Here is a 48,572-nt window from a genome sequence, read left to right as displayed (position 1 = left end):
TTGATGGGGTAAGGCTCCCTGTAGACGACGGGGTTGATAGGCCGGAGATGGAAGCCTTGTGAGAGGTGGAGTTGACCGGTACTAATAGGCCGAGGGCTTGTCCATAGATGCTCGCGTCCACTGTGAATTCTGACCGTGTTCTATTGCGGACAGACAACTGAAGAGTGCGCTTGTTCGCGTGGAGCACTTATCGAGTGTTCCGGTGGTCATGGCGGTGGGGAAACGCCCGGTTACATTCCGAACCCGGAAGCTAAGCCTGCCAGCGCCGATGGTACTGCATGGGGGACCGTGTGGGAGAGTAGGTCGCCGCCGGACAATCTTTTGGAACCTCTGGTTCCCCAGCGTGCATGCTGGGGAACCAGAGGTTTTTTGTTTTTGTAGGGCAGGAAAGGCAGGAGTCACGGCCATGACGGAATCGTCGGAAGGTCGACCGGAGCGGGAGCCGCGTGCGCCCCGGCGTGATGGGGATCGAGGCGGCTATCAGCGCGGTGAAGGCCGCGGCGAGTGGCGAGGCGACCGGCGTGGCGGTCATGGCCAGGGCGGTGGCTCGTGGGGTGGTCGGCGGGACGAGGGCTCACGGCCGCGTTGGGAGCGGGACGGCGAACGTCGTGGCCCCGGCGGGCCGCGGGACGACCGCTTCCGTCGTGACGACAGGCCCCGTGACGATCGTCCGCGTGAGGAGCGTCCGCGAGGCGACCGGCCCCGCGATGAACGGTGGGGTCGTCCGGGCGGTGGCGGCGGTGCGGGTTTCCGGCGCGACGACCGGCGTCCCAGCTACGGCAGTGGTGGTTCGGGCGCGGGTGGCGGCGGTGGCCGCGGCTTCCGTCGAGACGACCGGCCGAGGGACGGGGGATTCCGCAGGGACGACCGTCCGCGTGACGATCGGTTCCGCAGGGACGACCGCCCCAGGGAGGATCGTTTTCGGCGCGACGACCGACCGCGCGACGACCGGCCGCGCGAGGATCGCTTCCGCAGGGACGACCGCCCCAGGGACGACCGGTTCCGGCGGGACGACCGCCCCCGTGACGACCGGCCGCGTGGTGACCGGTTCCGGCGCGATGACCGCCCCCGCGATGACCGGCCCCGTAGGGATGACCGGCCGCGTGACGACCGTTTCCGGCGTGACGATCGGCCCCGGGATGACAGGTTCCGGCGCGATGACCGGCCCCGTAGGGATGACCGCCCCCGTGACGACCGGCCGCGTGAGGATCGGTTCCGCAGGGATGACCGGCCGCGTGACGACCGGTTCCGGCGTGACGACCGGCCGCGCGAGGAGCGCCGGTACGGTGGCGGCGGTTCGGGAAGTCGGGAGTACCGGCGGGAGGATCGGCCGTGGCGGGAGCGTGACGGCGAGCGTCGCGACGGGCGGGACTTCCGCGGGCGGCGCGACGACCGTGGTGGCCCGCGTGGCGGATACCGGCGGGACGGCGTCCGGCGCGGTCCCGAGCTGACTCGGGACCGCGATCGGGAGCGGGTCAAGCGGCTGCCGATCCCGGACGAGGTGACCGGCGACGAGATCGACCGTTCGGTGCGGCAGGAGCTGATGAGCCTGCCCAAGACCCTGGCCGTCGACGTGGCCCGCAACCTGGTGATGGTGGCCAGGCTGCTCGACGAGGACGCCGAGCGTGCCTACGGCTACTCGCGGGCGGCGCTGCGGCTCGCCTCGCGGGTGGGCGCCGTGCGTGAGGCGGCCGGGTTCGCCTCGTACGGCGTGGGCAAGTACGCCGAGGCGCTGACGGAGTTCCGGGCCGCCAAGCGGATGACCGGCTCGGTGCACCTGTGGCCGATCATGGCCGACTGCGAGCGTGGCATCGGGCGTCCCGAGCGTGCGCTGGCCATGGCCGGTGAGCCCGAGGTCCGTCAGCTCGACAAGGCAGGCCAGGTGGAGATGCGCCTGGTGGCGGCCGGGGCCCGGCGCGACATGGGGCAGCCGGAGGCGGCCGTGGTGACGCTGCAGAGCCCCGAGCTGGCCTCCAGCTCCGTCCAGCCCTGGACGGCGCGGCTGCGGTACGCCTACGCGGACGCGCTGCTGGCCGTCGGCCGGGAGGAGGAGGCGCGTGAGTGGTTCGCCAAGGCCGCCGAGGCCGACCAGGGCGGCACCACCGACGCCTCGGACCGGCTGGCCGAGCTGGACGGTCTCGAGTTCGTCGACGCGCTCGACCCCGACGCGGACGTCGAGGACGAGGACGTGGACGGCGACGAGGAGCCGCGCGGTCAGGCGTAGCGGGCGATCGGGTTCTCGAGCGTGCCGGCCAGCACCAGCGAGCCGGCCGGGTCCTGGAGGTCGACCATCTGGCGGTTGTTCCGCAGCTGCAGACGGTTGAGGCAGGACAGGGCGAAGCGCTCGGTGAACAGGTCGAACCGCTTGAACTTCTCCGCGAACTCGGGAACGGCCTGCTGGTAGTCGGTGACACAGGCGGCGACGGTCGCCCAGAAGGTGTCCTCGGCCAGCAGGTCGTTCTCGACGAGAACGCCGTTGAGGAAGCGGAGGAAGCAGTCGAAGACGTCGGTGAAGAGGGAGAGCGCCCAGAGGTCGTCGGGGACGTCGGCGCGGATCCGTTCCACCTCCGGGGGCAGCGGCTGCTCGGCGCTCATCACCACGATCTCCTCGGCGATGTCCTTCATGACGACGCGCCTGGGCACGCCGTTCTCCAGGACCAGGATGACGTTCTCGCCGTGCGGCATGAAGGCCAGGTCGTAGGCGTAGAGGCAGTGCAGCACCGGGGTGAGGTACGCGTCGAGGTAGTGGCGTAGCCAGACCTCGGCGGGCAGTCCCGACTCGGCGATCAGCGTGGCGGTGAACGAGCCGCCCTCGCGGTCGGTGTGGAGGAGCGAGGCCATGGTGGCCAGTCGCTCCCCGGGGCGCAGGGTGGGCACCGGGCTCTCGCGCCACAGCGCGGCCAGCATCTTGCGGTAGGGCGAGCCCTTCTCGGTGGCGGCCTCGTAGTGCCGGTGGTGGTAGCCGATGGCCGCACGCTCGCGGATGATCGAGAAGCCGGCGCCGGTGAGGAGCTCGTCCTCGGCGATCACTCCGGCGAGCCAGTCGTTGATGGCCGGGGTGGCGCGCATGTAGTCGGCGGAGAGGCCGCGCAGGAAGCCCATGTTGAGCACCGAGAGCGCGGTCTTCACGTAGTGCTTGTCGGGGGCGTCGGTGTTGAAGAAGGTGCGGATGGACTGCTGGGCGCGGTAGGCGTCGTCGCCCTCGCCGAGGCAGACCAGGTGCTGCCTGGCGACCTCGCCGGCGAAGGTGACGGAGAGCCGGTTCCACCACTGCCAGGGGTGCACGGGGATGAGGTAGTAGTCGGCCAGGTCGAGGCCGAGCGCGGCCATCCGGTCGGCGAAGCGGCGGCGGGTCCCGGGGGCGAGCTCGCCGGCGACCAGGGTCTCGTAGTCGAGGTCGGCGCAGGAGGTGAAGGTGGCCAGGTCGCGGCGGGCGGCGAGCCAGACGAGCCGGACCGGGGCGCCGGCCTCGGGGGCGTAGGCGCGGTACTCGGCGGCGTCGAAGCCGAGGCGGCCGTTGTTGGCCACGAAACAGGGGTGGCCCTCGGTCATGGCGGCCTCGATGGTCTGGAAGTCGCGGCTCGCCAGCTCGGCGGCGGGAAGGTGCGGGGCGGCGAGTTTGTAGGCGCTGCCGGCGAGGGTGCTGGTGATCTCCTCCAGGTAGACGGGGAGGACGTCGTCGCTGAGGCCGAGGGCCCCGCGCAGGTCGAGGAAGAAGTCGAGGGCGTCGAGGGGGAGCGGCACGCCGTCGCGTTCGCGGGTGATGGAGTCGGCGTCGACCAGCCAGTGGTCGAGGGCGAGTCGGCGGGCGGCGAAGTGGTAGGCGGTGGTGCCGTCGTCGGCGAGTACCGTGTGGCGGCCGTCGGGGCGTGGTTCGGGGGTCAGCAGGCGCTCGTGCGAGAACTCGGCGAGCGCCTTGCGTATCAGCAGGCGGTTGGCGCGCTGCCAGAGCTCGGGGGTGAGGTGGGCGACGGCTTCGTGGGGGACGGTCATGCGGTTCACTCCTGGGGGGCTGCCGTGGCCGCCCGCGCGGCCTCGTACTGTTCGCGGGTGCAGAAGCTGAGGTAGGCGTCCTTGCCGGGCAACGGAACGGTGCGCTCGACGTGGAAACCCACTGCGGCGTTGAGGGCGTGGACGGGTTTGTTGCGGGCGTCGGGTTCGACCACCACGCGGCGGTTGGCGGGGTCGGCGAAGAGCAGTTCCATCACGGTGGTGATCACGGCCAGGGTGAAGCCGTGGAGCGGGGTGTCCGTGGGGGCGACCAGGAAGTGCATGCCGATGTCGCCGGGTTGGACCGGGTAGGCGGTGCCGACCGCGTCGTGGGCCGGGTCGTAGACCTCGACCAGGAAGGCCGGCTCGCCGTTGTGCAGGCCCAGGTAGGCATGGTGGGAGGAGGCGGCGGCGATGCTCTCGAACTCCTTGCGGACGTCGCCCAGTTCGGCGTCCTGCATGAGCCAGAAGACGGATTTGGGGTGGGTGAGCCAGCGGTGCAGCAGCTCCGCGTCGGCGGCGGGGTCGACGAGGCGGAGGGTGAACTGACCGAGCCGTTCGTCGTGTCGGGCGAAGACGGTGGTGCTCATGGGGCTCCCAGGTGCGACAGCAAACTGGAAGTGAGGTTAGCCTAACCTAAATTCACGCGACAATCGGGCCGGGCTCGTCACCCGCGTCGCGCAGGTCCCGCAGCAGCAGACCCGTGGCCGGCTTGGGCCCGAACGAGGTCGACTTGTGCGGCATCGTGACGCCCTCCTCGGCCAGGGCCCGCACCGTGTCTTCCCGCGCCGCGCGCATCAGTACCGCGAAACCGTCGGCCGATCCGGCCGCCTGCGCCACGGCGGCGGTCGCGCTGTGCAGGTACCGAGCCCGGAGCGGCGGGCGGCCGGGGGGACGGCGCCACACCTCGCCGAGCAGCGTGGCGTCGAGCACCGTCGCGTCCAACGTGCGCCAGGCGGCCGGCCGGTCGGTCGGCACGGTGCGGGCGAGCAGCGCGGGATCCGGGCGGTCGAGCAGATGGAAGGCGCCGTCCGCGGCCAGCAGGAAGGCGTTGCCCGGCGCCGCACCGAGCGCGCGCAGCGCGACGTCCAGGGGTCCCGCCACGGGTTGGACCCGGAACGCCGTGCCGGCGGCGGCCAGCGCCTCGGCGGGCGGCAGCCCGGTCAGCACCCGGTGGATCGGGTTGAGCCGCAGCGGGTGCCGGGCGGTGTCCACCAGGAGCACCAGGCCACGGTCCCAGGGCGGCCGGCCGCCGTGCTCCGTGGCGAGCCGCAGCCGGGTGGCCCAGCGGTGGTGACCGTCGGCGATCAGGGCCCGGTGCCGGGCCAGCTCGACGCGGGCCGCCCCGATCTCGGCCGGGTCGTCGACGGCCCAGATCCGGTGCTCGGTGGTGTCGTCGGTGGGCGTGGCGAGCAGCGGCGGGCCCGCCGTGACCCGTTCCAGGAGGGCGGGCACGGCCGTGTCGTCGGGGGCGCCGCGGTAGGCGAGGAGCAGCGGTTCGAGGTCGGCCTCGGTGGCCCGGGCCAGCGCGGCGCGCTCGGCGACCACCTCCGGGATCACGTCCTCGTGCGGCAGCACCGTGCGTTCGTGCGGCGGCGTCAGCCGCAGGGCTCCCATGAGGCCGCGCTGCGGCGGCCGGCCGGCGGCGCGCTGCTCGTACACGTAGAGCGCCGGCCTCGGATGGGTCACCAGGACGCCGGCCGCCCGCCATTCGCGGAGGGTGGCGGCGGCGCGCTCCGGGGTGCGTGGCAGGATCAGTCGGACGATGTTGTGCGGGTCAGAGGTCTCCAGGTCACGCTGCTCGTCCGGCCGTACCACGACGTCGTACGGGGGCGAGATCACGTCGGCGAGGTTGCCGACCCGCTCGGGCGCGTAACGGAGCGCGCGGAACGGGGCGAGGTCCAGGCCGGCGGCGTGCATCCCCGCATCGTAGTGCCGTGCGGACCACGGGAGATGAGCTGAGGATGATGGTTGACAGCGTTGACGGGACGAGCGAGGGAACGGTGCCCGGCACGGCGCCGCGCGGCTGCGCGCGGCCGCTCCACGAGGTCTACGACACCGCGCTGCTCGACCTCGACGGGGTCGTCTACGCGGGTGGCGAGGCCGTGCCGCACGCCGTGGACTCGCTGCGGGCGGCACGGAAGGCCGGTATGCGGCTGGCCTATGTCACCAACAACGCGGCCCGCACGCCGGAGACCGTCGCCGCGCACCTCTCCCGCCTCGGCGTGGCCGCCGAGCCGGGCGAGGTGGTGACCTCCGCGCAGGCCGTGGCCCGGCTGATGTCCGAGCAACTGCCGGCCGGGGCACGGGTGTTGTGCGCGGGTGGGGAGGGGCTCCGGGTGGCGCTCGCCGAGCGTGGACTGCGCCCCGTGGACTCGGCGGACGACGAGCCGGCGGCGGTGGTGCAGGGCTACGGTGGGCCCGAGCTGCCGTGGGGGGTGATCGCGGAGGCGGCGATCGCCGTCAACCGGGGCGTGCCGTGGTTCGCGTCCAACACCGACCTGACCATCCCCAGCGGCCGGGGCATCGTGCCGGGCAACGGCGCGGCGGTGGAGGCGGTGCGGATCGCCTCCGGGGGCCGGGTCGAACCACAGGTGGCGGGCAAGCCGCGGCCGCCGATGCACCGTGAGTCGATCCTGCGGACGGGCGCGCGCCGGCCGCTGGTCGTCGGCGACCGGCTCGACACGGACATCGAGGGGGCCCACGCGGGCGGCGTCGACTCGCTGCTGGTGATGACCGGGGTGACGGACGTGGCCCAGCTGCTCGTGGCGCGCCCCGACCACCGGCCGACGTATGTGGCCGCCGACCTGCGGGGCCTGCTGGCCCCGCACCCCGAGGTGCGGGCCGCGGCCGACGGCGGCGGGTGGCACTGCGGCGGGTGGCGGGCGTTCGTGGCGGGCGACGAACTGCGTCTCCAGGGCGAGGGCGCACCGATCGACGGCCTGCGGGCGCTGTGCGGGGCGGCCTGGTCGACGGGTCGCCCCTGGCGGGGCGAGGGCCCCTGGCGGGAGGGCCTCGAAGGGGCCTGGGGTTGAGCGGACGGGGGAGGGGCCGGGTTGAGTGTGGCCGGCCGTCGATGACCGGCCGTTCGTGACCGGGCTCCGCCCGGCCGGGGGCGTCGCCTGGTCGTCGCCCACGGTCTGGGTGCGGTGTGTGCTTTGCCTGCGGCGCGGATTGCCTGCGGCGGCTTGGCCATGGGCGGCGGTGCGGTGGGTGGGTGGCGAGGGTGTGGGTGGGCGGCCGGGCGCAGGTCTGACTCCCGGTCCGTAGGTTGGCGCGGGGGTGCGTGCGGCGCTTCGCCGTGCCTTGGCGCCTGCGGCGCCGCGGTGGCTGGGGCCGTGCCTCCGTGGGGGGCGGCTCGGTGGTCTTCGGGGCCTTGTCCCCGCCAGGGGGTCACGTCGTGGCGATGGCCTGTTGGATGAGGGTGTCCTCGGAGGTCTCGCGGCGCCAGTAGCCGCTGAAGGTGACGCGTTGGCGGTCGAGGCCGCGGTCGTTGACCAGGTGGCGGCGGAGGTCGCGGACGCAGCTCGCCTCGCCGGCGACCCAGGCGTAGGGGGAGGTGTCGGCGGTCGGCAGGTGGCGGCTGGCGTGGAGGGCCGACGGCAGTTGGCCGTGGGGGAGCCAGGTGATCCGCGCGTCGGCCCTGGTCGGCAGGTGCTGGCGGTCCGCCTCGTGCTGGGTCTCGATCCAGACCAGGGCCGGGAGGCCGGCCGGTAGCCAGGCGAGGATGCCGGCGATGGCGGGGAGGGCCGAGGAGTCGCCGGCGATCAGGACCTGGTCGGTGTCGGGCGGCGGGCGGAAGTCGACGCCGGCGTTGTCCTCCTCGGTGGGGCCGAGGAGGGAGACGGGCGAGCCGGTCTCCGCGGTGGCGGCCCAGCGGGAGGCGGGGCCGTCGCAGTCGCCGTGCAGCGCGAAGTCGATGTCCAGTTCGGCGGCCTCGCGCCGGAGCTCGCGCACCGTGTAGGTGCGCATCAGGGCGCGCTCGTCCGGGTCCATGCGCTGCCAGGCGGGCCACCAGTCGGTGCCCTGGCCGCGCGGGATGGCCACCTCGTCCTGGCCCGGGCGGGGCAGGAACAGTTTGAACCGCTGGTCGCGGCCGCCGCTGGCGAAGCCGGCGAGTGACCGGCCGCCGACGGTGACGCGGACGAAGCCGGGGCTGAGGCGGGTGGTGCGCAGGACACGCACGTCGAAGAAGTCGAAGGGGGCGGTTGCCATGGCGTGCGTCCTTTCCGGTCAGTCGAGCCGCTCGGCGGTGCGGACGGCCTCGGCCAGTCGTTCCAGTTGGGCCGCGTAGCCCTGGTAGCTGAAGCGCTCCTCGGACGGCCAGGGCGCGACCTGGCCCGCCTCGACCGCGGGCAGCCTGGCCCAGGTGGGCACTTCGGCCAGCTCCTCGGGGGTGGTGGCCTGGGCGCGGTTGTCGAGGATGATCAGGTCGGCGTGGTAGGTGTCGGCGTTCTCCCAGCTGAGGGTGTGCCAGTAGCCCCACTCGTCGACCACCCGGGCCCGGACCAGCTCGACGCCGAGCTCCGAGAAGTAGGTGAGGTCCGGATAGGAGTCGGGGACGGCGACGGCCATCTCCCGGGGGTTGGCGGCGACGGCCATCACCCGGACGCCCGGGTTGTCGCGCGCGGCGCGGCGGAGGGACTCGGAGGCCGCGTCGAACCGGGAGCGGGCCTCGCGGACCGTGCCGGCGCCGAGGTCGGCGCCGAGGGCCTCGGCGAGTTCGGCGTAGCGCTGGATGACCTGGGGGGCGGAGACGTCCTTCGTGCCGATGCCGACGCTGGGGGCCAGGGCGAGGATGTCGTCCTTGGACTCCTCGGGGACGTACCACAGGTCGGGCCCGGGGTTCATGTTGCTGACCAGGAGCTGGGGTTCGAGCCGGGCGTAGCGCTCGACGTTGAACTCGCCCCAGGCCTCGCCCAGGCTGGTCAGCCGGTCCACGTCGAGGTCGCCGGCCTGCGGGTTGGGCTCGCCGCGGACCGGGCTGCTGGGGCCGAAGATCGCGGCGCACGTGACGCCGAAGTCGTGCAGGGCGGCGGCGGAGGCGACGTAGGCGACGACGCGTTCCGGGGTGGCGTCGAGGGTGGCGGTCTCGCCCCGGTCGTCGGTGAACCGCCAGCCTCCCTGGCCGGCTTGGGCGTCTCCGGCGTCGCTGCCGCAGGCGGCGAGCAGGCCGGCGCCCGAGGCGGCGAGCAGGGTGCGGCGGGTGAGGGTGCCGGGGCGGGGTGCGGGTGACCTCATGGCCCTCAGCCGAGTCGCTCGGCGGAGCGGATGGCCTCGGCGAGGCTCTCCATGGCGGGGGCGCAGCCGGCGTAGCTGTAGGTGGGCTCCGGGTTCCAGGCCGCGACCTGGCCGGCCCGGACGGCGGGGAGGGAGCGCCAGGTCGGCTTGTCGGCGGCCAGTTGGTCGGGTTGCAGGCTGATGGCCCGGTCGTCGAGGAGGATGAGGTCGGCCGGGTAGCGGCCGGCGTTCTCCCAGCTGACGGACTCGAAGGTGCCGGCCTCGTCGGGGTTCTCGGGGACGACGAGGCCCACGCCGAGTTCCTGGTAGTAGGTCAGGTCGGAGAGGTCGGCCGGCACACAGAACCACACCTTGTCGGCGGTGGCGGAGAGCGCCAGCACCCGCAGGCCCGGGTTGTCGCGGGCGGCCTGCCTGACGGCCTCGGCCGCGGCGTCGTAGCGCTCCCTGGCGGCGACGACGTGGGGTGACGCCAGGTCGGCGCCGAGTGCCTCGGCCAGTTCGGCGTAGCGCTCGACCGTGGTGCGCAGCGGCGGGCCGACGTTGGCTATGCCGACGCTGGGGGCGATGCCCAGGATGTCGGAGGCGGTGTCCTCGGGGATCCACCACAGGCTCGGTGGGGTGTGGACGTCGCTGACCAGCAGCTGGGGGTCGAGGGCGAGGTAGGCCTCGATGTCGAACTCGCCCCAGGCGTTGCCCAGGTTGGTCAGTCGGTCCAGGTCCAGGTCGGCGGCCAGCACGCTGGGCTCGCCCTCGCCGGTGACGGCGGGTCCGAAGATGCCGGTGCACCGGATGCCGTAGTCGTGCAGGGCGGCGGCGGATCCGACGTAGGCGACGACGCGTTCGGGGGTGGCGTCGAGGGTGGCGGTCTCGCCGCGGTCGTCGGTGAAGGTCCACTGGCCGGAGTCGGGGCCGGCGGGGCCGGCGGTCGACTCGTCCGCCGCGGAGCAGGCGGTGACCAGGCCGACGGTGCCCAATGTGCCGCCGGCCGCGCCCAGGAAGCCGCGGCGGGACAGGGCGCTGCTCGTCCGTGGTCGGCGCGGGGTCGTGGTCGTCATGGCGGAGCACCTTTCGGCGGGGTGGGGTGGCTCGGGGCGCGTGGGGGCCTTGGCCGTGCGCCGGCGCACCGGCCGGCGAACTCTCGGCAAGGTTAGGCTAACCTAACCGCATGTCGCAGGGGAGTTCCAGTGGGAGGCGTGCGGAGTGACCGCCATGGAATCGGGCGCGCCGCCCGCGCGGGTGCCCATCGCGCGGAACACGCGCCGGCGCACGACCCGGCGCGCGGCCGGACTGCTCGTCTCCTTCGGGGTGTTGGCGCTGGTCGCCGCCGCCAGCATCGCGTTCGGCGCCAGGTCGGTGCCGCCCGGCGACGTGTGGCACGCCCTCTTCGCCCACTCCGGCACCGAGAGCGACGTGGTGATCCGTGAACTCCGGCTGCCCCGCACCCTCCTCGGGCTGCTGTGCGGCGCCGCGCTCGGCCTGGCCGGGGCCGTGATGCAGGCGCTCACCCGCAACCCGCTGGCCGACCCGGGGCTGCTCGGCATCAACGCCGGCGCCGCCGCCGCCGTCGTCACCGCCATCAGCCTCCTCGGCGTCGAATCGCTCACCGGCTACGTCTGGTTCGCCTTCCTCGGGGCCGCCGTCATCGGGGTCCTCGTGTACGCGCTCGGCGGCAGCCGGGCCGCCACCCCCGTGCGGCTCGCGCTCGCCGGCACCGCCCTCAGCGCCGCGCTCCACGGCTACACCCAGGCCGTCGAACTCCTCGACACCGCCGCCCTCGACCGGATGCGGTTCTGGGCCGTCGGCTCGCTCGCGGCGGCCAACGGCGACCTCGTCCGCCAGGTGCTGCCGTTCCTGCTCGCGGGCACGCTGCTGGCGCTGCTCCTCGGGCGGTCGCTCAACGCCATTGCGCTGGGCGACGACGCGGCCCGCTCCCTCGGCGCCGGGCTCGGCCGCACCCGGGCCCTGGCCCTGCTCGCCGTCACCCTGCTGTGCGGGGCAGCCACCGCCGCCTGCGGGCCCGTCGTCTTCGTCGGGCTGATCGTCCCGCACCTGGTCCGCGCCCTCACCGGCCCCGACCTGCGCTGGACCCTGCCCTACGCCGCCGTCCTCGCACCGGTGCTGCTGCTCGGCGCCGACGTCGTCGGGCGGCTGGTCGCGCGGCCCTCCGAACTCCAGGTCGGCATCGTCACCAGCCTCATCGGCGGTCCGGTCTTCGTCCACCTGGTGCGACGCGGAAGGACGGCCAAGCTGTGAAACCCGGTCAGGAGCGGCCGCGTGGCCTGGTGTGGCGGGGCGGCGACGGCGGCTGGTCGGTGCGGGCCGACGCCCGCGGCCTCGCCGCCGGAGCGGTGCTGCTGCTGCTCGCGCTCGGCGTGGCCGTGCTGCTGGTCGGCACCGGCGACTACCCCATGACGCCGGCCGAGGTGCTCCGCACCCTGGCGGGGAACGGCACCCGGATCCAGGAGTTCGTGGTGACCGAACTGCGGCTGCCACGCGTCCTGGTCGGCCTCCTCGTCGGCCTCGCGCTCGGCGTCGCCGGGGCCGTCTTCCAGAGCGTCTCCCGCAACCCGCTCGGCAGCCCGGACGTCGTCGGCTTCGGCCAGGGCTCGGCGGCTGGCGCGCTCACCACGATCGTGCTCCTCTCCGGAGGCGGCCTCGCCGTCGCCGCCGGCTCGGTCGTCGGCGGCCTGGCCACCGGCGTCGCCGTCTACCTGCTCGCCTGGCGCGGCGGCGTCCACGGCTACCGCCTGGTCCTCGTCGGCATCGGCGTCGCCGCCGTGCTCAGCGCCGTCAACGGCTACCTGCTCACCCGCGCCGACATCGCGGACGCCGCCCGCGCCGTGCTGTGGCTGACCGGCTCCCTCGACGGCCGCGACTGGGCGCAGTTCTGGCCGCTGCTGGTCGCCTGCGGCCTGCTGCTGCCGCCGGTGCTCGCCCTGGGCAGGCCGCTGCGGATGCTGGAGCTGGGGGACGAGACCGCGGCCGCCCTCGGCGTGCGGGTCCAGCGCACCCGGCTGCTCGCGGTGCTGGCCGCGGTGCTGCTCACGGCCTCGGCCACGGCGGCGGCCGGGCCCGTCGCGTTCGTCGCGCTCGCCTCGCCGCAACTGGCCCGCCGGCTCACCCGCGCCGCGGGACCCAACGCGCTGCCGGCCGGCCTGATGGGCGCGCTGCTCACGGTGGCCGCCGACCTGCTGGCCCAGTGGGCCTTCGCCGACCGGCAGTTGCCCGTCGGCGCGGTGACGGGCGTCCTCGGCGGCGGCTACCTGCTGTGGCTGCTCGTCACGGAACGAAGGGCCGGACGGGTATGACCCGGGCGGAGCGAGAAGGAGACGGCGTGCGAGAGATGTCAGAACCCCGGTTGCGGGCCGAGCGGGTCACGTTGGCGTACGACCAGCGGGTCATCGCCACGGAGTTGTCGGTCGCCGTCCCCGAGCGGTCGTTCACCGTGATCGTCGGGCCCAACGCCTGCGGCAAGTCCACCCTGTTGCGGGCCCTCGCCCGGATGCTCAGGCCCACCGCCGGCAGCGTGCTGCTCGACGGACAGGCCATCGCGTCGTACCCGGCCCGGCGGTTGGCGCGCACGCTGGGGCTGCTGCCGCAGTCGCCCACCGCACCCGACGGCATCAGCGTCGCCGACCTGGTGGCGCGCGGCCGCTATCCGCACCAGGGGCTGCTGCGCCAGTGGTCGCGCGAGGACGAGCGGATCGTCGACGAGTCGATGGCCGCGACCGGCGTGGCCGAACTCGCCGACCGCCACGTCGACGAGCTCTCCGGCGGCCAGCGGCAGCGCGTCTGGATCGCCATGGCCCTCGCCCAACAGACCCCGCTGCTGCTGCTCGACGAGCCCACCACCTTCCTCGACATCGCCCACCAGATCGAGCTCCTCGACCTGTGCGCCCGGCTCCACGAGGAGCAGGGCCGCACCCTGGTCGCCGTGCTCCACGACCTCAACCACGCCGCCCGCTACGCCACCCACCTGATCGCCATGCGGGACGGGCGGGTGGTCGCCGCGGGCGCGCCGGCCGACGTCGTCACCGCCGAGCTGGTCGAGGACGTCTTCCGGCTGCCGTGCCGGGTCATCGACGACCCCGAGACCGGCACCCCGCTGGTCGTTCCGGCGGCGCGTCGGTCCCGCCGGGCCGTCAGCGGGTAGCGTCGGGGCCATGGAAGAGCCCCAGGAGCCCCGGCAGGAGCAGGAAACCGCGGACGAGGGACCGCGCCCGCTCGGCGTCGGGACGCGACCCACCGGAAACGGCGACGTGGACGCCCACCTGGTCAGGTTGGCCGACGCCGACCACCTCGCCGTCCCCGGGCACCTGGAGGTGTACGAGGATGTGCACCGCGGCCTGCGCGAGACCCTGGCCGCGCTCGACCAGCCGGCCGGCCCGCCCGTGCCAGGACCCCCGCACACCACCAGGAGCTGAACCCCCCGTGGCAGCAGCGACCCAGCGACGCCTCAGCCGCCTCGACGCGGAACTGGTGCGCCGCAAGCTGGCCCGATCCCGCGAGCACGCACGAGAGCTCATCGACGCCGGCCGCGTCACCGTCAACGGCGCGGTCGCGGCCAAGCCCGCCACCCAGGTCGCCACCAGCGCCGCCCTCGTGGTCCGCGCGGACGACGCCGACCCCGGCTACGTCTCCCGCGGCGGCCACAAGCTCGCCGGCGCGCTGGCCGCCTTCACGCCCCGCGGGCTGCGCGTCGCCGGCCGCCGCGCCCTCGACGCGGGCGCCTCCACCGGCGGCTTCACGGACGTCCTGCTGCGCGCCGGCGCCGCCGAGGTCGTCGCCGTCGACGTCGGATACGGCCAACTCGCCTGGAACCTGCGCGCCGACGCCCGCGTCACCGTCAGGGACCGCACCAACGTACGCGAGTTGACGCTCGACACCATCGACGGCACACCCGTCGACCTGGTCGTCGGCGACCTGTCGTTCATCCCGCTCGGCCTGGTGCTGCCCGCCCTCGTCCGCTGCGCCGCGCCCGACGCCGACCTGGTGCTCATGGTCAAGCCGCAGTTCGAGGTCGGCCGGGAACGCCTCGGCAGCGGCGGCGTGGTGCGCAGCCCGGCGCTGCGCGCCGAGGCCGTCACCACCGTCGCGGGACAGGCCGCCGAGCTGGGGCTCGGCGTGCTCGGCGTCGTCGCCAGCCCGCTGCCGGGACCCTCCGGCAATGTTGAATACTTTCTCTGGCTGCGTGCCGGGGCGCCCGCACTCGACCCGGCCGACGTCGACCGCGCCGTGACAGAGGGGCCGCAGTGACTGTCAGAACCGGGACCAGCAGGCCCGAAGCCCGCACCGTCTTCCTGCTCGCGCACACCGGCCGGCCCGCCGCGGTCCGCAGCGCGGAACTCGTCGTGCAGGGCCTGCTCGCGCACGGCATCGGCGTCCGCGTCCTCGACGAGGAGGCCGCCGACCTGCCGCTGCCGGCCAGCGTCGAGCGCGTCACCGTGGACGAGAAGGACGAGACCCGCGGCGTGCTGGACGGCTGCGAGCTGCTCGTGGTGCTCGGCGGCGACGGCACGCTGCTGCGCGGCGCGGAGTTCTCCCGCGCCTCGGGGGTGCCGATGCTCGGCGTCAACCTCGGCACCGTCGGCTTCCTCGCCGAAGCCGAGCGCGACGACCTCGACCAGGTCGTGGACCGCGTCGTCACCCGCTCCTACGAGGTGGAGGAGCGGATGACCCTCGATGTCACCGTGTTGAGTGACGGCACCGTCGTGCACGAGGACTGGGCGCTCAACGAGGCGTCCGTCGAGAAGGTCGCCAGGGAGCGGATGCTGGAGGTGGTGCTTGAGGTCGACGGCCGCCCCGTCTCCGGGTTCGGCGGCGACGGCGTGGTCTGCGCCACCCCCACCGGATCCACCGCCTACGCGTTCTCCGCCGGCGGCCCCATCGTCTGGCCCGAGGTGGAGGCGCTGCTGATGGTGCCGATCAGCGCCCACGCGCTGTTCGCCAAGCCGCTGGTCACCGCCCCCGACTCGGTGCTCGCCGTCGAGGTACGGCCCAACACCCGTTCCGGCGTGCTGTGGTGCGACGGGCGCCGCACCGTCGACCTGCCGCCGGGAGCGCGCGTCGAGGTGCGGCGGGGCGCCGTCCCCGTCCGGCTCGCCCGGCTGCACCACGCGCCGTTCACCGACCGTCTCGTCGCCAAGTTCGCGCTGCCGGTGGCCGGCTGGCGGGGCGCCCCGCGCTGAGCCGCCGGCTCGGAAGTGTGGGGGCCGTCGTCGCCAGCGACCCCGCGAACCTCGTATGGTCGTATCCGTGTTGGAGGAGATGCGGATCAAGGGCCTGGGCGTGATCGACGACGCTGTCGTCGAGCTGTCCTCCGGCTTCACCGCGGTGACGGGTGAGACCGGCGCGGGCAAGACCATGGTCGTCACCAGTCTCGGCCTGCTGCTCGGCGGCCGCGCGGACGCCGGCTACGTACGGGTGGGAGCCCAGGCCGCCGTCGTGGAGGGCCGCGTCACCGTGGAGCCGGACGCCCCGGCCGCCCGCCGGGCCGCGGAGGCCGGCGCCGAGCTGGACGACGGCGCGCTGCTGGTCAGCCGCACCGTCTCGGCGGAGGGCCGCTCCCGCGCCCACGTCGGCGGCCGGTCGGTACCGGCCGGGCTGCTCGCCGAGCTCGGCGAGGAACTGATCGCGGTGCACGGCCAGACCGACCAGCAGGGGCTGCTGCGCCCCGCCAGACAGCGGCAGGCGCTCGACCGCTACGCGGGGGAGGCCGTCGCCCGACCACTCGCCGCCTACCAGGAGACCTACCGGCGGCTGCGCGAGGTCGGCGGCGTCCTCGCCGAGCTGACCACCCGCGCCCGCGAGCGCGCCCAGGAGGCCGACCTGCTGCGCTTCGGCCTCGACGAGATCGCCGCCGCCGACCCCCGGCCAGGCGAGGACGTCGAGCTGGCGGCCGAGGCCGGCCGCCTCGGCCACGCCGAGGCCCTGGCCTCCGCCGCGGCCGCCGCGCACACCGCGCTGGCCGGCGACCCGGCCGACCCGGGCGGCAACGACGCCGGCACCCTGGTCGCCGGCGCCCACCGCGCGCTCCAGGGCGTCAGCGGCCACGACCCGGCCGTCGCCCAGCTCGCGGAACGGCTCGGCGAGGTCGGCATCCTGCTCGCCGACGTCGCCCAGGACCTCGCCGGCTACGCCGACGGCCTGGACGCCGACCCGCTGCGGCTCGCCGCCGTCGAGGAGCGGCGCGCCGTCCTCAGCCACCTGATCCGCAAGTACGCCGACCCGGCCGCCGGCCAGGACGGCACCCAGGCCGTGCTCACCTGGGCCGAGCGCGGCGCCGCCCGGCTCGCCGAGCTGGACGGCGACGACGACCGCATCGGCGAGCTCACCGCGGAACGGGACGCCCTGCGCGCCACCATCACCGAACAGGCACGGGAGCTCAGCCAGGCCAGGGCCGAGGCCGCCAAGCGCTTCGCCGACGCCGTCACCGAGGAGCTGACCCAGCTCGCCATGCCCCACGCCAGCGTCCAGGTGGCGGTCCGGCAGCAGGAGGCCGCGCCGGGCGACGGCGAGGCGGTCGAGATCGACGGCCGCGCGGTGGCGCTCGGCCCGCACGGCGCCGACGAGGTGGAACTGCTGCTCGCCCCGCACCCGGGCGCCCCCGCCCGGCCCATCGCCAAGGGCGCCTCGGGCGGTGAGCTGTCCCGGGTGATGCTGGCCGTCGAGGTGGTGTTCGCGGACGCGGCGCCGGTGCCGACGTACCTCTTCGACGAGGTCGACGCCGGCGTCGGCGGCAAGGCGGCCGTGGAGATCGGCCGGCGGCTCGCCAAACTCGCCGACTCCGCGCAGGTCGTGGTCGTGACCCACCTGCCGCAGGTGGCGGCGTTCGCGGACCGGCACCTGGTCGTCGAGAAGACCAGCGACGGCTCGGTCACGCGCAGCGGGGTCCGGTCCGTGCACGGCGAGGGCCGGGTGCGGGAGCTGTCGCGGATGCTGGCCGGCCAGGAGGACTCCGAGCTGGCCCGGGCCCACGCGGAGGAGCTGCTGGCCACGGCCGCCCGGCTCGGGCACCGAACCGAGTCCTAACCCGAGCGGGTGGTGGCCGCTACCGTTCCGCGGCGGGCGCCTGGCATTCTGGACGCCGTTCCACCCCCAGCGAACGAGAGGTAGCCGTGAGCGATGGGCTAGGGCCGCCCGGGCCTTGGCGACGGCCCCCGCGCGTCGCTGCCGCGACCAGTCACGGTGTCCGGGTCGCCCCCGGCCGCCGCGCGTCGCGCGGCAGGCATTCGCCCCTCCGGGGCGCCTTGCCTGCGGCCGGCGCCGTGGGGCACGCCGAGCGGCCGGAGGCCGCCCACAGCGCTCGGCCTGCGGCCGGGATTCCGCGGCGGCGGGCCGCTGGCGCGGGCCCCAGCCGCCGGGGCATGAGCGATGGGTTGTCGCAACGCCCTCTGCTCGGGCGGCGCGGTGACCGGCCCGCGGCCGGGACTTCACGGCGGCGGGAGGCCGCTGGCGCGGCCGTGCCTGGCGGGCTCTGCGTCGCGTCCGGCCGCCGTGTGTCGTCGCCCCTTGGGGGCGTCTGGCTGGAGGTCGCCCACGGCGCTCGGTACGTGGCCGGATGCTTGCGGCGGCGTGGGGCCGCCGGTGTGGCCGTGCTCGGTGGGCTCTGTGCCGCGTCCGGCCGCCGTGTGTCGCTGCCCCTGCGGGGTGTCTGGCGGGAGGTCGCCCACGGTGCTCGGTACGTGGCCGGATGCCTGCGGCGGCGGGGGGCCGCCGGTGCGGTCTTCCGAGCTGTGGGTGATGGGTTGCTGCCCGGGCTCTGGCGACGGCCTCCGCTGGGCCGGAGTGTCGGGCGGCCTTCGACCGGGACTTCGCGGCGGCGAGCGGCCGTCGGCGGTCCCGGCCTTGTCCGCCATGGCCACGCGCCGCGCGGCAGGCGTGGTGGCGCTTGGGCCGGCCGGTCCGCCGGCGCGGGCGCGCACGGCTACCGGCCCGTGGCCGGCCAGCCCGGCAGGGCCGTGGGCGCAGTGGCCGACGGCGCCGGCGGTCGACCCCGTCGTCCGAGTCGGGCCGAGCAGGCCGCCGGTGGGGAGTGGGCGGTGTGAGCGGGATCGGTGGGCGGGGGACGTTGCACGTGGTGCAGGTGCTCGGTGGTGGCAGTGCCGGCACCGGGGCGCATGTGCGGTCGCTGTCGGCCGGTCTGGTGGCGCGCGGGCTGCGCGTCACCGTCTGCGCTCCGCCGTCGGCGGAGCGGCGTTACGACTTCACGCGGGCCGGGGCCCGCTTCGTGCCCGTCCCGATGCGGACCCGGGTCGAGGCCGCCGTGCTGCTGCGGGCCGTCAGCGCCGACGCGCACCTGGTGCACGCGCACGGCATGCGGGCCGGGCTGCTCGCCACCCTCGCGCTGCGTCGCCGCGACACCCCGCTGATCGTCACCTGGCACACCCGCTCCACCACGCCCGGGCTGCGCGCCCAGCTGCGGGCCGTGACCGAGCACCTGGTGGCCCGCGCCGCCACGGTGGTGCTCGGCGCCACCTCGGACCTCGTCGACCGCGCACGCCGCCGTGGCGCGCGCGACGCGCGCCTCGCGCCCGTCGCGCTGCCGGCGCCGCGCACCGAGGGCGAGAGCCACGGGCCGGCCGAGCGGGAGCCCGACCCGGCGAAGGTGCGGGCCGAGCTCGGCGCCATGGGCCGACCGCTGCTGGTCACCGCGACCCGTCTGGAGCGCGAGCGCAGCCTGGCCGTGCTGCTCGCCGCGGCCCGCTCCTGGCGGTCGCTGCAACCGCCGCCGCTGCTCGTCATCGCCGGCGAGGGACCCGACCGGGCGCTGCTGCAGCGCCGTATCGACCGGGAGCGGCTGCCGGTGCTGCTGCTCGGCCGGGGCGACGACGCCGCCCGGCTGCTGCCCGTGGCCGACGCCGCGCTGCTGGTCGTCGAGTGGGCCGGCCGGGCGCCGCTGGCGCAGGAGGCGCTGCGGCGGGGCGTGCCGCTGGTGGCCACCGCCGTCGGCGGCGTTCCCGAGCTCGTCGGGGACGCGGCCCTCCTGGTGCCCTACGGCGACCCGGCCGCCCTCGGCGCCGCCGTCGGCGCCCTGCTCGGCGACCCCGCGCTGCGCGAGACGCTGGCCGCCGCCGGCCGGGCCAGGTCCGGCAGCTGGCCGACCGAGGACACCACGGTGGCCCAGGTGCTGAGCGTCTACGACGAGCTCGCCGAGTCGCTCCGGGCGCGGGCCGCTAGGTGGAGGCCCTGACGACGAGCCTGGCCGGCGTGACCACCGGGGCCAGCGGCCCCTCCGCGAGGCCGAGCCGCCGCAGCAGCAGCTCGGCCATCAGCTCGCCCATGTGCCGCACGTCCTGCCGGACGGTGGTCAGCGGCGGATCCGACCAGGCGGCCGGCTCCAGGTCGTCGTAGCCCACCACGGCGACGTCCTCGGGCACCCGCAGGCCGCGCGCCCGCAGGGTGCGCAGCGCGCCGCTCGCCATCAGGTCGTTGCCGGCGAAGACGGCGTCGGGTCCGGGGGAGCGGGCCAGCAGCTCGGCCATCGCCCGCTCGCCGCCGGCTGCCGTGAAGTCGCCCCTGGCCAGCAGCGCCGGCTCCGGCTCCGCCAGGCCGAGCGCCTCCAGGTAGCCGTCGAGCCGGTCGGCGGCCGAGGTCTGGTCGAGCGGTCCCGTGATCACGGCGATCCGGCGGCGGCCGCCGGCCAGCAGGTGGCGGACGGCCTGCCGGGCGCCGTCCCGGTTGTCGGTGTCCACGTAGAGCGGCCCGGGCTCCCCGGCCGCCGCCGCCCAGCCGGGGCGGCCGCCGAAGACCGTCGGCAGCCCCGAGGCGGCGGCCATCGCCGGCAGCGGGTCGTCGGCGTGCAGCGAGAACATCAGCGCGCCGTCGACGTGGCCGCCGGACAGGTAGCGGTCGATGCGGTCGTAGTCGTCCCGGCCCTCGAGCAGCATCAGCAGCAGCTGGGTGTCCTCCGCGGCCAGCCGGTGGCCGATGCCGCGCAGCTGCTGCGCGAAGAACGGGTCGGCGAAGACCCGGGTGTCCGGCTCGGCGATCACCACGGCCACCGCGCCGGTGCGGCGGGTCACCAGGCTGCGGGCCGCGCTGTTCGGCACGTAGCCGAGCGCGGCCACCGAGCGCCTGACCCGCTCCCTGAGCTCGGGACGCACCCCGGGCGTCCCGTTGACCACCCGGGAGACCGTGGCCCGTGACACGCCCGCGTGCGCCGCCACCGCCTCCAGGGTGGGCGGGACCCGTCCCGGCCGTGGCACGGGCGGCCTCAGCCGCCGTACGTGCTGTAGGCGCCGGACGCGGTGAGCCGGAGCGCCGTGTCGATCAGCGGGACGTGGCTGAAGGCCTGCGGGAAGTTGCCGACCTGCCGCATCCGCCGCGGGTCCCACTCCTCGGCCAGCAGGCCCACGTCGTTGCGGAGCGCCAGCAGCTTCTCGAACAGCTTCCGCGCCTCCTCCACCCGGCCGATCATCGCCAGGTCGTCGGCCAGCCAGAACGAGACGGCGAGGAACGCGCCCTCGTCGCCCTCCAGGCCGTCCACGCCCGTCTCCTCGCCGTTGGTCGGGTAGCGGAGGATGAAGCCGTCCAGCGTCGACAGCTCGCGCTGGATGGCCTCGATGGTGCCGATCACCCGCTTGTCGTCCGGTGGCAGGAAGCCCATCTGCGGGATCAGCAGCAGCGAGGCGTCCAGCTCCTTGGAGCCGTAGGACTGGGTGAAGGTGTTGCGCTCCTTGTCGTAGCCCTTCTCACACACGTCCCGGTGGATCGCGTCCCGCAGGTCGCGCCACCGCTCGAGCGGCCCGTCCACCTCGCCGGACTCGATCAGCTTCACGGTGCGGTCCACCGCCACCCAGGCCATCACCTTGGAGTGGGTGAAGTGCCGGCGTGGGCCGCGCACCTCCCAGATGCCCTCGTCGGGCTCGTCCCAGTGCTCCTCCAGGTAGCGGATGAGCTTCAGCTGGAGGACGTTGGCGTGATCGTTGCGCGCCAGGCCCGTCATGTGCGCCAGGTGCAGCGCCTCCGTCACCTCGCCGTACACGTCGAGCTGGAGCTGGCCGGCCGCGCCGTTGCCCACCCGGACCGGCTGCGAGTTCTCGTAGCCGGGCAGCCAGCTCAGCTCCGCCTCGGCCAGCTCGCGCTCGCCGGTGATGCTGTACATGATCTGGAGGTTCTCCGGGTCGCCGGCGACCGCGCGCAGCAGCCACTCGCGCCAGGCCCTGGCCTCCTCGTGGTAGCCGGTGCGCAGCAGCGAGGAGAGGGTGATGGCCGCGTCCCGCAGCCACGTGAAGCGGTAGTCCCAGTTGCGGGAGCCGCCGATCTCCTCGGGCAGCGAGGTGGTGGGGGCCGCCACGATGCCGCCGGTGGGCGCGTAGGTCAGCGCCTTGAGGGTGATCAGCGAGCGGACCACGGCCTCCCGGTAGGGGCCGTGGTAGGTGCACTGGGCGACCCAGTCGCGCCAGTACTCCTCGGTGGTCGCCAGCGCCGCCTCCGGCTGCGGCACCGGCGGCGGCTGCTTGTGCGAGGGCTGCCAGCTGATGGTGAACGCCACCCGGTCGCCCTGCGCCACCGTGAAGTCGGAGTAGGTGGTGAGGTTCTTGCCGTAGGTGTCGGCGGTGGTGTCGAGCCAGACGGAGTCGGGCCCGGCCACGGCGACGGTGCGGTCGTCCACCTTGTGCACCCACGGCACGACCCAGCCGTAGGAGAACCGCATCCGCAGCGCGGACCGCATCGGCACCCGGCCGCTGACCCCCTCCACGATCCGCACCAGCTGCGGCGGGTCCTCGCCGCGCGGCGGCATGAAGTCGATCACCCGGACCGTGCCGCGCGGCGTGTCCCACTCCGACTCCAGCACCAGGGAGTCCCCCCGGTACCGCCGGCGGCTGGCCGGCGGCGGCGGCGCGTCCTTGCCGTGCGCCGGCCCGATCCGCCAGAAGCCGTGCTCCTCCGTCCCGAGGAGCGCGGCGAAGACGGCATGGGAGTCGAAACGGGGCAGACACATCCAGTCCGCCGAGCCGTCCCGGCAGATGAGCGCGGCGGTCTGCATGTCCCCGATGAGTGCGTAATCCTCGATGCGCCCGGCCACTAGCGTCTCCAGTCGAACAGTGCTCCGCCCCCCGTGGGACGTGCGGCTTTACGTCGCCCATTCGAGCGTCCGAGCAGAATACGACGTGCCCAGGGGGTCCGCGCGACGGTTGGCGGAAACGTGTGGTCCACCGGCGACCCTTGAGGGGGTTGCGTCTCAAATGTCGAGATCTCCCCTCGGGCGGCACGCGCGCGCTGCCCCGGGTTTAACCCACTGATACCCTGGTAGCCCGTGGAGCGGAGGGCTGCGAAACCCCCGAACCCCAGCGACGGCACCCCGGCTCGGACCGGCAGCCGTCAGGCATCCGACCTCGCGACCCACGGGAGCCCCCCTTTGGCCATGCCGCCCATCAGTACGACGACCAAGCACATCTTCGTCACCGGCGGGGTCGCCTCCTCGCTCGGCAAGGGGCTCACCGCGTCCAGTCTCGGAGCCCTCCTCAAGGCACGTGGCCTGCGCGTCACGATGCAGAAGCTCGACCCCTACCTCAACGTCGACCCCGGCACCATGAACCCGTTCCAGCACGGTGAGGTGTTCGTCACCAACGACGGCGCCGAGACCGACCTGGACATCGGCCACTACGAGCGCTTCCTCGACGTCGACCTCGACGGCAGCGCCAACGTCACCACCGGCCAGATCTACTCCACCGTGATCGCCAAGGAGCGGCGCGGCGAGTACCTGGGCGACACCGTGCAGGTCATCCCGCACATCACCAACGAGATCAAGCACCGCATCCGCCGGATGGCCACCGACGACGTCGACGTCGTGATCACCGAGGTCGGCGGCACCGTCGGCGACATCGAGTCGCTGCCCTTCCTGGAGGCCGTCCGCCAGGTGCGCCACGAGGTCGGCCGGGACAACGTCTTCGTCGTCCACATCTCCCTGCTGCCCTACATCGGCCCCTCCGGCGAGCTCAAGACCAAGCCCACCCAGCACTCCGTCGCCGCGCTGCGCAACATCGGCATCCAGCCCGACGCCATCGTGCTGCGCGCCGACCGGGACGTGCCCACCGCCATCAAGCGCAAGATCTCCCTGATGTGCGACGTCGACGAGGCCGCCGTGGTGGCCTGCGTCGACGCCAAGTCGATCTACGACATCCCCAAGGTGCTGCACGGCGAGGGCCTGGACGCCTACGTGGTGCGCCGCCTCGACCTGCCGTTCCGGGACGTCGACTGGACCCAGTGGGACGACCTGCTGCGCCGCGTCCACCGCCCGGAGCACGACGTCACCGTCGCGCTGGTCGGCAAGTACATCGACCTGCCCGACGCCTACCTGTCGGTCACCGAGGCGCTGCGCGCCGGCGGCTTCGCCAACAACGCGCGGGTCCGCATCAAGTGGGTCACCTCAGACGACTGCCGCACCCCGGGCGGCGCCGCCGAGCAGCTCGGCGACGTCGACGCGATCTGCGTGCCCGGCGGCTTCGGCGACCGCGGTGTGGAGGGCAAGATCGCCGCCATCACCTACGCCAGGGAGCACGGCGTCCCGCTGCTCGGCCTCTGTCTCGGCCTGCAGTGCATCGTGATCGAGGCCGCCCGCAACCTGGCCGGCATCGAGGACGCGGGCTCCACCGAGTTCGACCAGGGCTGCCCCAACCCGGTGATCTCCACCATGGAGGAGCAGCTGGACATCGTCGCCGGCGAGGGCGACATGGGCGGCACGATGCGGCTCGGCCTCTACCCGGCGCGGCTGGCCGAGGGCTCCATCGTCCGCGAGGTCTACGGCGGCGAGGCGTACGTCGAGGAGCGGCACCGCCACCGCTACGAGGTCAACAACGCCTACCGCGGCGAGCTGGAGAAGAAGGCGGGGCTCGTCTTCTCCGGCACCTCGCCCGACAACAAGCTGGTCGAGTACGTGGAGTACCCGCGGGAGGTCCACCCCTACCTGGTCGCCACCCAGGCCCACCCGGAGCTCCGCTCCCGGCCCACCCGGCCGCACCCGCTGTTCGCCGGCCTGATCAGGGCCGCCGTGCGCGGCTCCGCCGCCCCGGTGGCGGGCGCGGTGGAGCGGTCCGCCGGCGCGGGCGAGCTGGCGGCGCCGCGCGGTGGGGGACACTGACGGCCATGACGCAGCAGTCGCACGACCTCCTCGCCGACACCCCCGCCCACTGGTCCGTCACCACCACGAGCACGCCGTTCACCGGCAACAAGACCAGCGTCCGCGCCGACGAGGTGGTCATGCCGGACGGCGGCACGGCCCGCCGCGACTACCAGGTGCACCCCGGCTCCGTGGCGGTGCTCGCGCTGGACGAGCGGGACCGGGTCACCGTCATCGAGCAGTACCGGCACCCGGTCCGCCACAAGCTCTGGGAGATCCCGGCCGGGCTGCTCGACGTCCCGGGCGAGAACCCGCTGCACGCCGCCCAGCGCGAGCTGTACGAGGAGGCGCACGTCAAGGCGGAGGACTGGCGGGTCCTGATCGACCTGTACACCTCGCCCGGCGGCTCCGACGAGGCCGTCCGCGTCTTCCTCGCCCGCGACCTCTCGGTGGCCCAGGGCGAGCGGTTCGCGGTCTCCGAGGAGGAGGCCGACATGCGCCACGCCCAGGTGCCGCTCGACGAGCTGGCGCGTGGCCTGCTCGCCGGCCGGCTGCACAACACCTGCCTGGCCACCGGGGTGCTCGCCGTGCTGGCCGCCCGCGCCGGGGACGGTCTCGACGCGCTCCGGCCGGCCGAGGCCCCCTGGCCGGCCCGTCCGTTCACGTTCTGACACGGCGGCGGGGCACGGCCGGACGGGCACGCCTCGGCGTCGGTAGACGTGTCATGCCCCGGCCCGCCGGGGCGTGACATACGCTCGCCCCGTGACGGACGTGACGCAACAGACGGTCACCGACCTGACCGGGGCAGCGGAGTTCCTCGGCCGCCGGCGCGAACTCTCGGCGCTGCGCTCGGACATCGCGCGCGCCGGCCTCGACACCCTCGCGGGGCGCCCGGCGCCGCGCTCCCGGGTGCTGCTGGTCGCCGGCCGACCCGGCACCGGGCGCACCGCGCTCGCCGAGTACTTCGCCGCGAGACTGCTCGACTCCGGCGACTACCCCGACGGCCTGCTGCGGGCCGGGCTCACCGAGCCGGGCGGCGCTCCGGTCCCGGTGACCAGGGTCGCAAGCGACCTCCTCGAGGCGCTGGGCGTCCCGGTCGTGCCGGGCGCCGACGAGGAGGACGCGACCGCCGCCCTGCGCGAGGCGCTGACCGGCCGCCGGGCCGTCCTGCTGCTCGACGACGTGGACGACGCCGAACCGCTGGCCGACCTGATCCCCGACGACCGGCACTGCCTGGTGCTCGCCGTGGCCCGTGGCCCGCTCGTCGGCGTACCCGACGTACGGCCCTGCACCGTCGGCGGGCTGGACCGGAACACCGCCGTCCGGCTCCTCGTCAGGGGCGCCGGCGACATCCGGGTCACCGTCGACCCGAGCGCGGCCGACCGGCTCGCGGAGCTGTGCGGGGACCTGCCGGCCGCGCTCCGGCTGGCCGCCGGCTGGCTGGCGGCCCACCCGGAAACCGCCGTGGCCGAGGCCGTCCGCCGGCTCGTCGAGACCCCCGACCCGGTCGGTGAGGACGGCGCCCCCCGGGACGCCGTCGACGCCGCCGAGGCGCCGCTCAGCCGGGCGTTCGCGCTGGCCCACAGCGCCCTGCCGGCGGCCACCGCCCGGATGCTGCGGCTGCTCGCGCTCGCCCCGGCCGGGCTGGTCGACGCGCACACCGCCGCCGCGCTCGTCGGCTGCCCCGTCCCCACCGCCCGCGCCACGCTCGCCGAGCTGACGGGCTTCGGGATGCTGCGCTCCGTCGTGGCGGAGACCGGCTCGGGCGACCCCGACCAGTACCGGGTGCCCGGCTGCCTGGCCCCCAGGATCGGCGCGCTGCTCGACACCCTGGAGCGGCCGGGCGAGGCGCTGCTGGCCAGGGCCAGGATGCTGGAGCGGATCGTCACCCGACTGCGCGCCTGCCAGGCCGTCGCCGAGCCTCCCCCAGCTAACGCTGGGAGGGACCCCCAGGGCAGCCCGGCCAGGGAGTGGCTGGCCGGGCTGCCCGCGGCACTGCGGTTCGAGACCCCGCAGGACGCGGCCCACTGGTTCGCGACCCGCCGCCCGATGCTGCTCGCGGCCGCCAGGACGGCCGCCGCCGGTGGCGAGCTCGACACCCTGGCCAGGCGTCTCTTCGCCACCCTCAGCCGGGTGCTGATCGCCCAGCTGCCGCCCGCCCCGGCCAGGGCCGAGGTCTACCGGCTGCACGAACTCGCCCTGTCCGTCGCCGAACGCCGGCGGCTGACCAGGGAACGCGCCGCCGCGCTGCTCAGCCTGGGCGACATGGACGCCGACGCCGGCCGCCCGCGCGCCGCGCTCGACCGCTACCGGGCCGCCTACGAGGTCGCCAGGAACGAGCGGGAGCCGGAGGACACGGACGCCGTCGGCCGGGCCCTGGAATCCATCGCCGACACCTACGCCGAGCTCGACGACTGGCAGCGCGCGGCCGACTGGTACGGCCGGGCCCTGCCGCTGAGCCAGACACGCGGCGACCTGGCCGGCACGGCCAGGCTGCACGGCCGGGTCGGCGCCGCCCTGATCCGCACCGGCGAGTGGACCGAGGCCCTGCGGGCCTGGCGGGCGGCGGCGGCCGCGCACCGCAGGCTCGGCGACGTGCCGGCCCAGGCCTGGGCGCTGGCGGAGGTCGCGCTCGCCCAGGAGCGCATGGGCCGGCCGGAGGACGCCCTGCGCACCGGCTCCGACGCCCTGCGCCTCGCCGAGCGCACCGCCGGCGTCGAGCTGCAGGCCGAGCTGCGGCTGCGGCTCGCCGACTGTGCCGAACAGCTCGGCCGCGGCGAGGCCGCCGCCGCGCACCGGGCCGCGGCCGACCGGCTGCGCGCCGAGGCCACCGGCGGGACAGGGGGCGACAGGGCGAGGCGGGAGCCCGAGGCCCCGGAGCGGACCATCACCCCACCGCCCGCTCCCACATTGGAAACGCAGACACCTGCGGCCAATGATTAACGCATTGCAAGGCTAGACAAGCGGGATTCCTTACTTACACTGGTCGAGACAGGTGTCCGTCGCGTGCAAGGACCGTGATCGACGTGAAGGTCGGCATTCCCACCGAGGTCAAGAACAACGAGTTCCGAGTCGCCATCACCCCGTCCGGGGTCCACGAGCTCGTCGCCGGCGGACACCAGGTCCTCGTCCAGCGCGGGGCCGGGCTCGGATCCGCCATCCCCGACGAGGAGTTCGCCGCCGCCGGGGCCACCGTCGTCCCCGAGGCGGACGAGGTGTGGGCCCACGCCGACCTGCTCCTGAAGGTCAAGGAGCCGGTCGCGGAGGAGTACCACCGGCTGCGCAAGGACCAGACGCTCTTCACCTACCTGCACCTCGCCGCCTCCCGGGACTGCGTGGACGCGCTGCTGGAGGCGGGCACCACCGCCATCGCCTACGAGACCGTGGAGACCACGGGCCCGACCGGCCGCGCCCTGCCGCTGCTCGCGCCGATGTCCGAGGTCGCGGGCCGGATCGCCCCCCAGGTCGGCGCCTACCACCTGATGCGCTCGGCCGGCGGCCGGGGCGTGCTGCCCGGCGGCGTCCCCGGCACGCCGCCCGCCGGCGCCGTGGTCATCGGCGGCGGCGTCGCGGGCTGGCAGGCCACCCAGATCGCCGTCGGCATGGGCTTCCAGGTCACCCTGCTCGACAAGGACGTCAGCAAACTCCGCGAGGCGGACCGGCTGTTCGGCACCCGGGTGCGCACCGTCGTGGCCAACGCCTACGAGGTCGAGCGCGCCGTGCTCGCCGCCGACCTGGTGATCGGTGCCGTGCTCGTGCCCGGAGCGCGGGCGCCGAAGCTGGTGACGGGCGAGCTGGTCTCACGGATGCGGCCGGGAAGTGTCCTTGTCGACATCGCGATCGACCAGGGCGGTTGCTTCGAGGACTCCCACCCCACCACCCACGCCGAACCGACGTTCCGCGTCCACGACTCGCTCTTCTACTGCGTGGCCAACATGCCCGGCGCCGTGCCCGCGACCTCCACCGCGGCGCTGACCAACGCCACCCTGCCCTACGTCGTCGAACTGGCCGATCACGGCTGGCGCGAGGCGCTGCGGCGCGACCCCGCGCTCGTGCCCGGGCTCAACGTCCATGACGGACAGGTGATCTCGGCACCCGTCGCCGAGGCACACGGACTGCCGCACACCGAACCGCGCGCCGTCCTCGGGTGATTCATCGACCTAGCGGTCAACTCCCGCCGTCAACATCGGGAATGTCACACGCCGTGTCCCGACACGCCGCCCGGACGACCGGGCGGCGCCCGAGTCGGCAACTCGTGACGCACGGTCAACTCGTCTGCTAGATAGCGCTTTAACCGTTTCGTGGGCAGGGGAAACGTCCCGCTGGTGAGGCTTGTGCCCTTGACAAGAGATTGTTCGACGGCCGACACATCCGTGCCGGTCCGGCGGATTGTGTTGCTGTGAACCACCGACACGCCATAGAGTCGCCAATCGTCGGCATGGTGCAACGCTGACTCTGTCTAGAAGTTTCCTGGTCCCCAAGGAGGTAAGACGACTTGTGAATGAGTCGACAATTACTCCCCGGGGAGGACAACCAGGGGTCCCGGAGCGGCATCAGGGCACCGGGGATCTGACGGGCCTGGGCTCCGTCGCTGTCCGTACCCACGCAACCCACCAGAGCCAACCGAGCATGACAGCGCATCAGAGCACGGAAGCAAACGCGACGGGCGGCGACGCCGACCGTTTCCCCGACTACGACGATCTCCCGGACGGGCAGTTCTACGACCCGGACGCGGAGTACGAGCCCGACCCCGAGTACGCGGCCACCATCGCCCCGGACGCGGCCAGGCAGCGGCGCGAGCGGATCGGCCCGACCGGCCGCCCGTTGCCGTACTTCCCGATCCCGGGGCCGCTCGTGGAGCGCGGCCCGGCGCAGATCATCGCCATGTGCAACCAGAAGGGCGGGGTCGGCAAGACGACCTCGACCATCAACCTGGGTGCCGCGCTCGCCGAGTACGGCCGCCGGGTCCTGCTGGTCGACTTCGACCCGCAGGGCGCCCTCTCGGTCGGCCTCGGCGTGAACCCGATGGAGCTCGACCTCACCATCTACAACCTGCTGATGGAGCGGGGCATGGCCCCCGACGAGGTGCTGCTCAAGACCGCGGTCGCCGGCATGGACCTGCTGCCGAGCAACATCGACCTGTCGGCCGCCGAGGTGCAGCTGGTCAGCGAGGTGGCCCGGGAGTCCACGCTCCAGCGGGCGCTCCAACCGATGCTGAACGACTACGACTTCGTCATCATCGACTGCCAGCCCTCGCTCGGCCTGCTCACCGTGAACGCGCTCACCGCGGCGCACAAGGTGATCGTGCCGCTGGAGTGCGAGTTCTTCGCGCTGCGCGGGGTCGCGCTGCTGACCGAGACCATCGAGAAGGTCCAGGAGCGGCTCAACCCGAACCTGCGCCTGGACGGCATCCTGGCCACCATGTACGACTCCCGCACGGTCCACAGCCGGGAGGTCCTGGCCCGGGTGGTCGAGGCGTTCGACGACAACGTGTACCACACGGTCATCGGGCGCACGGTCCGCTTCCCGGAGACCACGGTCGCCGGCGAGCCGATCACCACCTACGCGTCCAACTCCGTTGGCGCGGCCGCGTATCGCCAGCTCGCCAGGGAGGTGCTCGCCCGGTGCCACGCCGAGTGAGCCTCCCGGCGGCCGACGAACTGTTCCGTAGCACCGGCGGGGCCGCCGTACAGCCCTCGACGCCCCCGAGCCCGAACCCGTCGCACGAGCCGGCGGGCAGCACCAAGGAGGAACCGGCGCCGACGCCTCGCCTGCCGGCGCCGGCGGGTGAACCACCCCGGCCGGCGGCCGAGGCGGGCGCCGGCGACGAGCCGGCACCGGCGTCCTCGTCGGCCGGCCCGGCCGACGAGGCCCGCGGCCGGCGGATCGCCCGCGAGGCGCGGGCGGGCGGCGAGCGTACGCTGCCGGCCCAGCAGCAGCGCGAGGCGACGGGGGGCCGGCCGGCCCCCGCCGCCGCACCGAGGCGCGGGCGGGCCGCGCGCCGGCCGAGCGGGCGGGAACGCCACGACGAGAAGATCACGGTCTACGTCTCGGCCGAGGAACTCATGGACCTCGAACACGCCAGGCTCGTGCTCAGGGGCGAACACGGCCTCGCGGTCGACCGCGGCCGCATCGTCCGGGAGGCCGTGGCGGTGGTCCTCGCCGACCTGGAGTCCCGCGGCGAGGCCAGCATCCTCGTCCGCCGCCTGCGGGGTCGCTAGCCGCGAGGCGAGGGCGCCTGCGGCTCCGCTGGACCGCGAGAGCGCCTGCGGCGCTGCTGGGCCGCGAAGCGGGGCGAACCGGTCCGGACGACGCGGGAGTGCCACGACCGCGTTCGCGGACCGCGGGAGTAGTCTGCCCCGCGATGACGCCTCCTCCGCCGCCGCAACCACCGCGCCAGCGCCGCCAGCTGGGTCGCGGCCCAGGCGCGCCGGCGAACGACCGCGAGCCGGAGGAACCCCCCACGACGTCCGCTGACGCGGACCCGCCACCAGCCGGCCCCGCCGCCGGCGCCGGTGAGGATGGGCCTGCCGGCCTCCGGCCGCAGACCGGAGCGGAGCCTGGTCACGAGGTCGCCGACGAGCAGGCCGCGACCAGCGGCGGCCTGCCACCGGTGGGCGACGTCGCCACCCGGCCCGGCCTTCGGCCGGAAGCGGGAGCGGCCCGCACCGACCCGGTCGGTGGCGCGGGTGCGCCGCCGGCCGGCTCCGGCCCGGCCAGCGCAGCGTCCTCCGTCAAGGACGACGGCCGGTTCAAGGTGGTCCTGGAGAACTTCGAGGGGCCGTTCGACCTGCTGTTGCAGCTCATCTCGCGGCACAAGCTCGATGTCACCGAGGTCGCGCTCTCCCGCGTCACCGACGAGTTCATGGCGTACATCAGGGCCATGGGTCCCGACTGGGACCTCGACCAGACCACCGAGTTCCTCGTCGTCGCCGCCACCCTGCTCGACCTCAAGGCGGCCCGGCTGCTGCCGGCCGCCGAGGTCGAGGACGAGGCGGACCTGGCGCTGCTGGAGGCCCGGGACCTGCTCTTCGCGCGGCTGCTCCAGTACCGCGCCTTCAAGCGGGTCGCCGACATCTTCGCCGAGCGGCTCGCCGCCGAGGCGCTGCGGCACCCCCGCACCGTCGGGCTCGAACCGCACCACGCCGAGCTGCTGCCGGACGTCGTCATCCGCATCGGCCCCGAGGGCTTCGCCAGGCTCGCCGTGAAGGCCATGCAGCCCAAGCCGAGGCCGCAGGTCTACGTCGACCACATCCACGCCCCCCTGGTCAGCGTCCGCGAGCAGGCCGAGGTGGTGATCGACAGGCTGCGTCAGCTCGGTCGGGCCAGCTTCGGCGAGCTGGTGGCGGACGCCCCCGACACCCTCACCGTCGTCGCCCGCTTCCTCGCCCTCCTGGAGCTCTACCGGGAGCGGGCCGTCACCCTCGACCAGGAGGAGGCGCTCGGCACGCTGGTCGTCGCCTGGAGCGGCGGGGTGCCCGACCGCCCGTTGGTCACCGACGAGTTCGACCAGGAGTCCACGCCGCGGGACGGGAAGGAGAGGCCGTGAGCCAGGAGCAGCTGGAGCAGGAACACGAGCCGGCGCCCGAGCTGGAGCTGAAGCCGTCGCTGGAGGCCGTGCTGATGGTCGTCGACGAGCCGGCCACCGAGGAGCACCTCGCCAAGGTCCTCGGCCACCCCCGGCGCGCCGTCGCCGCCGCGCTGCGCGAGCTGGCGGACGAGTACGTGGCCCAGGGCCGCGGCTTCGAGCTGCGGCTGGTCGCCGGCGGCTGGCGGTTCTACACGCGTCCGCGCTACGCCGAGGCCGTCGAGCGCTTCGTGCTCGACGGCCAGCACGCCCGGCTGACCCAGGCCGCGCTCGAGACGCTGGCCGTCGTCGCCTACCGGCAGCCGGTCAGCCGTTCCCGGGTCTCCGCCATCCGCGGCGTCAACTGCGACGGCGTCATGCGCACCCTGCTCCAGCGCGGTCTGGTGGCCGAGGCGGGCAGCGAACCCGAAACAGGTGCGATCCTGTATGTGACGACGCACTACTTCCTGGAGCGGATGGGGCTGCGCGGCCTGGACGAACTGCCGGAGCTCGCCCCCTTCCTCCCCGAGGCCGAACAGGTCGAGGGCGAGAGCCAGGAGGCGATGGCGTCGCTCACCATGGACGTAGACGCTCCCACCGACCTCCCTACGGAACACTGATGCGAAGCAGCGGCAGTAACAGCAACCGGAACTACCGGGGCGCGGGCAACAGCCGCGACGACCGGCAGCGGCGCGCGGGCCGCCCCCGCCCCGAGGAGCGCCGTTACGGCCAGGGCGGCGGCCCGGGCGGCGGGGCCAAGAAGAAGCGGAGCGCGCCGGCCCGCTCCCGCGAGTACGACGCCCAGCTCGAGGAGCGCAACCGCGCGCGGCACGACAAGCCGGCCGTGCGGCTGCCCAAGACCTTCGGCGAGGCGGAGGGCGAGCGGCTGCAGAAGGTGCTGGCCAGGGCCGGCCTCGGCTCCCGGCGCTCCTGCGAGGAGCTGATCGACCAGGGCAGGGTCGAGGTCAACGGCCAGGTCGTGCTCTCCCAGGGCCGCCGCGTCGACCCCGACAAGGACGAGATCAAGGTGGACGGGCTGACCGTGGCCACCCAGTCCCACCTGTTCTTCGCGCTCAACAAGCCGGCCGGCGTCGTCTCCTCCATGGAGGACCCCGAGGGCAGGCAGTGCCTCGGCGACTACGTGCAGAACCGGGAGACCAGGCTCTTCCACGTCGGGCGCCTGGACACCGAGACCGAGGGCCTCATCCTGCTCACCAACCACGGCGAGCTGGCCCACCGGCTCACCCACCCCAGGTACGGCGTGACCAAGACCTACCTCGCGGCCATACAGGGGCCCATCCCGCGTGACCTCGGCAAGCGCCTCAAGGACGGGGTGCCGCTCGAGGACGGCTACGCCAGGGCGGACCACTTCCGCGTCGTGGAGAACGTCGGCAAGAACTACCTGGTCGAGGTCTCGCTCCACGAGGGCCGCAAGCACATCGTGCGCCGGATGCTCGCCGAGGTCGGTTTCCCGGTCGACAAGCTGGTGCGCACCGGATTCGGCCCCATCGTGCTCGGCGACCAGAAGTCGGGCTGGCTGCGTCGGATGTCCAACACCGAGGTCGGCCGGCTGATGAAGGAGGTCGGGCTGTAGGCCGGAAGGGGGCGGAAACCGGTGGGCGGCGGCGTCGCGCCGGGGCATACGCTGGGGGAATGCGCACCGCCCTCGTCATCGGCACCGGACTGATCGGCACCTCCATCGCCCTGGCGCTCACCGCGCGCGGCGTGCGGGTGTACCTGGCCGACCAGGACCCGGACCAGCCGAGGACGGCGGCCGCGCTCGGCGCCGGCACCGACGGTCCCCCCGAGGGCCAGGTCGAGCTGGCCGTGGTGGCCGTCCCGCCGGCGCGCATCGCCGCCACGCTGGCCGAGCTCCAGCGGAGCGGCGCCGCCCGCGCCTACGTGGACGTCGGCAGCGTCAAGGGCGGCCCGGGCCGCGACCTCCTGGCGCTCGGCGGCGACCCGCGCAGCTACCTCGGCACCCACCCCATGGCCGGCAAGGAGCGCTCCGGGCCGCTGGCCGCGTCGGCCGACCTGTTCGAGGGCCGGCCCTGGGTGCTCACCCCGACCCCGGAGACCGACACCGAGGTGCTGAACCTGGCGCTGGAGCTGGCGTCGCTGTGCCGCGCCGTGCCGGTGGTGATGGACGCCGACGCCCACGACCGGGCCGTCGCCCTCGTCTCGCACACCCCGCAGCTGGTCTCCAGCCTGGTCGCCGCCCGCCTGGAGAGCGCCGAGGAGTCCGCCGTCCGGCTCTGCGGGCAGGGCATCAGGGACGTCACCAGGATCGCCGCCTCCGAGCCGCACATGTGGCTCGACATCCTCGCCGCCAACCCGGGCCCGGTGGCCGACGTGCTCACCGAGATCGCCGCCGACCTGGACGAGGCCGTGCGCGCCCTGCGGGCCCTGGAGTCCGCCGACGAGGCCAAGCGCGCCGCCGGCGTCGCCGGCGTCGAGGCGGTGCTGCGGCGCGGGAACGCGGGGCGGGAGCGGGTGCCGGGCAAGCACGGCGCCGCGCCCACGGCGTATGAGACCGTGGCCGTCCACATCAGCGACCGCCCCGGCGAGCTGGCCAGGATCTTCGCCGACGCCGGCCGGGCCGGCGTCAACATCGAGGACGTCCGCATCGAGCACGCCACGGGGCAGCAGGCCGGCCTCGTGGAGCTGATGGTGGTGCCGGAGGCCGCCCCGGGACTGATCGCCGCGCTGCGCGAGCGCGGCTGGTCGATCCGGGGCTGACCGGCGCCCGCCGGGGCGCGCCCACCAGCGGTGGGGCGGCGGCCGCGTGCGGGGCACCTCGGGCGGGCCGGTACCCTTCTCCACCGGGGGCCCGCGACCGGCGGGAACGCTTCCGGACCGCCTCCGGCCTCCGCCCCTCGCGCCCAGCCGCTCGCGGGGACCGCTCTTCGCCCGCTCCAGAAAGGTGCGCACCACCGTGACTGCAACCCCCGTCATCGTCGCCATCGATGGCCCCGCCGGCACGGGCAAGTCCAGCACCTCCAAGGCCGTGGCCAGCCGCCTGGGCCTCGGCTTCCTGGACACCGGCGCGCAGTACCGGGCCATGACCTGGTGGATGCTCGCCCACGGCGTCGACGTCAACGACCCGGCCAAGGTGGCGGCGGCCGCCGGCGAGCCGGACATCGTCTCCGGCACCGACCCGCTCGGCCCCACCATCACCGTCGACGGCGAGGACGTCTCGGGGCCCATCAGGAGCCAGGAGGTCAGCGCCGCCGTCAGCGCCGTCAGCGCGGTGCCCGAGGTGCGCGCGGTGATCACCGCCCTGCAGCGGTCCATCGCCGCCGCCGCGCCGACCGGAATCGTCGCCGAGGGCCGCGACATCGGCACCACCGTCCTCCCCGACGCCGACGTCAAGATCTTCCTGACCGCCTCGCCCGAGGTCAGGGCCGCCCGCCGCAGCGCCGAGCTCAAGGGCAAGGACGCGGCGGGCCTGGCCGCCACCCAGGCGGCGCTGCTCAAGCGGGACGCCGCCGACTCGGCGCGCAAGGCGTCCCCGCTGGCCAAGGCGGCCGACGCCATCGAGGTGGACACCTCCGAGCTGACCCTGGAGCAGGTCATCCAGTGCGTGGTCACCCTGATCGAGGAGCGCAGGCGCCGGTGAGCGCGCCCGGCACCCCCGCGGGTGAGCGCGGCGCCCGGGGCGCGGCGGTGGGCCGCCGGATCGCGATCGGCGTGGTCCACGGCGGCTGGCGCCCGCGCGCGCTCGGCACCTGGCGGGTGCCGTCAGCGGGTCCGGTGATCCTCGCCGGCAACCACGCGCACAACGTCGACGGCCCGATGATCATGGGCACCTCGCCGCGCCCGGTGCGGTTCCTGGTCAAGCGGGAGGCCTTCGTCGGCCCGGTCGCCGGCTACCTCAGGGCCATCGGCCAGATCAGCGTGGACCGGCAGGGCACCGACCGGGCGGCCGTCGCCGAGGCGCTCGCCGTCCTCGACGCCGGCCAGGTGCTCGGCATCTTCCCCGAGGGCAGCAGGGGAGAGGGCGACTTCGCGGCGCTGCGCGCCGGCCTCGCCTACTTCGCGCTGCGCTCGGGCGCCCCGATCGTGCCGGTCGCCGTGCTCGGCAGCAACGAGGCACGCGGCCGGCTGGTCCCGGCGTTCCCCCCGCTGCGGCGGCGGATCGATGTCGTCTACGGCGACCCGTTCACGCCGGTCGCGCCCGGTGGGCGGCGCACCAGGGCCGCGCTCGACGACGCCACCCTGCGCATACAGGAGCGGCTGGCGGCCCATCTCAAGGAGGCCCGACGGCTCACCGGCCGTTAGGCGACACTGGTGTGATGGGCACGGCCCGTGGCACGGCCGGCCCACGACCGACGACGAGACTTCACGAGGACGTAACTCCATGACCGACCAGAACCACCCAGGCACCGCGGACCGGCACGGTGCGCTCGGCGACGCCGAGTACGCGGAGTTCATGGAGCTCGCCACCGGGGAGGGCTTCGACGCCGAGGAGATCGACGGCGAACTGGCGGCGGCCGGCAGCGGGCCGCTGCCCGTGCTCGCCGTCGTCGGCCGGCCGAACGTCGGCAAGTCGACCCTGGTGAACCGGATCATCGGTCGCCGCGAGGCCGTCGTCGAGGACAAGCCGGGCGTCACCAGGGACCGGGTCAGCTACGAGGCCGAGTGGGCGGGCCGCCGCTTCAAGGTCGTCGACACCGGCGGCTGGGAGCAGGACGTGCTCGGCATCCACGCCTCCGTGGCCGCCCAGGCCGAGTTCGCCATCGACGCGGCCGACGCCGTGGTCATGGTGGTGGACTCCAAGGTCGGCGCCACCGACACCGACGACGCCGTGGTCAAGCTGCTGCGCCGCTCGGGCAAGCCGGTGGTGCTCTGCGCCAACAAGGTCGACGGCCCCTCCCAGGAGGCCGAGGCCGCCTACCTGTGGAACCTGGGCATCGGCGAGCCCTTCCCGGTCTCCGCGCTGCACGGCCGCGGCACCGGCGACCTGCTGGACGCGGTGCTGCGGGTGATGCCCGAGGCCCCCGCGCAGACCTTCGGCGACACCATCGGCGGGCCGCGACGCGTCGCGCTGATCGGCAGGCCCAACGTGGGCAAGTCCTCGCTGCTGAACAAGGTGGCGGGGGAGGAGCGGGTGGTCGTCGACGAACTCGCCGGCACCACCCGGGACCCGGTCGACGAGCTGATCGAACTCGGCGGACAGACCTGGCGGTTCGTCGACACGGCCGGCATCAGGCGGCGCGTGCAGGACGGCGTCGACTACTACGCCTCGCTGCGGACGGCCGCCGCCCTGGAGAAGGCCGAGGTGGCCGTGGTGCTGATCGACGTCACCGAGCCGATCAGCGTCCAGGACACCCGCATCATCACCATGGCCGTGGAGGCCGGTCGCGCGCTGGTCATCGCCTACAACAAGTGGGACCTGCTGGAGGACGAGCGCCGCTTCTACCTGGAGCGCGAGATCGAGCAGGACCTGGTGCAGGTGCGGTGGGCCCCCCGGGTCAACGTCTCGGCGCGCACCGGCCGGCACATGGAGAAGCTGGTGCCGGCCATCGAGACGGCGCTGGCCAGCTGGGAGAGCCGGGTGCCGACCGGCAAGCTGAACGCCTTCCTCGGCGAGCTCGTCGCCGCCAACCCGCACCCGGTGCGGGGCGGCAAGCAGCCGCGGATCCTCTTCGGCACCCAGGCCGGCACCAGGCCGCCCCGGTTCGTGCTGTTCGCCTCCGGCTTCCTGGAGGCCGGCTACCGCCGCTACATCGAGCGGCGGCTGCGCGAGGAGTTCGGCTTCGAGGGCACCCCGGTGCACATCTCGGTGCGGGTGCGGGAGAAGCGCGGCGCGAAGAAGAAGTAGCGGTCCTGGCCGGTCGGTTACAGGCTCCCCGGCGGTAGCGCCGCCGGGGCCACCAACTGGGCCGGTGGGTATCCGTAGACGGGCGGCGCGAGTTCGTGGTGCCGCCCGTAGTCGCGCCAACCGCCGGACCCCGCACCGTGGATGGGCCGGATCGTGCTGAACCCGACGAACCGAAGCTCCTCCTCGCCCGTGCGGTCGCCGGGCAACGCCCGGAAGAGCCGGCGGTATTCGGCGCACAGCGAGTCGTAGATCGGGGTGGCCGAGCCGCCGTGCGACTGGTCGTAGGCCGACCGCATCCCGGGGATCGGGGTTGGACGGGCGTGCTGCGGTCGCGAGGCTTCATAAGTGTGCACGCCCCTCCAACGATCGACCCACCCACCGGATGCGGGCCAACCGGGCGTTATACCCTTTCGCGCCTGCCGGCGCCCGGTCCGAAGGGACCCGCGCCCGACGCGGCGCCGTACCGGTTCGGGATGGGGGTGGCCGGCGCGGGGGCCGGGCGCCGCACGGGCCTGGCGGCCCGTGACCGGCCTGGGGCGCGGCCTGTGGCCGCTCGGCCCCGAAGGGGCCTGTCCCCCGGCGCGGTCGTGAGGTGTTGCACGCGCTGGTGGCCCGCGTCGGTTGCGCCGGGGTGCGGCTTGCCGGCGCTCGGCTCGGCGGGGCCTGTCCCTTCGGCGCGGGTGCCGGTGCCGGTCCGTGTGCGCCGGGCACGAACGGGCCTGGCGGCCCTTTGCCGGCGCCCGGATCGGCGGGGCCTGCCCCTTCGGCGCGGTGCTGTGCCGGTCCGTGTGCACGACGCACGAACGGTCAGTGCCGGGTCGCGCCTGCCGGTGCCCGGCGCGGCGCTGACCGGTTCGGGGCGGGGTAGTCGGTGCCGTTCGTGAGGTGTTGCACGCGCCTGGTGCGTCGGGTTGCGGCTTGCCGGCGCGGGTCGCGGCCTGCCGCCGCCGCTCGGCCCCTGTGCACCGCGCACGCACGGCCCCTGCCGGGTCGCGCCTGCCGCCGCCGCTCGGCCCCGGAGGGGCCGGCGTTCCGTCTCGGTGCGCTGTGCGGCTGTGTGCCAGCCCCTGGCTGCGGGGCCTGGGCCCCGACGAGGGGGCGCCGGGGCGGAGCCCCGCACGGGGGCTCCGCGGGCCGGCTCGGTCGGCGCCTGCGGGAACCTTCGGGGCGGGCGCCGCCAGGCGCGTTACGTTCCGGCGAGTGGCATCGTGGCCGCGACGAGGAGGCCGCCGGCGGCGGCCTTTTCGAGGGCGTCGCGCAGCAGGTCCTCGCGGGGCTGCTGGCCGATGGAGCCGGAGGGGGCCGCGAAGACCACCACGGACTGGCGCTGGTTGGCGCTGGCGCGCCAGCCGTCCGTGACGGTGAGCGGCTGGTGGGCCTGCCACCAGGCCACCGGCTGGCCGCCGCTCTGCTGGCCCTGCAACACGGCGTGCAGCTGGCCCATCGCCAGCAGGACCGACCAACCCGGCAGCGTCGCCGGCTGGTTGGCGAGGTCGGTGACCGGCAGGAAGCCGGCCTCGATCAGCAGCGGCAGGAAGTCGTCGCCCGGCCCCTCGGTGCCGGGGCGGGCGATCGGGCCGGTGGGCTCGACGACGATCGCGGCGTGCAGCTCTTCGCCGATGAGGATCTGGCCGCAGGTGACGCCGAGCACCGCCTGGCCCGGCGCCGGCTTCAGCTCCGAGGCGGCCGGCGCTGCCGGGGACGGGCTCTCGCCGGTGATGGAGCGCACGGCGCCCCTCAGCTGCTCCTCGGAGACGGAGACCACCTGGGAGGGGATGCAGGAGGCGTGGGCGAAGGCGAGCACCGCCGTCTCGTCGCCCACGAAGAGCACCGTGCTGGTGCGCTCCTGCTCCGGGTTTCCCGGGGTGCGGCAGGAGGTGCAGTCGTAGCTGCTCGGCGCGTTCTCGCCGGCCAGCAGCCGTTCGGCTTCTTCGTCGCCGATCTCGGCGCGTACGTCGTCGCTGACGTCGAGCATGGGGGACACGGTCGCTCCTCAGTTCGAGCTGCGGAAGTCGTGGACGGGGGCCCTGAGCGCCCGGGGGCGTCAGTGCCCCGTGCACAACGGTGGGAGCGGCGTGGGGGTCACGCCCGGCGGGCGGGCAATCGTCCCATCGGAGGTGAAGCGTAGTGGGCACGACAAACGCCGGAGTTCACTCTCGTTCACCGGGTGTGTGAATTTCTGGTGCGCGGGAAATCGATCGGACGGCTCGGGAAAAGGGGCCGGCCAAATCGTTCGCGGCGAGTGGGGAACGGAAATTCGGTGGGGCCGGAAGGGGGGCGTTCATTCCCCGAGGGGTACGTTCGGCCGAACAGGTCCCGCCGGGCCGCGCTGTGACACAAGCGTGACAGTTCCTCGGTCCTGGCCTGACCTTCGGGGTGTCCCCGGGCCCCGGCAGGCCGTACGGTGGGCCGCATGGCACCTCTACCCCAGCAGCCCCGGACACCCGACGACGCCCCGGAGGAGTACGTGGGCCTCACGGCCGACGTGGCCGAGCGGCGGGCCAGGGACCGGGGATGGTCCACGGTGCGTCGGCTGCCGCCGGACGCCATCATCACCATGGAGTTCATGGCGGGCCGCCTCAACCTCGCCGTGCGCGACGGCGAGGTCGTCCGCTGCTGGAAGGGCTGAGCCTCAGCGGCTCCCGACCGGCCTGGCCGGCGGGTGGTCCGGGCGGCCGCCGGGGCGGGGGCGGTTCGGCGCGCGCAGCCTGAGCTTCGCGGGGTGCGCGCCCGCGCCCGACCGCGCCGCCACCCCGGAGCCCACGAGCGAGGCGGCCACCGGCTGCGGCGTGGCGTCGAGCTGGGGCGCGGTGTGCGCGTACCGGCCCGGGGTGCCGAACACCCGGTCCCGGACGGCGAGGAGCATGGCGTCGACGCGGTTGATCAGCGGCTCCCCCCAGGGCAGGGCCAGCAGGATCAACAGCCCGGCCGCCCAGCCGAGCAGCACGTCGCTCACCCAGTGCGTGCCGAGATAGACGGTGGTGGCGCCGACGCCGAGCGCGCAGAACGCGGCGATCACCGACAGGAGGCGGCGGGCGCGCGGGGTGGTGGCCAGATAGGCCAGGATCCCCCAGGTCACGACCGCGTTGGCGGTATGTCCCGAAGGAAATATATCGCCGGTCAGGAACATCTCGTTCGAGCCCATGGCGGTGGCGTAGTGGGGCCCCTCCCGGCCCATGCCCAGCTTGGCGGCGCCGACCGTGACGTTCAGCAGGAGCAGCGAGAGGGCCATCACCAGCAGCGGGCGCAGGGTGCGCGTCCGCCAGGAGCGCCAGCCGAGCCAGGCGGCGACCAGCGCCGCGGTGGGCCCGCGCTGCCCGAGCACGACGAAGTAGTCGAGGAAGGCGTGCATCTCCGGCCACTGCTTGTACGGCCGGAACAGCATCACCTGCCAGTCGAGGCGGACGAGCCAGGACGTGCTGAGCACCGCCGCCACGATGGCCACGTAGAAGCCCAGCGTGGCCCACAGGAGCGCCCCGCGCGTGCGGCTCATCACGGGAACCGGCATGCTCGGCGGCTGTGGCTCCTGTTCGAGGCGGGCTAGGAGTCGGTCGGTACGCACTTTTTCAAGATTACAGCCCGTGATAGCAGGCTTCCTGCCCGCCCCCGTCTTCGTAATGGCGATGTGATGTGCCGCCAGTCTTTTCACCTGCCCGGGCTCCCGTCGCACGACGAAATGGACGGGCCCCGGGAATTGACGCCGAGGTATTTCCGGGACGGTCGGCTCATCGTCTTTTCATGGCCGGTGAAGGGGAATTGCGCGCGGTCACCAGGTGAACGTGGGCGCGGACGGCGGCGGTTCGCTGACGCGTGCGGGCGCGTTCGATGGCCGGCGGGCGCCTGTCGTACGCTGTCTGCCCGTCCTGCCCTCCACACCGTGCCCGGTGCGCGCGCCACCGGGATTCCCCCGCGGTGACGAGGGGACGTCACGCGCGCCACAGGGAGGTGCGTTGATGTCCGAGACGCCCCTGCCCGGGTCCACGGTCCGAGAGCGCGACGGCGCGCTCGGCGGCCACCCCCGCCGCTGGACCGTCCTCGTCGTGCTCTGCGTCAGCCTGCTCGTGGTGGCGATAGACGCCACCGTGCTGCACGTGGCCGTGCCGGCCGTCAGCGAGGAGCTGCGCCCCGGTGGCATCGAACTGCTGTGGATCGTCGACGCCTACCCGCTGGTCTGCGCCTCCCTGCTGATCCTCTTCGGCACCCTCGGCGACCGGGCCGGCCGCCGCCGGGTGCTGCTGCTCGGCTACGCCTGCTTCGGCGTCGCCTCCGCCGTCGCCGCCTACGCGCCGAGCGCCGGCGTGCTGATCGGCGCCAGGGCGCTGCTGGGCGTCGGCGGAGCCATGATCATGCCGGCCACGCTGTCCATCCTGCGTCACGTCTTCCCCGACCGCAGGGAACGGGCCTTCGCCATCGGCGTCTGGAGCGCGGTGGCCGCGGTGGGCGCCGCGCTCGGCCCGCTGGTGGGCGGGCTGCTGCTCGAACACTTCTGGTGGGGCTCGGTCTTCCTCGTCAACATCCCGCTGATGGTCGTCTGCCTGCCGGTGGCCCGGGCACTGCTGCCCGAGTCGGCCGGCGACGGCTCGGGGCCCTGGGACGTGGCCGGGGCCCTGACGGCGGCGGTCGGCCTCTTCTCCGTGATCCTGGCGCTCAAGCGGATCGGCGCCGGCGACCTGTTCACGCCGGGCACGGCGCTGGCCGCCCTGGTGGGCGTGGCGCTGCTCACCCTCTTCGCCCGGCGCCAGCGCCGCGCGAGCCACCCGATCATCGACCTGACCGCGTTCGCCAGACCGGCCTTCGGCACCTCGGTGGGCTGCATCGTGCTCACCGTGCTCGCCCTGGTCGGCCTCGCGCTCGTCGCCGCCCAGTACCTGCAACTGGTGCTCGGCCTCTCGCCGTTGGAGACCGGCCTGCGGCTGCTGCCGCTGAGCCTGGCCGCCATCGCCGCCGGCCTCGTCGGCTCCCGGCTGCTGCACAGGGTCGGCCCCCGGCTGATGGTGGTGCTCGGCTTCTGCCTCACGGCGCTGGCCGTGCTGCTCCTCGTCGGCCTGGGCGAACAGGACCGCCCGGTGCTGATGACCCTCGGCTTCGTGCTGCTCGGCTTCGGCCTCGAGACCACGCTGTTCGCCGCCTACGAGTCCATGCTCAGCGACGCGCCGGCCGCCGAGGCGGGCAGCGCCGCGGCCGTCGGCGAGACCGCCTACCAGTTCGGCGCCGGCATCGGCATCGCGCTGCTCGGCAGCCTGATGAACGCCGTGTACGGCCCCGCGCTCCGCGGCCTCGCCGGCGTGAGCACGGCCGACGCCGAGGCGGCGGGCCACTCCCTCGGCGAGGCGTACACGGTGGCCGACCGGCTGGGCGGCGTCAGGGCCGAGGCCGTGCGGGACGCCGCCCGCGAGGCGTTCGTCCAGGGCATGCGGCTCACCCTGGTGGCCAGCGCGGCGCTGCTGCTGCTGGGCGCCGTGGCCGCCTGCCGGCTGCCACGCCGGCTCTGCGCGGCGGGACGCTCCGGCCTGCCGGCGCAGGGGCGGGAGGCCGACGGCAGGTCGCTCTTGCCCAGCGGGATCACCCGCCCCTAACGTCGGCGCGGTGACCGCTGACACCCCGCCACCGTTCGACCCGGTCGACCCGCTGGGCATCGACGAACTCCTCGACGAGGACGACCTGGCGGTGCGCGCCGCCGCCCGCGCCTGGGCGCGGGACCGGGTGCTGCCGCACATCGCCGAGTGGTACGAGCGCGGCGAGGTTCCGGACGTCCGCGAACTCGCCAGGGAACTCGGCGCGCTCGGCGCCCTCGGCATGTCCTTGTCGGGCTACGGCTGCGCCGGCGCATCGGCCGTCCAGTACGGCCTGGTCTGCCTGGAGTTGGAGGCCGCCGACTCCGGGATCCGCTCGCTGGTCTCCGTGCAGGGCTCCCTGGCGATGTACGCCATCCACCGCTACGGCTCCGAGGAGCAGCGCCGCCGCTGGCTGCCGGCGATGGCCAGCGGCGAGACCATCGGCTGCTTCGCGCTGACCGAGCCCGACCACGGCTCGAACCCGGCCGGGATGCGGACCCGCGCCGAGCGGGCCGGCGGCGACTGGCTGCTCACCGGCCGCAAGACATGGATCACCAACGGCTCGTTGGCCGACGTGGCCGTGGTCTGGGCCAGGACCGACGACGGCGTCCGCGGCTTCCTGGTGCCGGCCGGGACGCCGGGCTTCGCGGCCACCCCGATCCGTCACAAGGGCTCGCTGCGGGCCTCGGTGACCAGCGAACTCTCCCTCGACGGCGTCCGGTTGCCGGCCGACGCGGTGCTGCCCGAGGCGCGCGGCCTGCGCGCCCCGCTCGGCGCGCTGAGCCACGCCCGCTACGGCATCACCTGGGGCGCGCTCGGCGCCGCCCGCAGCTGCTTCGAGACGGCGCTGGAGTACGCGCGCGTGCGCGAGCAGTTCGGCCGCCCGATCGGCGGCTTCCAGCTCACCCAGGCGAAGCTCGCGGACATGGCGGTCGAGCTGCACAAGGGCCTGCTGCTCGCCCTCCACCTCGGCCGCCGCCTCGACGCCGGCCGGCTGCGACCCGAGCAGGTGAGCTTCGGCAAGCTGAACAACGTGCGCGAGGCGCTGGACATCTGCCGCACGGCCAGGACGATCCTGGGGGCGAACGGCATCTCCCTGGAGTACCCGGTGATGCGGCACATGGCCAACCTGGAGTCCGTGCTGACGTACGAGGGCACGAGCGAGATGCACCAACTCGTCATCGGCAAGGCGCTGACGGGCCTCGACGCGTTCCACTAGCCGTGGTGGCCGGACGGGTGGGTGGGGCAGGCGGCTTCGCCGCCGCCGCCGCGGCGGCGGCGAAGCCGCCTGGCCGCGGCGCTTCGCGCGGGGCGGCCTCGGGGCCATGGCCGTTGGCTGTCCTGGGCTGTTCCGCGGTGGAGCCGGCGGGCGTGGCCCGGCTGCCTGGCGGTGTCCGGACCCGGCGGTCCTGAGGGTCGGCCTGCGGCGGGCTTCGAGCCATGTCCGCTGGATGTCCTGGGCGTTCCGCGCCCGGGGGCGGCTGTGGCCGGGTGGCTGGCCGCGGCGCTTCGCGCCTGGGCGCGGTGGTGAGGGCGTGGCTGGCCGCTTGGCCGATGATCCGAGTTGGGGCTGGGTCGGGTGCGGCCGGCAGCCGGGCGGTTGGCCGCGGCGCTTCGCGCGCGGCGGGGTTCCGGCTCATGGCTGTTGGCTGTTCCGCGCCCGGGCTCGGCCCCCGGCCGGGGCCGGCCGCGGCGCTTCGCGCTTGGTGCGCTTCTGGACCATGTCCGTGGGGTGCCCTGGGCTGTTCCGCGCTGGGCGCGGCGTCCCGGCCGTCTGGCCGCCGGCAGGTGAGGGGTCGGGAGACGGCCTGGCGGCCCGCTCGGCCGGCCAGGCCCCCCGCCTCAGCTCTGGTTGAAGAAGCCGTCCTCCGAAGGGCGGCGGCGGCGCTCGTCGCTGACGATCTCGTATTCGGCGGGGGTCAACAGGAAGACCCGGTTGGCCACGCGCTCGATCGTGCCGCGCAGGCCGAACGTGAGGCCGGCCGCGAAGTCCACGACGCGCTTGGCGTCGGCGGAGTCGAGCACCGTCAGGTTGACCACGACCGGAATACCGTCGCGGAAGAGTTCACCGATGCGACGAGCGTCCCGGAAGCCGTCGGGGGTGATCGTCGCGATGCGCCCGCCCTGGTCGTGCGCGACCTCGGCGGCCACCCGGACCCGCGGGTCGGTGGTCCACGGCCCCGCGTCGTCGCCAGGCTCCGGCCCCTCGGCGTACTCGTCGTCGTAGTAACGCATCTCGCTGTCATCGACGAGGCCCAACCAGGCACTCGCCCTACGCACCGATCCCATGGACTCCTCCTTTCTCCTCTCGCGGCCCTCTACCCATCCGCATGCCTATCGTGGTCCATGATGCTGACAATGCGCCAAGGGGATAGCCAAAGGAATCGCGTTTCGTGACGGTTCTGGTGCATTCGACGCGCTCCGCCGGCAGCACGTTTGCAGTATCCGCCCGCTGACGCTGTGTGAGGTACTCCGGTCTCCGCCGAACGAGTGAGGCGGATGTGTCCGGGCTGGCCGAAAGGCGTTCTTTTCAACGGGGCCGCTGGTGAGGAGACTCTCGGCAGCGCTTGTCAGGAGCATGCCCCACAGCCGGCTCCTGGCCACGCCTCACGGGTCCGCCTACCCAACGGGCCCCGGATTCCTTACTGGAGGAAGTACAAGTGAGTTTGAAGCGCAGGAACCCCCACAGAGGCACGTCCCGACGGCTCCGGCTGATCGCCGCGTCCTCGGGTCTGCTGGCCGCCGCCGCGTTCGCCCTTCCGAACGCGGCCCAGGCCGAACCCGTCTCCACCTTCAGCGCGGCCCAGCTGACCTCGGCGAGCAACGCGGTGCTCGAGGCCGACGTGGCCGGCACCTCCTGGACCGTCGACAAGGCGACGAACCGCGTCGTCGTCACCGCCGACGAGTCCGTCACCGCCGCCGAGATCAACGAGATCAGGCAGAGCGCCGGGACTCTCAGCGGTGCCATCTCCATCGAGCGCACCGAGGGCACCCTCCAGCGCTACATCGCCGGCGGCGACGCCATCTACGCCTCCCTCGGCTGGCGCTGCTCGCTTGGCTTCAACGTCAACATCGGTGGCACGCCCTACGCCCTGACCGCCGGTCACTGCACCGACGGCAACCCGGGCTGGTACACCAACTCGGGCCTGTCCACCTCGATCGGCCCGACGGCCGGCAGCAGCTTCCCGGGCAACGACTACGGCATCATCCGGGTCAGCAACACCTCGCTGTCCCGGCCGAGCTCGGTCAACCTGTACAACGGGACCACGCGTGCCATCACCGGCGCGGCCAACGCCACCAACGGCCTCGCCGTGCAGCGCAGCGGCTCCACCACCGGCCTGCGCAGCGGCTCGGTCACCGGTCTCAACTACACCGTCAACTACGGCGGCGGCGACATCGTCTCCGGTCTGATCCGGACCAACGTGTGCGCCGAGCCCGGCGACAGCGGTGGCCCGCTGTTCTCCGGCAACACCGCCATCGGCCTGACCTCCGGCGGTAGCGGCAACTGCTCCTCCGGCGGCACGACGTACTTCCAGCCGGTCGTCGAGGCCCTGAACGCCTACGGCGCTTCCATCGGGTGATCCAGGCGCCGGCGGGCACCCGCCGGCGCTCACCGACCGCCCCCGCCCGGTCCCCCGGGCGGGGGCGGTCGTCTGTGTGCGCCCCGTGCCGGTGGCGCGCGACCGCCCGCACAACCCGGCCCGTCGGCCGGGTTGTTGACCGTCCGGCGGCCGTCCTGTGCCCTCCTGGGGGTTTCTGGGGTCCGGTGTGGCCCATCTCACGCGTGCACGACTCGAAATATCAACATCCCGGGAGGAGGTGGAGACATGAGGGTCGATTTTCAGACAGGTCTAGTCCTCGATCCGAGGTGACGCGCCGGCGCGAGACCGCTACGTGCGTGCGTACGAGCCGTCCCCGGTGGGGGTAGGGCTGTCGGTCTCCGGTGGCAAAGTGCGGAGTGTTGTGGATGGTTTACGCGCATTACGCCAGCCGGTGTGATCGTATGGCCGGGGCAAGATCTGAGCCTTGCGCCGGTCGACGCGGGCTGGGAATACTCGCCAGCACCGCTTGGCATGGACGGCGCGACCCCGACGGGGGTGGCCAGGTCTGTGCCCTCTCTCCGGAGCACGGTGCTCCAACCCCCACAGGAGGAAAAGAGCGTGACACACCGACGTACGTCCAACCGCCGCCTATGGGCCGCCTCAGCCGGAATCGTCGCCCTCGTCGCCGGAACGTTCGCTGTCGCACAGGCGAACGCGACCCCCACCGCTCCGGACGAGGCCATCCCCACCGTGCTGTCCTCCGTCGAGGCGGGCCAGCTCGCCTCGACCCTCGTCGGAACGCTCGACGACGCGGTCGCCGGCTCCTACTACGACGCCGAGGCGGGCACCCTGGTGGTGAACGTGGTGGACGAGTCGGCCAGGGCCGCGGTCGAGGACTCCGGCGCCGAGGCCCGGATGGTCAGCTACTCGCTCGACGAACTGGCCGAGGTGCGGTCGCAGGTCTCGGAGTTCGCCGTGCCGGGCACCGCCTGGACGGTCGACCCCGTCACCAACACCGTCAAGGTCACCGTCGACGGAACCGTCCAGGGCGAGGCCCGCGCGGCCGTCGAGGACTCCGTGGCCGCGCTCGGCGACGCCGCCACCTTCGAGACGGTCGCGGGTGAGTTCCAGCCCTTCGTCGCCGGCGGCGACGCGATCTTCTCCTCCGGCGCCCGCTGCTCCCTCGGCTTCAACGTGACCACGGCCGCCGGCACGCCCGGCTTCCTGACGGCCGGTCACTGCGGCGAGACCGGCAGCACCTGGTCGGACGAGGCCGGCGGCGCGACCGTCGGCACCATGACGGAGAGCGAGTTCCCCGGCTCCGACTTCGCGCTGGTCGAGTACGAGGGCGAGGTCGACGCGCCGAGCGAGGTCAACCTCTACGACGGCACGGCGCAGGAGATCACCGGCGCGGCCGAGGCCGTGGTCGGCCAACCGGTGCAGCGCAGCGGCAGCACCACCGGACTGCACGACGGCGTCGTCACGGCCGTCGACGTGTCGGTGAGCTACCCGCAGGGCACGGTCGAGGGCACGATCCAGACCACGGTCTGCGCCGAGCCGGGTGACAGCGGCGGCGCGCTGTTCGCCGACGGCGAGGCGGTCGGACTCACCTCGGGCGGCAGCGGCGACTGCACCTCCGGCGGCACGACGTTCTTCTACCCGGTGACGGACGCGCTGGCCGCGGTGGGAGCGACGCTCCCGTAAGGCGGTTTGGTTCGCCCCCGCCCACCCGCCCCTTCCCGGGGTGGGTGGGCGGCGTTTCGCTGCGTGTCGCTGCGCGCTGGGCGTG

At 74.2% G+C, this 48,572-nt stretch carries 41 protein-coding genes and 2 rRNA genes; 31 read left to right on the top strand and 12 right to left on the bottom strand.

Features of this window, described 5'->3' with window-relative positions:
* From RNC47_RS27025 to RNC47_RS27010, 4 genes are all read left to right on the top strand, one after another.
* Positions 1-105, top strand: a 23S ribosomal RNA gene (locus RNC47_RS27025); the annotation flags it as partial.
* Between the two features lie 93 nt (positions 106-198).
* Positions 199-315 (top strand): 5S ribosomal RNA (gene rrf, locus RNC47_RS27020).
* A 131-nt stretch (positions 316-446) separates the two neighbouring features.
* Complete coding sequence (locus RNC47_RS27015) at positions 447-1,451, top strand: hypothetical protein (RefSeq protein ID WP_311602364.1); 1,005 nt, start codon at positions 447-449, stop codon at positions 1,449-1,451.
* A gap of 32 nt (positions 1,452-1,483) precedes the next feature.
* Positions 1,484-2,224 carry a tetratricopeptide repeat protein gene (locus RNC47_RS27010; protein WP_311602363.1) on the top strand — a complete coding sequence of 247 codons (741 nt, stop codon included), beginning with the start codon at positions 1,484-1,486 and terminating at the stop codon, positions 2,222-2,224.
* Here the strand turns inward: RNC47_RS27010 and RNC47_RS27005 are convergent.
* The 3 genes from RNC47_RS27005 to RNC47_RS26995 are packed head-to-tail and all read right to left on the bottom strand — an operon-like array spanning position 2,215 to position 5,910.
* Positions 2,215-3,993 carry an IucA/IucC family protein gene (locus tag RNC47_RS27005; RefSeq protein WP_311602359.1) on the bottom strand — a complete coding sequence of 593 codons (1,779 nt, stop codon included), beginning with the start codon at positions 3,991-3,993 and terminating at the stop codon, positions 2,215-2,217. The genes RNC47_RS27010 and RNC47_RS27005 overlap by 10 nt on opposite strands.
* A 5-nt stretch (positions 3,994-3,998) precedes the next feature.
* On the bottom strand, positions 3,999-4,580 hold the full coding sequence (locus tag RNC47_RS27000; protein ID WP_311602358.1) for a GNAT family N-acetyltransferase: 582 nt from the start codon (positions 4,578-4,580) through the stop codon (positions 3,999-4,001).
* Positions 4,581-4,632: 52 nt separating this feature from the next.
* Entirely contained in the window at positions 4,633-5,910 is a 1,278-nt protein-coding gene (locus RNC47_RS26995; RefSeq protein WP_311602357.1) for a DUF1015 domain-containing protein, read from the bottom strand.
* Positions 5,911-5,954: 44 nt separating this feature from the next.
* Between RNC47_RS26995 and RNC47_RS26990 the strand changes: the two genes are divergently transcribed.
* On the top strand, positions 5,955-7,025 hold the full coding sequence (locus tag RNC47_RS26990) for an HAD-IIA family hydrolase (protein ID WP_394814890.1): 1,071 nt from the start codon (positions 5,955-5,957) through the stop codon (positions 7,023-7,025).
* Between the two features lie 358 nt (positions 7,026-7,383).
* Here the strand turns inward: RNC47_RS26990 and RNC47_RS26985 are convergent, their stop codons facing one another.
* The 3 genes from RNC47_RS26985 to RNC47_RS26975 are packed head-to-tail and all read right to left on the bottom strand — an operon-like array spanning position 7,384 to position 10,286.
* A complete protein-coding gene (locus tag RNC47_RS26985) occupies positions 7,384-8,205 on the bottom strand; it encodes a siderophore-interacting protein (RefSeq protein WP_311602355.1) in 822 nt (273 codons plus the stop codon).
* Positions 8,206-8,223: 18 nt separating this feature from the next.
* Positions 8,224-9,231 carry an ABC transporter substrate-binding protein gene (locus RNC47_RS26980; protein ID WP_311602354.1) on the bottom strand — a complete coding sequence of 336 codons (1,008 nt, stop codon included), beginning with the start codon at positions 9,229-9,231 and terminating at the stop codon, positions 8,224-8,226.
* A 5-nt stretch (positions 9,232-9,236) separates the two neighbouring features.
* Positions 9,237-10,286 carry an ABC transporter substrate-binding protein gene (locus tag RNC47_RS26975; RefSeq protein WP_311602353.1) on the bottom strand — a complete coding sequence of 350 codons (1,050 nt, stop codon included), beginning with the start codon at positions 10,284-10,286 and terminating at the stop codon, positions 9,237-9,239.
* A 154-nt stretch (positions 10,287-10,440) separates the two neighbouring features.
* Between RNC47_RS26975 and RNC47_RS26970 the strand changes: the two genes are divergently transcribed.
* From RNC47_RS26970 to RNC47_RS26935, 8 genes are all read left to right on the top strand, one after another.
* Positions 10,441-11,484: a FecCD family ABC transporter permease gene (locus RNC47_RS26970; RefSeq protein ID WP_311602362.1), complete on the top strand. Its 1,044-nt coding sequence runs from the start codon at positions 10,441-10,443 to the stop codon at positions 11,482-11,484.
* Positions 11,481-12,539 (top strand): FecCD family ABC transporter permease, encoded by a 1,059-nt coding sequence (locus RNC47_RS26965; RefSeq protein ID WP_394814889.1) that lies wholly within the window; start codon positions 11,481-11,483, stop codon positions 12,537-12,539. The genes RNC47_RS26970 and RNC47_RS26965 overlap by 4 nt, the downstream gene beginning before the upstream one ends.
* Positions 12,540-12,574: 35 nt before the next feature.
* Positions 12,575-13,384: an ABC transporter ATP-binding protein gene (locus tag RNC47_RS26960; protein WP_311602360.1), complete on the top strand. Its 810-nt coding sequence runs from the start codon at positions 12,575-12,577 to the stop codon at positions 13,382-13,384.
* Positions 13,385-13,394: 10 nt separating this feature from the next.
* Positions 13,395-13,655 (top strand): hypothetical protein, encoded by a 261-nt coding sequence (locus RNC47_RS26955; RefSeq protein WP_311602352.1) that lies wholly within the window; start codon positions 13,395-13,397, stop codon positions 13,653-13,655.
* A 7-nt stretch (positions 13,656-13,662) separates the two neighbouring features.
* Entirely contained in the window at positions 13,663-14,487 is an 825-nt protein-coding gene (locus tag RNC47_RS26950; RefSeq protein ID WP_311602351.1) for a TlyA family RNA methyltransferase, read from the top strand.
* Positions 14,484-15,419, top strand: a complete 936-nt coding sequence (locus RNC47_RS26945) for an NAD kinase (RefSeq protein ID WP_311602350.1) — start codon at positions 14,484-14,486, stop codon at positions 15,417-15,419. The genes RNC47_RS26950 and RNC47_RS26945 overlap by 4 nt, the downstream gene beginning before the upstream one ends.
* Before the next feature lie 55 nt (positions 15,420-15,474).
* The gene (gene recN / locus RNC47_RS26940) at positions 15,475-17,262 is read left to right on the top strand and encodes a DNA repair protein RecN (protein ID WP_311602349.1); all 1,788 of its coding nucleotides are present in this window, start codon (positions 15,475-15,477) and stop codon (positions 17,260-17,262) included.
* Between the two features lie 1,003 nt (positions 17,263-18,265).
* Positions 18,266-19,423, top strand: coding sequence for a glycosyltransferase family 4 protein (locus RNC47_RS26935; protein WP_394814888.1), 1,158 nt, complete (start codon positions 18,266-18,268; stop codon positions 19,421-19,423).
* Here the strand turns inward: RNC47_RS26935 and RNC47_RS26930 are convergent.
* A complete protein-coding gene (locus RNC47_RS26930) occupies positions 19,407-20,438 on the bottom strand; it encodes a LacI family DNA-binding transcriptional regulator (RefSeq protein ID WP_311602347.1) in 1,032 nt (343 codons plus the stop codon). The two genes, RNC47_RS26935 and RNC47_RS26930, sit on opposite strands and share 17 nt — an antisense overlap.
* 8 nt (positions 20,439-20,446) lie before the next feature.
* Positions 20,447-22,261: a glycoside hydrolase family 15 protein gene (locus RNC47_RS26925; protein WP_311602346.1), complete on the bottom strand. Its 1,815-nt coding sequence runs from the start codon at positions 22,259-22,261 to the stop codon at positions 20,447-20,449.
* A gap of 339 nt (positions 22,262-22,600) precedes the next feature.
* Here RNC47_RS26925 and RNC47_RS26920 point away from each other — a divergent pair, with 339 nt between their 5' ends.
* The 13 genes from RNC47_RS26920 (at position 22,601) to der (ending at position 37,686) form a co-directional block, all read left to right on the top strand.
* Positions 22,601-24,316, top strand: coding sequence for a CTP synthase (locus tag RNC47_RS26920; RefSeq protein WP_311602345.1), 1,716 nt, complete (start codon positions 22,601-22,603; stop codon positions 24,314-24,316).
* Positions 24,317-24,321: 5 nt separating this feature from the next.
* On the top strand, positions 24,322-24,966 hold the full coding sequence (locus tag RNC47_RS26915) for an NUDIX hydrolase (protein WP_311602344.1): 645 nt from the start codon (positions 24,322-24,324) through the stop codon (positions 24,964-24,966).
* A gap of 100 nt (positions 24,967-25,066) precedes the next feature.
* Positions 25,067-27,238 (top strand): tetratricopeptide repeat protein, encoded by a 2,172-nt coding sequence (locus RNC47_RS26910; protein WP_449657356.1) that lies wholly within the window; start codon positions 25,067-25,069, stop codon positions 27,236-27,238.
* 83 nt (positions 27,239-27,321) lie between these two features.
* Complete coding sequence (ald, locus tag RNC47_RS26905) at positions 27,322-28,446, top strand: alanine dehydrogenase (protein ID WP_311602342.1); 1,125 nt, start codon at positions 27,322-27,324, stop codon at positions 28,444-28,446.
* A 478-nt stretch (positions 28,447-28,924) separates the two neighbouring features.
* Positions 28,925-29,935: a ParA family protein gene (locus RNC47_RS26900; RefSeq protein WP_311602341.1), complete on the top strand. Its 1,011-nt coding sequence runs from the start codon at positions 28,925-28,927 to the stop codon at positions 29,933-29,935.
* The gene (locus RNC47_RS26895) at positions 29,920-30,516 is read left to right on the top strand and encodes a hypothetical protein (RefSeq protein WP_311602340.1); all 597 of its coding nucleotides are present in this window, start codon (positions 29,920-29,922) and stop codon (positions 30,514-30,516) included. The genes RNC47_RS26900 and RNC47_RS26895 overlap by 16 nt, the downstream gene beginning before the upstream one ends.
* 143 nt (positions 30,517-30,659) lie before the next feature.
* Positions 30,660-31,844, top strand: a complete 1,185-nt coding sequence (locus tag RNC47_RS26890) for a segregation and condensation protein A (protein ID WP_311602339.1) — start codon at positions 30,660-30,662, stop codon at positions 31,842-31,844.
* Positions 31,841-32,482, top strand: a complete 642-nt coding sequence (scpB, locus tag RNC47_RS26885) for an SMC-Scp complex subunit ScpB (RefSeq protein WP_311602338.1) — start codon at positions 31,841-31,843, stop codon at positions 32,480-32,482. Before RNC47_RS26890 ends, scpB begins: the two co-directional genes overlap by 4 nt.
* Entirely contained in the window at positions 32,482-33,456 is a 975-nt protein-coding gene (locus RNC47_RS26880; RefSeq protein WP_311602337.1) for a pseudouridine synthase, read from the top strand. Before scpB ends, RNC47_RS26880 begins: the two co-directional genes overlap by 1 nt.
* Before the next feature lie 59 nt (positions 33,457-33,515).
* Positions 33,516-34,601, top strand: coding sequence for a prephenate dehydrogenase (locus tag RNC47_RS26875; RefSeq protein ID WP_311602336.1), 1,086 nt, complete (start codon positions 33,516-33,518; stop codon positions 34,599-34,601).
* A gap of 196 nt (positions 34,602-34,797) precedes the next feature.
* Positions 34,798-35,481: a (d)CMP kinase gene (gene cmk, locus RNC47_RS26870; protein WP_311602335.1), complete on the top strand. Its 684-nt coding sequence runs from the start codon at positions 34,798-34,800 to the stop codon at positions 35,479-35,481.
* The gene (locus RNC47_RS26865) at positions 35,478-36,143 is read left to right on the top strand and encodes a lysophospholipid acyltransferase family protein (RefSeq protein ID WP_311602334.1); all 666 of its coding nucleotides are present in this window, start codon (positions 35,478-35,480) and stop codon (positions 36,141-36,143) included. The genes cmk and RNC47_RS26865 overlap by 4 nt, the downstream gene beginning before the upstream one ends.
* A 79-nt stretch (positions 36,144-36,222) precedes the next feature.
* The gene (gene der / locus RNC47_RS26860) at positions 36,223-37,686 is read left to right on the top strand and encodes a ribosome biogenesis GTPase Der (protein WP_311602333.1); all 1,464 of its coding nucleotides are present in this window, start codon (positions 36,223-36,225) and stop codon (positions 37,684-37,686) included.
* 17 nt (positions 37,687-37,703) lie between these two features.
* On the opposite strand, the gene RNC47_RS26855 is transcribed toward der, so the two are convergent.
* Both RNC47_RS26855 and RNC47_RS26850 read right to left on the bottom strand, forming a co-directional pair.
* Positions 37,704-37,982, bottom strand: coding sequence for a hypothetical protein (locus tag RNC47_RS26855; protein ID WP_311602332.1), 279 nt, complete (start codon positions 37,980-37,982; stop codon positions 37,704-37,706).
* An 890-nt stretch (positions 37,983-38,872) separates the two neighbouring features.
* Positions 38,873-39,670 (bottom strand): hypothetical protein, encoded by a 798-nt coding sequence (locus RNC47_RS26850; RefSeq protein ID WP_311602331.1) that lies wholly within the window; start codon positions 39,668-39,670, stop codon positions 38,873-38,875.
* Positions 39,671-40,099: 429 nt separating this feature from the next.
* Here RNC47_RS26850 and RNC47_RS26845 point away from each other — a divergent pair, with 429 nt between their 5' ends.
* On the top strand, positions 40,100-40,315 hold the full coding sequence (locus RNC47_RS26845; protein WP_311602330.1) for a proteinase inhibitor I78: 216 nt from the start codon (positions 40,100-40,102) through the stop codon (positions 40,313-40,315).
* 3 nt (positions 40,316-40,318) lie between these two features.
* On the opposite strand, the gene RNC47_RS26840 is transcribed toward RNC47_RS26845, so the two are convergent.
* A complete protein-coding gene (locus RNC47_RS26840) occupies positions 40,319-41,248 on the bottom strand; it encodes a phosphatase PAP2 family protein (protein WP_311602329.1) in 930 nt (309 codons plus the stop codon).
* A 391-nt stretch (positions 41,249-41,639) separates the two neighbouring features.
* On the opposite strand from RNC47_RS26840, the gene RNC47_RS26835 reads away from it, so the two are divergent.
* Both RNC47_RS26835 and RNC47_RS26830 read left to right on the top strand, forming a co-directional pair.
* Positions 41,640-43,262, top strand: coding sequence for an MFS transporter (locus RNC47_RS26835; protein ID WP_311602328.1), 1,623 nt, complete (start codon positions 41,640-41,642; stop codon positions 43,260-43,262).
* 10 nt (positions 43,263-43,272) lie between these two features.
* Complete coding sequence (locus RNC47_RS26830; protein WP_311602327.1) at positions 43,273-44,460, top strand: acyl-CoA dehydrogenase family protein; 1,188 nt, start codon at positions 43,273-43,275, stop codon at positions 44,458-44,460.
* 623 nt (positions 44,461-45,083) lie between these two features.
* Here RNC47_RS26830 and RNC47_RS26825 read toward each other — a convergent pair.
* On the bottom strand, positions 45,084-45,530 hold the full coding sequence (locus RNC47_RS26825) for a cell division protein SepF (RefSeq protein ID WP_311602326.1): 447 nt from the start codon (positions 45,528-45,530) through the stop codon (positions 45,084-45,086).
* Positions 45,531-45,901: 371 nt separating this feature from the next.
* Here RNC47_RS26825 and RNC47_RS26820 point away from each other — a divergent pair, with 371 nt between their 5' ends.
* The gene (locus tag RNC47_RS26820) at positions 45,902-46,822 is read left to right on the top strand and encodes a S1 family peptidase (protein WP_311602325.1); all 921 of its coding nucleotides are present in this window, start codon (positions 45,902-45,904) and stop codon (positions 46,820-46,822) included.
* A 579-nt stretch (positions 46,823-47,401) separates the two neighbouring features.
* Positions 47,402-48,487, top strand: coding sequence for a S1 family peptidase (locus tag RNC47_RS26815; RefSeq protein WP_311602324.1), 1,086 nt, complete (start codon positions 47,402-47,404; stop codon positions 48,485-48,487).
* The last annotated feature ends 85 nt before the right edge of the window (positions 48,488-48,572 follow it).

It is taken from the genome of Streptomyces millisiae (assembly GCF_031845425.1).
Lineage (GTDB): Bacteria > Actinomycetota > Actinomycetes > Streptomycetales > Streptomycetaceae > Streptomyces > Streptomyces millisiae.
This window is presented reverse-complemented; position numbering and strand designations above follow the sequence as displayed.

Excerpts from the sequence above, each read along its gene's own strand:
- RNC47_RS27005 (WP_311602359.1), bottom strand. The coding sequence starts at position 3,993 with ATGACCGTCCCCCACGAAGCCGTCGCCCACCTCACCCCCGAGCTCTGG.
- RNC47_RS27000 (WP_311602358.1), bottom strand. The coding sequence starts at position 4,580 with ATGAGCACCACCGTCTTCGCCCGACACGACGAACGGCTCGGTCAGTTC.
- RNC47_RS26995 (WP_311602357.1), bottom strand. The coding sequence starts at position 5,910 with ATGCACGCCGCCGGCCTGGACCTCGCCCCGTTCCGCGCGCTCCGTTAC.
- RNC47_RS26990 (WP_394814890.1), top strand. The coding sequence starts at position 5,955 with ATGATGGTTGACAGCGTTGACGGGACGAGCGAGGGAACGGTGCCCGGC.
- RNC47_RS26985 (WP_311602355.1), bottom strand. The coding sequence starts at position 8,205 with ATGGCAACCGCCCCCTTCGACTTCTTCGACGTGCGTGTCCTGCGCACC.
- RNC47_RS26980 (WP_311602354.1), bottom strand. The coding sequence starts at position 9,231 with ATGAGGTCACCCGCACCCCGCCCCGGCACCCTCACCCGCCGCACCCTG.
- RNC47_RS26975 (WP_311602353.1), bottom strand. The coding sequence starts at position 10,286 with ATGACGACCACGACCCCGCGCCGACCACGGACGAGCAGCGCCCTGTCC.
- RNC47_RS26970 (WP_311602362.1), top strand. The coding sequence starts at position 10,441 with ATGGAATCGGGCGCGCCGCCCGCGCGGGTGCCCATCGCGCGGAACACG.
- RNC47_RS26960 (WP_311602360.1), top strand. The coding sequence starts at position 12,575 with ATGTCAGAACCCCGGTTGCGGGCCGAGCGGGTCACGTTGGCGTACGAC.
- RNC47_RS26955 (WP_311602352.1), top strand. The coding sequence starts at position 13,395 with ATGGAAGAGCCCCAGGAGCCCCGGCAGGAGCAGGAAACCGCGGACGAG.
- recN (WP_311602349.1), top strand. The coding sequence starts at position 15,475 with ATGGTCGTATCCGTGTTGGAGGAGATGCGGATCAAGGGCCTGGGCGTG.
- RNC47_RS26920 (WP_311602345.1), top strand. The coding sequence starts at position 22,601 with ATGCCGCCCATCAGTACGACGACCAAGCACATCTTCGTCACCGGCGGG.
- RNC47_RS26915 (WP_311602344.1), top strand. The coding sequence starts at position 24,322 with ATGACGCAGCAGTCGCACGACCTCCTCGCCGACACCCCCGCCCACTGG.
- RNC47_RS26900 (WP_311602341.1), top strand. The coding sequence starts at position 28,925 with ATGACAGCGCATCAGAGCACGGAAGCAAACGCGACGGGCGGCGACGCC.
- RNC47_RS26890 (WP_311602339.1), top strand. The coding sequence starts at position 30,660 with ATGACGCCTCCTCCGCCGCCGCAACCACCGCGCCAGCGCCGCCAGCTG.
- RNC47_RS26880 (WP_311602337.1), top strand. The coding sequence starts at position 32,482 with ATGCGAAGCAGCGGCAGTAACAGCAACCGGAACTACCGGGGCGCGGGC.
- RNC47_RS26875 (WP_311602336.1), top strand. The coding sequence starts at position 33,516 with ATGCGCACCGCCCTCGTCATCGGCACCGGACTGATCGGCACCTCCATC.
- der (WP_311602333.1), top strand. The coding sequence starts at position 36,223 with ATGACCGACCAGAACCACCCAGGCACCGCGGACCGGCACGGTGCGCTC.
- RNC47_RS26855 (WP_311602332.1), bottom strand. The coding sequence starts at position 37,982 with ATGCGGTCGGCCTACGACCAGTCGCACGGCGGCTCGGCCACCCCGATC.
- RNC47_RS26845 (WP_311602330.1), top strand. The coding sequence starts at position 40,100 with ATGGCACCTCTACCCCAGCAGCCCCGGACACCCGACGACGCCCCGGAG.
- RNC47_RS26835 (WP_311602328.1), top strand. The coding sequence starts at position 41,640 with ATGTCCGAGACGCCCCTGCCCGGGTCCACGGTCCGAGAGCGCGACGGC.
- RNC47_RS26825 (WP_311602326.1), bottom strand. The coding sequence starts at position 45,530 with ATGGGATCGGTGCGTAGGGCGAGTGCCTGGTTGGGCCTCGTCGATGAC.